We start from the raw sequence: 57,671 nt of genomic DNA on the forward strand, positions 1-57,671 counted from the left end.
CACCGTTTAAACCGGCAAACGGGAAGATCAGGTCCTGCCATACTCCACCGGCAATACCGACCGTAGCATTAAGCTCGGCATAATTATCAGCGTCGGCATCTATGGAAAATTCAGGGTTGGCTATCTCACATAATAAGCACAATCCGTCTTTATCCCATTCCTGGCTGGTGGCATGGAACGGACTTACAGGATCGGGGAATTCTCCTCCGGGTACATCCTGTGCACGGTCCAGTTCATAAACATACAGGCCCTCAAAAGCACTGGCCAATCCCGCATCCAATGATACTTCGATCCGGTTGAACGGTACGTTCACCGGATAGATCAACTCGTAAATATCTTCACTACCCGGGAACAATGACAACTGGATCAGTTCCGGGTCTAAAACCAACTCACTGTTGGCATCATTATCATTATAGGTACGTATCCGTATATTTTGTGATAACAATGAAGCGTCTATTATACCGCCTTCCTGTTTCTGCAATAATACTCTTACACCGTCACCTTCTTTGGAAACAGTAGGATACAGCGCAGTGATACTGGCATAACCATCTACGATCGCAAGATTTGCACGCAGATGTGCAAACGTAGCGTCGTTGCCGTCAAAAGCGAGTGCTGCATCGTTTACAAAATTCGCGGTACTACCAATAGTTCCTGTACCTGTTAATACATCTACGGGATGGTTCACATCCACAGAACCGGTAGCGGGCTGGTAAAAATACGCTTCATATATATTAAGGTCAGTTGCAAAGCTGTCGAGCGATAATTTCGTAATCTGAACCCCGTCATAAGGCACTCCAGGATCGAATACGATCTCATATTCATTAGCTCCGTTCAGTGCGGATATAAGATTTATTAACGGAACAGTTTCTCCGACGAGCTTTCCATTACTCACGGCCTGAATACCCACAAATCCAAGAGCCTCCAACAGTCCGGGAGGCGTTCCTATCTTTACGTGAAGTTTATCCCCAAGTTGTGGTTTTACCGCACAATTCTCAAAACTCAAGCGTTGATAAAACGCTCCTACTTTCAGGATAGAGAATGTAGAGTATGTAGATGGATCACCATCTGCGGCAAGCTCCGGATTCTGAACCCCACCTATTACAAAATTATCCTGACTACAAGCATATACCCGTTCCCTCGGATCGGTATCTGCGATGGGAGGCCTCGGCACCCCCACCATGATCGGGTAACGTTCCGGCTGGGTAAGCCCGCTTCTTGTAATTTCTATAAAATAGGAAGCATTGGCCGTAAGGGCCGGAGTAGTATAACTGTTTCCGCTGGCAATAGCCGTTCCGCCACTGGCATCGGCAAACCATTCAATACTATCTCCGGGGCTTACCGGAGATAATCCAATGGTTGTAGAATTGCCGTATTCCGCAGTGGCTCCGGTAACTCCCGGCATGCCATACTTTATTTTCGCTCCGTAGACCCTTACATCTGCACCAATGGCAGCAAGGGCCTGGAATTTCACCCGAACCCTGTCAAAGGCGGCTTCCGCCGGAAAACTCACCATATAGCGGTCCGTGGTCCCCGGCAGCAGATATACACTTGCCAGGTTAGACAGGTTAACCCCGTCACCGTTGGCCGTTGCCCCGTTAAAACTTTCCAGGGTAACTCCCCCTAGCAAGTCCAGTTCAAACAAACCACTTCCTGAGCCGATCACCACCTGAACGCTGTCTCCGGCGACCCCTTGAAACGGGAACGCCAGATCCTGCCATACGGAACCGCCAACGGTATTGGCCTGTAGTTGCGTATAAGTATTAGGATCGGAATCTACCGCATTCTCAGGGTTGGTCACCGAACAAAGCAGACAAGCAATGTCTTTGTCCGAATCCTGACTATCAGCATGGAAAGGACTTTGTTGCGCAAATCCCAGGGTAGATTTTAACACTAACAAAGAGAAGGCCAGAAAAAAGAACGGTAAGTTAGCCTTACTCTTCAGAGTAATTTTCTTGTTCATAAGACAGGGTTTCAAGTTATACTTATATATCTTTCTCTATTCGAGAATATCAGATCATTCAAACAATAATTTTTCTTCTGTTGTCTTCGTATCTCCGGTTTTTTTCCGGAATGTGGCACTGCATACACATTCTTCCTTCGGGACAAAGCACAACACATATACCAAGTGTTCCCGATCTCCTCGCGACCGGCACCGTGGTTTATCATTATATTCGTAATAAACTGGAATATTTTTCGCAAATAAGAAATTGAAAAAGACAGGGTGAGACTCCTGGCTATCAATTTGCGAAAATTTGATTCGTTAACTATCCAAAAGCAATAGTCACAGAAGTAGTTTTTTCCCATAGTTTCTTTTTAGTTTCAATTATCTCTCGTAAAAGCAGGGGGGCAATGTTTCTGAAAAATATACTTTTGGTTGTCGGGTACTTCTTGTAATTCTCTTCTTACTAAACATTTACATAGCAGGAAATCGATTTTTTAATCGCTTTTACCGATTATTTTCTTTGATTTTCGCAATATGGAGTACTTTAGTATTCCATAACACAATATTTTCAGGCAAAAGCAGTTAATATAGAGTACATAAGGATTTTTAACCAACCCGACAGTATTGCCCTATATAGTAACTGACAACACCTCACCGCCGTAACCAACTACATCAACCAACCTGATATTTATTTTTTATAAACCCGCTCATTGAGAAGCACAGCATGCATCATTCTCAACATGAGCACAAAACTTTATAAATAAATGTTAAACATATCCAAATATAGAGAACATTACGCGAATACACAAGAAAAAAAATCTCTTAACGCGACTTTTGTTCTCGAAAAGCTAAAAAAATATTTACAGGTAAAGACCAATATCGAACTTGCAAGTATCCTGCAGGTTAAACCTAACACTATATCGACATGGAAAAAAAGAAACAGCCTTGACTATGAACTTATCGTCACGGTATGTGAAAAGTTCGATATAGACCTGAACGATCTTTTCTTTGATAGCTATAATGGCAATGATATGGAAGAGATAGACAGGGATAGAAATATACATTTAGTTACCAGAGAGTTACAGTATCAATATGTAAACCACTTGGGGGAAGAATCATTTCTGAACGACGTACCGAAGTACCATTTTCCTTTTATAAACAACGACAACATGAGAGCGTTCCAGGTCACAGGAAACATGATGTACCCTACCCTGGAGGACAACGCCATCGTTATCGGAAAGCACCTCCGCTCACCCCAGGAGATCACAAACAACAAAAATTATGTGATCGTAAGCAAATTGCGAGGCATCTTTATTAACAGGGTGCGAACATCATATAATTCCCCGGATGAACTCCTGCTTGTCAATGACAATAAAATGATCCCTCAGGAAATTAAAATACATACAGATGAAATTGCCGAGATCTGGGAAGTCAGGGCCAAACTCAGCTATTCTTTTATAGAAGAACCTGTGGCTTAGACAACTATACCTGTATATTCTTCCCAAGTGAGGCTTGTGGAAATTTTCCAGAGAAAAAAACAAAATAAAGTATAGTTATGAATAACATGAAACGTCATAAATTTATTTTATGTTTTAAAAATTCAAGCGTCATTTAAAGCAGATTTAAGCGCATTTTGCGAAATGCACAACCGGAAGTGTCACACGCAAAAAAACGTTCATCCTGCTTCGAATTAATCCCGAATTTGTCGAACCCGTTCTTACCGGCCCTCATTTAGTTCAGAAAGATATTCCCGAGAGAATTTCAAACATAACTAAACATTATAAAGCACATGGAAATTATAATTTTTTATTATTAACCCATAAAAACCGGCTTCAAGATACAGCGCCATACACGATTTCTTTTTAATACATACCCAACCCCCTCCCCTAATCTTTTCCTGTTCTTAGACCTACTTATTTTCCTTTTTCGGTCAAACAAAAATTTTTATACGGCCAGTCGTATTTCTTTTGTCTTTCCATTTTGCCCTTTCGCATATTTTTTTGCTAATTTTACACAAAAGCGAAAATGCCTTGAAGATATTTGATTTTCTCAATTTCACAATTATAGATATTATAGATATTGTACTGCTTGCCTTTTTGTTATATTACGTATACAAACTGGTAAAAGGGACTGTCGCCGTAAATATCTTTATCGGTTTTGGCATTATCTATCTTATCTGGCGAGTCACAGAAGTGCTCCAGATGCATATGATAAGCAGTATCTTCGGCAGTTTTATGAGTGTCGGTTTCTTTGCGCTGATCGTACTCTTTCAGCAGGAGATCCGAAAATTCCTGCTTACCATAGGCTCTACCAATCTGGCCAACCGGAAAAACCTGAAAAAATATTTCCGGTTCTTCAAGAACGATGGCTTTGATATCCAGACCAATGTAGATGCCCTGGTTGCTGCCTGCGAAAAACTGGGAAGCACCAAAACAGGAGCCCTGCTGGTCATTCAACGCAATACCCCGCTCGATTTTGTTAAGAATACAGGAGACAGTATGTCCATAAAAATCACTATCCCCATTATAGAAAGTATCTTTTACAAAAACAGTCCTCTGCACGACGGGGCGGTGGTCATAGAAGGCAACTACATCGTTGCCACCAGGGTGGTCCTCCCCGTATCTAACGAGAGGAGCATTCCGCTGAGATTTGGCCTTCGCCATCGTGCCGCCATAGGCATTACCGACAAAACGGATGCCCTGGTCCTCGTGGTCAGTGAAGAAACCGGGCAGATATCCTACATCAAAGACGGCCGCTTCTCTCTCTTCAGCGATACTGCTGAACTCATCGCCCACATCAAAGAAGATCTGAGCTAACCAACAATACTTCTCACCCTCTCACCCTCTCACCTTCTCACCCTCTCACCCTCTCACCCTCTCACCTTCTCACCTTCTCACCTTCTCACCTTCTCACCTTCTCACCTTCTCACCTTCTCACCTTCTCACCTTCTCACCTTCTCACCTTCTCACCTTCTCACCTTCTCACCTTCTCACCATAAATCCAGGAACTTCTTATCTTTGTACTTTTCAAAAGCATATTCCCTTTGCGATATTTTATAGAATTGTCATACCACGGAAAGAACTATCACGGCTGGCAAAAACAACCCAATGCCCCGTCGGTCCAGGAAACCATAGAAAAAGGGATGTCTCTGTTACTGAGAGAACCAGTTACCATTACCGGGGCCGGAAGAACCGATACAGGAGTACATGCCAGGCAGATGTTTGCCCATTTCAACACCGAGGTGAAGCTGAATGCGGAAGACCTGACCTACAAACTGAATTCACTCCTGGCCAGGGATATTGCCATAAGCCGTATCTTCCCGGTGCAGGATGACGCACATGCGCGTTTCGATGCCGTATCACGGACTTATGAATATTGGATCGTTCAAAAGAAAGACCCGTTCATGAACGATTTTGCATATAACCTCCACTACCCTATCGATATCGACAAAATGAACAGGGCAGCAGAAGCATTATTTGAACATTCTGATTTCCAGTGTTTTTCAAAATCAAAAACAGATGTTAAGACTTATCTCTGTAAAATAGAGCACGCCCGGTGGGAATTTGTTAAAGGCAAACTGGTCTTTACCATTACAGCAGACAGGTTTCTCCGCAACATGGTCCGTGCTATCGTGGGGACGCTCCTCGATGTGGGCCTGGGGAAAATGCCGGAAGAAAACGTTAAAAAAATCATAGAAAGCAAAAATAGGAGTAAAGCGGGTGTGTCAGTTCCGGCACATGGATTATATTTAACAAAAATTACATACCCCTATATCCGGGATCACGAACCGACTCCACCCCTAACCATAAAAAATAATGAGCACAAATAAAGGAACTGCTTTTGACTTTGGCCTGTTTAAAAGGCTCATGAAACACGCGCGTCCGTACAGGCTTACATTTTACAGTGTGGCCCTGACTGCTGTACTGGTATCCCTGTTTTCTGTAGCCAGGCCTTACCTGCTCAAGATCACCGTTGACGATTATATCCAGCATAAAGACTATGAGGGCATGCTATTCTATATCGCCCTTATGCTCATAATGCTCATTTGTGGCGTTATAAGCCAGCTCTCTTTTATCTATTATGCCAACTGGCTGGGCCAATCTGTTATCAAGGACATCCGCATAAAGCTTTTCAGGCATATGCTGGGGTTTAAGATGAAGTATTACGACAATTCTTCTATTGGCATCCTGGTAACCAGGGCCGTAAATGATATGCAGCGTATCGGGGAAATATTCAGTCAGGGACTCTTTATGATCGTAAGCGACCTGCTGCAAATGTTCGTCGTGGCAGGGGTGATGTTGTTTACCAGCTGGAAACTCTCCCTGATCGTATTTGCCATACTCCCCCTGATCCTTTACGCCACCCGCCTGTTCCAGAAAGCCATGAAAGTGGCCTTTACCGAAGTAAGGGCACAGGTCGCCAACCTCAATTCCTTCGTACAGGAACGGATCTCCGGAATGAAGATCGTACAACTCTATACCAGGGAGAAGATCGAATATGAAAAATTCGGGGAGATCAACGAAAAACACAAAACAGCCTGGCTCAAGACCGTCTGGTATAACTCCATATTCTTTCCGGTAGCAGAACTCGCTTCTTCCATCACCATCGGACTTGTGGTCTGGTATGGCGGATTGCGGACCATTGCAGGAGACGATATAGAACTGGGAAGCGTTTTTATGTTTATCGAAATGTCCCAGATGTTATTCCGCCCGCTACGACAGATCGCCGATAAATTCAACACCCTGCAAATGGGAATGGTAGCTGCCAACCGGGTGTTCGGCATACTGGACACCGAAAGCTCCATAGAAGACAAAGGAACTGTCATGGCCAACAACCTCCGGGGTGATATCCATTTCAAAGATGTACATTTCGGTTATCTTAAAGACGAAGAAGTACTGCACGGTATCTCTTTTGATGTAAAATCTGGACAGACCATTGCTATTGTTGGCGCCACAGGAGCGGGAAAATCTACCATTATTAACCTTCTCAACCGTTTCTACGAGATCAATTCCGGGGAAATAAAAATAGATCAGGTGAACATCAATGATTATACCCTTGCTTCATTACGAGGCCGTATTGCAGTGGTATTACAGGACGTATTCCTCTTTGCCGATACTATATTTCACAACATCAACCTTAAAAATCCCGAAATTACAGAAGAACAGGTACACGAAGCCGCAAAGGGGATCGGTATTCACGATTTTATCATGAGCCTGCCCGGCGGGTATAACTACAATGTCAAGGAAAGAGGCACCATGCTGTCCAGCGGCCAGCGCCAACTCATAGCCTTCCTTCGCGCTTACGTGAGCAACCCGGATATTCTGGTCCTGGATGAAGCCACGTCTTCCGTAGACTCGCACTCAGAACAACTCATACAGACCGCCACCGAAAAGATCACTGAAGGCCGGACTTCTATTGTCATTGCACACCGCCTGGCCACCATTAAAAAAGCCGATAAAATACTGGTAATGGACGCCGGGGAAGTGGTCGAATCCGGTACGCACCGTGAACTCCTTCAAAAAGAGGGAGGATATTACAAAAACCTCTACGAGGTGCAATTCATGGCGGAAGAAGAAACGATTTAAAGTACGAAGTTAGAAGTAGGGAGTGGGAAGTATGAAGTTAGAAGTTTAAACACCCGAAATGACAAAAATCTTACTGTTATCCGACACACACAGTCATATAGATAATGCCATTCTCAAATACGCCAAACAGGCAGATGAGATCTGGCATGCCGGGGATATCGGTGACCTTTCCGTGACGGACAACCTGAAAAACATAGCCCCGCTCAGGGCGGTTTACGGCAATATAGACAATGCAGAGGCCCGGAAGGAATTCCCGGAACACAACCGTTTTCTATGTGAGGATGTCGACGTATGGATAACCCACATAGGCGGATACCCGGGGAGATACGACAAAAGGGTACGGGAAGATATCCGGAAAAATCCACCCAAACTCTTTATCTGTGGGCACTCGCACATACTGAAGGCCATGTACGACAAAAAACTGAATTTATTACACATGAATCCCGGCGCCGCGGGAAAATACGGATTTCACCAGGTACGCACCATGCTCCGCTTCGCCATAGACAAAGACCAGATCAAAGACCTGGAAATTGTGGAATTGGGGAAGAGGTAGCTGACAGGGGGGAGACAAGGATGACGGGGAGACAAGGATGACGGGGAGACAAGGATGACGGGGAGACAAGGTGACGGGGTGAAGAGGTGACATAGTTAAAGACAAAAAAAGACAAAAAGGGGATTCTTCGCTTCGCTCAGAATCACACTCTTCATTTTGATGATCGTATATCCAATCCGGTTGCCGAGTTCTTCAACAGAGTCCGTCCTAAACTTGACGAGGGGTACTTCATAAAATCTGCGTATCCGTGCCCCCAAAAACCCCGACACACCCCCCAAAAAAACCAAGGGTTCCCGAACGAAGCGAGGAACAAAAAAACCCGCCTGCAAAGCAAACGGGTCTTAACGCACTAATACTACTAAGATTTCAGGTTTATCGCAACCGGTCTACAGATTTTACGAGATCTTCATCCTTTTTGATGGCCTTATTGGCCAAAACTAAAAAAACGATAGAAACTACAGGAAGGAACATCCCAACACCCTTCTCAGAAATGTTACTTTCTCCGGATAAATTTAGCGACCGATACGCAAATACTCCTAGTAAAATTAAGTTTAATATCATATTCAATCTGTTTAGCACAAATTGATTTTTTCTATTCTTAAATGCAAAAACAGATACCAGAGCCACTATTGCCGATGCAATGAGCAGCAATATCACCCATAATTCCGATACGGCATATACAGCATTCCCTTCTGCATCTTTCCACAAAGATAATACAAAAGGTAGTGCCCCACCAACCAAAACCACAATAATAAGATATATACTCTGTATTCTTTGTAACATCTTCGCGCCAGAAATATGGGCAAAAATAAGAGTTCTTTTTAGAAAATACGACCGGTTTATAAAAATAAATTTGTAATATTGCGGTATCTATTCGTAACCAACTCAAAACAAGGTTCGTTTGACTTCGATTTTTTTCACTTTGATGCTCATCCCAAAACCCACAAACCGGACTTAACAGAGCACTTCAAAAGAATTAATTAACTTATTTAACATTTCAATGTTCGACATTTCAGATTTAAAAGGAAAGAAATTAACTGAATTACAGGAAATTGCGAAGAATTTAAGTATCCCAAAATTCAGGACACTTAAAAAGATGGATCTCATATACCAGATCCTGGATGTACAGGCCGCAAACCCAAAAACTGTAACTGATCAGAAAACTTCCTCATCTTCTGCAGGCAGCGAAGAGACCGCGCCCAAAGAAAGAAAAACACGCAGAATCCGAATAAAAAAGGATCCCTCAGATACCTCTCCGGCCAAAAAGGCCACACAAGACAAAGCGGAAAACATGGAAAAACCCGTTCCGCAAATGTCCCAGAAAAATACACCCCAGAAAAACACAGTCCAGCCTGCTCCAAGAAAACAGAAGGACGAAAAGCAAAAACCAGAGGAAACAGACAACATCCCCTCAAAAGAAAAGAAAAAAGAATACACTCCTAAAGGACAACAACACCAGAAAAAAGGGAATAACGGCAGTCACCAACCCCATAACAAGGAGAGTTTCGACAAGGAAAAAAAGAGCCGTTACAAAGACCCCGCCGATAAGGACAATTTTGATAAGGAAAAGAAGAACCGTTACAAGGACCCCGATTTCGAGTTTGACGGTATCGTGGAAAGTGAAGGTGTCCTGGACATCATGCAGGACGGATACGGATTTCTCCGTTCTTCCGACTACAATTACCTCTCTTCTCCTGACGATATTTACGTTTCGCAGTCCCAGATAAGGCTGTTCGGTTTAAAGACCGGCGACACTGTGCTTGGCTCCGTACGCCCCCCGAAAGAAGGTGAGAAATATTTTCCGCTTATCCGGGTCACTAAGATCAACGGGCTCGCTCCCCAGGTAGTAAGGGACCGCGTGTCTTTTGAACACCTGACCCCGCTTTTCCCAGAAGAAAAATTTAAACTTGCAGAAAGACAGAGTACGGTTTCTACCCGTATCGTAGATCTTTTCTCTCCCATAGGGAAAGGACAAAGGGGAATGATCGTTTCCCAGCCCAAAACGGGTAAGACCATGCTGTTAAAAGACATTGCCAACGCCATTGCCGCCAACCATCCGGAAGTATACCTGCTGGTACTGCTCATCGACGAGCGCCCGGAAGAGGTGACCGACATGCAGCGAAGCGTACACGGCGAAGTTGTCGCATCTACTTTCGACGAGCCTGCAGACCGGCACGTAAAGGTAGCCAACATTGTCCTGGAAAAAGCAAAACGGCTTGTAGAATGCGGTCACGATGTAGTGATACTGCTCGACTCCATTACCCGTCTGGCCAGGGCATACAACACCGTACAACCTGCCAGCGGAAAAGTGCTGAGTGGTGGTGTGGATGCCAATGCACTGCACAAACCCAAGCGTTTCTTCGGAGCTGCGCGTAATATTGAAGGCGGAGGCTCCCTTTCTATCATAGCCACTGCACTTACTGAAACAGGGTCCAAAATGGACGAAGTGATCTTCGAAGAGTTCAAAGGAACCGGTAACATGGAACTCCAACTCGACAGGCGTATCGCCAACCGAAGGATCTTCCCGGCCATAGACCTTATTTCTTCCAGCACAAGGAGAGACGATCTCCTGCTCGACGAAAACACCATACAGCGTATGTGGATCATGCGAAAATACCTCGCTGACATGAACCCGGTAGAAGCCATGGAATTCATGGACAGCCGTATCAAAAAGACAGTGAACAACGAAGAATTCCTGATGACCATGAATCAGTAACAGACCTGATAGTGCTGTGCCGTTGCTTTTTAGCGGCACATGGTCTTATATTCAGATAAAATCTCAAAATCCCAAAGGGCAAAAACGATGTTTTTGCCCTTTGGGATTTTTAAATTCCGGTATCTTTATACCCGTAAAAAAAATTCACTTCCCATGATAGAATACGACCTGGCCCGGTCTGAAACAGACCTTAGAGGTATCCTTGAACTTCAAAAAAAAAATTCCCCCGGTGCCATTTCCCCTGAAGAAGCGGCAAGCCAGGGGTTCGTAACCGTACGTCACGATCTCGACATACTGGGCCGGATGAACCGGGAAGCCCCGAGTATCATAGCCAAGGATAAGGACAAGGTGATCGGATACTGCCTTGCCATGACCCGAAATTTTAAAAAAGACATCCCTGTGCTCATCCCCATGTTCAATACCATAGACAAACTATCCTTTAAGAACGAGCCTCTCCTGGACGCAAATTACATCGTTTCCGGCCAGGTATGCATAGACAAGGCTTACCGGGGAAAAGGTATTTTAGACGGGCTCTACAACCACTACCGGGAAGCCTATAAGGACATCTATAAATATATAATAACCGAAATAGTCACCACAAACCAAAGATCTGTAAAAGCACATCTAAGAGTCGGTTTTGAACACCTGCACAGTTATATCGCCCCCGACAACACCGACTGGGATATTGTGATCTGGGACTGGAACTCCTGACACTTACATATTGTAGATTATAGATTATAGGTTGCAGGTTTCGGGTTATATTCTATAAAAGCAGACTCATTTGGCCATCTTTTGGCCGGGACAAGCCATGGCCGTCAAAACACGATCATTTCACATCATGCCCCTCCTAATTTTCACAACGTCTAAACCCACACATTTTGCAACTCCAAAACTTTTTAAGAAGATTGAACCAAGGAAACGTTACCCAGGTAACTGAGATTCGCTCTATAAACAAAAAAAAGGCTGTCTTTTCCGGACAGCCTTTTTACTAACTATATTATGATTTCTTTAAGCCAAAGAAGCGATATGCTTTGCCAGTTTAGACTTCAGGTTAGCCGCTTTGTTATTGTGAATAACATTTTTCTTGGCCAACTTGTCGATCATAGACACTACCGAAGGATACAGTGCTTCAGCCTCTTTCTTGTTCTCAGTACCGCGCAGTTTTTTGATAGCGTTACGCGTAGTCTTGTGCTGGTACCTGTTTCTGAGCCGTACTGCTTCGTTCCTTCTGATTCTTTTTAATGCCGACTTATGATTTGCCATGTTTTGTTTCCTTAACTATTAAATCCAAAAAATAAATAATTAAAATACCTTTTACGGTATGGATGTTTACATCCTTGTTCTCTGATCAAAGACTTACAGGCCTGACCTGCTTGTCTTTTACGTTGTAGTCCGTAGGGGAATCGAACCCCTGTTACCAGGATGAAAACCTGGCGTCCTAACCCCTAGACGAACGGACCGGATCTATATGCAATGAATGACGATAAAATTACGCTTTTTCGTTATTCATTCCAAATTTTCAGTGAGCTTCAAAACCTGCAAATCTAAATTGCAGATCCTGTATTTCGTAGCCCGTAGGGGATTCGAACCCCTGTTACCAGGATGAAAACCTGGCGTCCTAACCCCTAGACGAACGGGCCATTATTTATCTCAAAATGCGGATGCAAAAATACAACTATTTTTATACGGTGCAATACCTAAGCAATTTTTTTTGGCCTAATTTTAAAAAAATTCCTTTTTGGGCTTTTTCCGGCCCCCTGAAAAAGTTTAAACACCTCCATTACAAAAATAATATCCCTGCAATACCGGAAAACACGATCAGGAAAACCGGGTTGATCTTTTTAACCTTGTATTGAATGAAACCGGCAACGATCCCTACCACAATGACTTTCCACCGGATAGAAGTAAAGTTATCCCCAAAAAACGTTTTTTCTGCAATCTGCAGGCCTGCAAACAAAATAAGGGCTATGGTTACGGGTTTAAGCCCTTTAAAGACCGCTTTCTTTACAGGATGGTCCCTGGCTTTCATAAGAAAGTTCGAGAGTACAAGCATAATAATGACGGAAGGGGCCGCCAAAGCCCCGGTTGCCAGAATACCTCCCGGCACTCCTGCCACACTGTTTCCCACATAAGTTGCAGAATTCATGGCAATGGCTCCCGGGGTCATCTGGGCCAGCGATAGTACATCCATAAACCGTTCGCCGGTCATCCAGCCGTGCTTTTCAAATTCCACAATAAACAAGGGCACCATGGCCAGCCCCCCCGCCAAAACTAAACAAGCCAATTTTAAAAAACACCCACACCAACAACAACAGATCTTTGATCATGAGCAATTGAATTTTATAATTTAAAAAGGGACATTTTCCATATTAAAAAGCCCAGGGCAGCACCTGCCACGATGATCAAAACAGGATGAACACCGCAGAACAGGCTGAGCAAAGCCAACAAGAAAAATATAATAGATACACTCCCCTTCATCCCGGACCTGATCAGTTTATACACAGACCTGCATATCATGGCCACCAGGCACGCCCGTATTCCCGTAAAAGCTTTTTGAACGATCTCACTTTCAAAATGGTCGCCTACCAGGTAATACAAAAGGGTAATAATCAGCAAAGAGGGAGTGACAACCCCCAACGAGGCAACAATACCGCCCCAGGCCTTTCCTTGGGTATTTCCGATATGTGTCGCCGCATTAATGGCAATAGTTCCCGGGGTCATCTGTGAAAAAGAGATGATATCCAGTAAATCGTCATTGGTGATCCATTTCTTTTTATCGATAAGCTCCCGTTCGAGCAGAGGGATCATCGCATATCCTCCCCCGAACATAAAAAAGCCTATTTTTAAAAAGGAAGTGAACAGCTCAACATAGAGCTCCCGGGAAACCTTTTGACGCTTTGCCGTATTAATTCGACGATACATTGACCCTGTATTATATCACTCTTTTTATAACTCTGTAATTTCCTCTCCCTGCTCCCTGCTCCCCGGTTTTTCCCTGTACGCAAAATAGAACACCTGCGGCAACACCGTAATGGAAAGGATCATACAAACAATCAGTCCGCCTACGATCATGATGGCCAGCGGTTTCTGTATTTCGGAGCCCATCCCCGTGGAAAGAGCCGCAGGCAACAGCCCCAGCGACCCCATCAGGGCGATCATCAATACCGGCCTGATACGGCTGTATACGGCCTGGGATATCGCCTCTTTCAACGGAATATGCCTTCTTATCCGCTGCCTGATGTTTCCTATGAGGACTATGCCGTCAATCGTTGCTACTCCGAAGAGGATGATAAACCCTATTCCCGCCGAGATCCCGAAGGTTGTACCCGTAACCAGCAGGGACAGGTACCCGCCTATAAATGCAAAGGGTACAACCGTAAACGAGACCAGCGTATCTTTCAGGTTCCCCTCGAAATTCATCCAGAGCAGGAACATGATAAGCAAAAGACAGACCGGAACGATCATATACAACTGCCTGGTGGCCCTTTCTTTGGACTCGAACTCCCCGGCCCATTCGGTTTTTATATGCCCGGGAAATTTTACGTTTTCTCCCACCACTTTTTCGGCCTCTGCAACGGTGCTTCCGAGGTCCCTGTCCTCAATACTGAACCCTACACCGATATAACGACTGCTCCCTTCCCTGTAAATAAAGGCAGGCCCGGTGTGGAAGTCTATGGTAGCGATCTCCTTCAGGGGGACCCGCTTTCCGTCTTTGGTCGGGATCAGGATCTCACCGATCTTTTCGTCCGTATCCCGGTAATCCCTGGCAAAACGCAAACGGACATCAAACATTCGTTCATCCTCGTAAAAGGTGGTTGCGGCCTGTCCGCCTATGGCCATAGCGATCACAGCCTGGGCATCGGAAATATCCACGGCATACCGGGACAATTTATGGTCGTGCAGCTGTATTCGCAGTTCGGGCAGCCCAATGTTCCTGTAAACATTGAGATCTTTTATACCTCTTACATTTTTTAAGGACGAGGCCACCTGGTCTGCGTAGTCTTCCAGCTCAAAAAGATCGTCCCCGAATATTTTTACCACCAGCGAGCTTTTGACCCCGGCCACATATTCCTCTACATTGTCCTGTATGGGCTGACTGAACCCGAACACGATCCCCGAATACGATTGAAGGGTTTGCCGCAACTCGTCTATGAGCTCTTCTTTATCAATGTTCCGCTTCCACTCTTTTTCCGGGAACAGTTCAATGTGAAATTCAATATTGAAAAATCCTGTTGGGTCTGTACCATCATTGGGCCTTCCGGTCTGGGTCAGCACAAACTTCACCTCGTCGAATTTCCTGATCTTGTCTTTCATCTCCTTCGTCAGCCGGACAGACTCTTCCAGGTTGATGCTGTTGGGCAGGGTGGCCCGTACATATACAGCTCCTTCATTGAGTTTGGGCAAAAATTCCGAACCGTGGTTATAGAAACCTGCAATACATGCCAACAATAACACGCAAAAAGAGGCAATGGTCGCTTTTTTATACTTTGCCGTCCATAAATACAGGTTGAACAGGCCGTTTCTGAAAGATCTTGTTACCACATTGTTCTTTTCCCTGATATTTTTGGTCAGGAGCACTTTACACATGGCCGGCACGTAGGTAAGGCTTAAGATCAGCGAACCGAGCAAAGCAAATCCCAGGGTATAGGCCAGGGGTGAGAACATTTTTCCCTCCACTTTCTGGAATGAAAAGATGGGCAGCAGTGCCACGATCAGGATAAACAGGGCAAAGAATATATAGGAAGCCACATTTTTGGCGCTGTTTTTAATAATACCCAGCTTCGACATCTTGTTAAAGCGCTCCATCCCCACCTGGCCGGCTTTTTGCTCAAGGCCGACAAAGACCCTTTCGGCAATGACCAGGGCCCCTTCCAGCAGCAGGCCGAAATCGAGCGCCCCCATGGAAATGAGATTGGCAGGCATTCCGATAATGCGCAACATGGTTATGGCAAACAGGAATGCGAGCGGGATCACCGAGGCCACAATAAGGGTCATCCGCCAGTTATACAGAAAGATAAAGACGATCAGGGAGACCAGAATAATCCCTTCCACCAGGTTTTTGGTCACGGTATGGACCGTAACATCCACCAGCTCTGTTCTGTCTATGAACGGCTCTATTTTTACATCGCCGGGCAATATCCTCTCGTTGAGCTCTTTTATTTTTTCCTTGAGGCTGGTGATCACCCCGCCCGGGTTTTCTCCGCGGAGCATGATCACGATTCCCTGTACAAGGTCGTCATCGTCCTGCAATCCTACCTGTCCCAGGCGTGGCTTGGCCGATATTTTCACTTCTGCTACATGCTTTACCATGACCGGGGTAGAGCCCTTTACCTCGATCAGTATATTTTCTATGTCCCGGACGCTTTCCAGCAGGCCTACTCCCCTCACCACGTAGGCCTGGTCTCCCTGCTCAATAATATCTCCGCCTACATTGATATTGCTTTTGGAAACGGCTTCATACACATCCAGGGGAGAAAGGCCGTAATTGCTGAGTTCCGTAGGGTGTATCTGTATTTCGTATATCTTTTCCTCACCGCCAAAACTCACGATATCCGCCACACCGGGAACAGCGACCAGTTCGCGTTCTATCACCCAATCGTGAATGGCGGTAATATCCTTGATCGGCCTGTCGCTTTTTACCACATAGCGGAAGATCTCCCCCGTTGCCCCGGAAGGCGGTTCTATTTCCGCCTCGGCCCCATCCGGAAGCTCTACGGACCGAAGGCGGTTAGAGGCGTATTGCTGTGCAAAAAAATCATCGGCACTGTCGTCGAAAATAACCGTTACCACAGAGAGCCCGAAAAGGGAAATGGAACGCACCTTTGTTTTCTTGGGTATGGTGTTCATCTCTTTCATCACCGGCAGGGTGACGAATTTCTCTACTTCTTCTGCACTACGGCCGGGCCACTGTGTTATAATACGGGCCCTTGTATTTGTAACATCGGGAAAAGCCTCAATAGGCGTGTGTATATAGCTTACAATACCCGCCACCAGGAGCAGGGCCGTGAGAAAAAAGACGATCACGGAATTCTTTAATGAAAATGCTACTATGCTTTGAACGAATTTGGTCATCTTTCGTAGTATTGTTGATTAGGCGATAAGACTGTTAGCGGAACCGGATCGTGCTGAACAGGGCAAAGACAGGCTTATCCCGCCTTCTGCAAACCACGGCACTGTATTTCTTTTAACTTCCCGATCCCTTGAGTTGTTCGTAGATAAGCAAGAGGTTTTTGACGACCACCTGTTCATTCTCTTCCAGCCCTCCGGAGGTATAGGCATTATGATTGTGCTTACCGAGCACTTCGATCTCCCGGACTTCCAGGTCACAATCGCCCCTGTACACTACGGCAAAATACCTGTTGTCATCAAAGATCAGCGCCCGGGTGGAAATGGTCACTGCCTGTGTTCCCCGGTCTTTCTTTGCTTTGATATCGGCGGACATTCCGGGCTTCAGTTTGTGGTCTTTGTTGGGAATGACCACCCTGGCTTTAAGCACCCGTTCCTCACTGTCGAACACCTGTGATATGTAGGTTATGGTCCCGCTGAATACCTCATCGGGATAGGAAAGGGTCTTTATATCCACTTCCTGTCCGGTATGCAGTTTGGTAACATTCCCTGCATAAATATTCAGCAACACCCATACTTCGCTCAGGTCGGCTACCGTAAATAGCGGTCCGCCATCTGCTGATATTCTCATCCCCGTAGCCACATTCTTCTCTGTAATGACCCCTGAAACCGGGGATTTCACCAAAAAACTGCCATTTTCCGAACTGCTGCCATACAAACCCAGGGTGGCCATTACATTTTCCAGGGCCGCCTGTTTTGTTTTCAATTCGCTTTCGGCGACCAGGAGGTCTTTTTGCGAGGCAATACCGTCTTCGTACATGGATCTTACAGATCGCAACTCCCGCTCGGCCACGGCAATCCCGGATTCCAGGCTTTTGCGTTCCGATTTCAGGTTGTTCAATTCCGAGCTTTGCACTTCGGCCAGTACCTGCCCCCTGTTCACCTCATCTCCCAAAGAAAAGTGAGTCCCGGATATCACTCCGTCCACCAGGCTTGAAAAAGGCACCACTTTATCGGGATTGCTTTCCACGATCCCCGTAAGTGTAATACCTTCTTCCACCGGCCGGATACGGGCCGTTTCCAATTGTATTTTCTCCCGGAAAGCTGTGTCCAGGCAATATCCGGAACTGTTTCCCGTACCAGTTGTTTCCCGGCTCTCATGACAGGCAGAGAACACTAATAGCATGGATGACATGGCAACCGTGGAAAAAAAGGCCAGAAAATTCCTTTTCCCATCAGCAGGTGTGTTATTGCGGTATATCCGTTTCATATATCTGTTTTTTGGCTGAAGGACCATCGGCCGTTACCGGTCATCGGTCACCAGTCACCGGCCCTCCCCTTAGTTTTATGTGTTATTCCCTTATTTGTGTTATATCCTTTCCTATCTCGTATTGGAGCTCTTCCAGTTTACCGTTTACCGTTTTTACCGACTCAAGCATAATATTGCGATTGTGGAGGTAGGTTTCGAGAAAATCCAGGTATTCCAGCATACTGATGTTCCGCTCCCGGAAATTCCGGGTATAACTGTCGAGTAGTTTTCCCAGTTCATTGCCGTAATCCGTGTCAATACTTTCCATAAAGGACAGGGCGGTCATCAGGTCGCGGTAGGCGAGCATCACATCGGCCTCCACCTCCAGCTCCTTTTGTTCGTACTGTAACCTGGCGCGCTCCTGCCCGATCCGGGCGGCCTTGATATTACCCTGGTTGCGATCAAAGACAGGCAGATCTACGGCAAGGCCAAACCCTATAAAATCGAGCATAAAATTCCCTCCCCGGTCATATCCCGCCTTAAAGGTGACATCGGGGACCTTCATTGCTTTTTCATAATTGTATGATCTGTCGGAGTAGGTTTTTTCCAGTTGTGCCAGTTTTAGCCCGGGATGGTTGTCCATGGCCGCTTCCAGAAGGTGATCCGGGAACAATCCCCTGATCTTTTCCTGCCCGGGGATAAAATCGTCTTCTTTCAGTACCAAAACCGTATCGGCCGGCAGCCTCATCAGCACTTTCAGTTCTTTCTGCACGGCATTGGCCTCTCTGGCAATACGGTTCAGCTCCCCGGATATTTCCAACTCCAAGGCTTTGAGCCGTATGTATTCGCCTTTACCCGTATTGCCCTGTTCCACCTGCTTTTGATAAGCCTGCACCAGTTGCCGTACGGAAGAGGCTTCCTGTTCATAGATTCTTTTATATTGCTGTAAATACTGAAGTTCAGTGAGGTCGTTCCTGAATTCCCGCTTCAGGTTTCGCAGCAGCTCCTCCAGGTATTGCCCCGCCATATCCACGGACACCTGTTCCAGGGCCATTAGTTTTTTCCGCTTCCCTGCGGTTTGCACCAGTTGTTCGAGTTCTACACTGATCTGCTGGTTCTTCCAGCTGTTTCCGGAAAGCGGAGGCAATCCATCTCCGAAATAGTTCAGGTTATTGGTCCCTTTCCCGGTGGTCCACAGGTTTACTTCGTCTATGGAAAGTTCGGGATTGGGCCACAATCCGGCCTGCAGGAGCCTGGCTTCGGCCTCGTCTATCTTTAGCCGCTGTGCCAGTAATTGCAGGTTGTTCTCCAACAGTATGGCCTCGCACTGCTTCCGGTTCAGTACCAGGGTATCCTGCGCCCCGGCTCTGAAAAGCCCTATGCACAGTACGGTTAAAACGTGTATTAAGCACCTCATTAAGCCTTTTGTTTTTTGAGGTGTAAAGAACCTTAGAACGAGCTTAAAAAAGGCTTAAAACGGATAAAATTTAGCTTAAAGAGAGATGCTCATAGTGTTATGCATCACGCTAAAGGAAATGTCGCGGTAAAGATATTGGTATCCCCGTTTCCGGAAGTATAAGTTATAGTTCCTTTGTGAAGTATCATTATTTTATAGATAAACACCAGCCCCAGGCCGAAACCGGGTTTTCCCCTGCTGTTATCACCCCGGAAGAAAGGCTGAAAGAGATATTGTTGTTCTTCCTCGGTTATGGTCTCCCCTTTATTGACTATCTCTACTTTCAGTTCACGGGCATAAGCAGCTATACCTATGTCCGTGCGGTTATCACTGCTGTAATGGATACTGTTAAGCATCAGGTTGGCAAAAGCAGACCTCAGGAGTTTTTCGTTCGCGGATACGGTGATCCTGCTTTCATCCTCTGGGATCCCGGTATATGCTATGGAAAATTTGTGAAGTGGGTACAGGGCCTTTAATTCGTCCGCCAGGTCAAAGATCAATTCATCGATACGGATATCTGACCGGCTTATCCTGTCGCCGGATTCGGTTTTTGCAATTTCCAGCAGTACGTTGATGATCTCTCCGAGGCTTCTGGTATCTTCTTTTTGTCGCTCAATCAGCATCCGGATCGCTTCGGGGTCTGTTTCCTTTTCCAGCTTTTCAAAATTGGATACCAACACAGCGATCGGGGTTTTCAATTCGTGTGAAATGTGGTGGATGGCGTTTTTCTGAAAGGCAAAGGCTTCCTGAATGCGCCGGATGAGCTGGTTAAAATGCCTGGTGAGCAATACGATCTCTTGTTCATTCCCGGACACTGTAATGGGCGAGCCTTCCTCTTCAGGATCGTAACGGGTGATCTTTCCGGTGATCTCGGTAATGGGTCGGGAAATACGCCCGGAAAGGTAATAGGACAAAAGCACCAGCACCAGGGAAATAAGCACAAAGATCAGTATAAGGGTATTCCGTAGAAAACGGAGTTTGGAATAGCCCACAGCGTCATAGGCCTTACTGATACCGTAGTAGGATTTCATGCCCGATTCAAAATATATCCCTACCACATCATAATCCCCGTCTTTGGTTTCTATCCACCGGGTATTGGGAGAAAGTTCATTCAATATTTCCTCTGCATAGGGCACAGGAGTATCGTCCAGGCTGGTGTAGATCCTTTGTTTGTAGTTGTTGTAAATAAGCAGCTTTTCATCGTACATGGAATCTATGGTCTTCCGGTCGTAGGACAAGAGTATTTCGTTGTCCACTTTCTGTACTTCTGCCAGGTACTGAAGGGTAACGGTGATCTTCTCTTTCTGGCTTTGCTGGAATTCCTCTTCCCGGTACTGGTAAAAAAGGGTGTAGATAAGGAACAGGGACAGTCCCAGGAGTGGAATTACTGCCGTAGTGAAATAGACCAGTATTTTTTTCCGGATGGTCAAGGGCTGTCAATCTTCAAAATAATAACCATATCCCACCTTTGTCTTGATGGAGTCCTTTCCGAAGGGCTTATCTACCTTGTTCCTGAGGAAGTTTATATACACTTCTATGGTATTGGTATTACCGTCGAACGAATTTCCCCATATTTCCTTTACAAGTTCTTTTTTAGACACCACTTCTCCACCGGACCCGACGAGTTTTGCCAGTACCTGGTATTCCCTCGGGGTGAGGCTGATCTCCCTGCCCTGCCGGGTTACTCTTTTTCGTCCCGGGTGGATTGTGATATCCCCGGCAGACACTACTTCTTTACGGCCCCGGGCCTTCTTGTCGTTTTCTCCCCTTTTTATCAGTGCATTGATCCTCAGGAGCAATTCGCGCATGTAAAAAGGCTTGGTGAGATAGTCGTCTGCTCCCCTGTCGAAGCCTTTGACCTTGTCTTCGAGCTCTCCGAAGGCCGTAAGCATCAACACCGGGGTCACGGTATTGTATTCCCTGAAGTTTTTACAGACTTCATAACCATTCTGCCCGGGAAGGTTGATATCCAGCACTACGCAGTCGAACTGTTTTTTCCGGAGTATCCTTTCGGCCAGCGTTCCGTCAAAGACAGTGTCTACTTCCATGCCTTCCGAGCTTATGGCTTCTTTTATATTGTTGTTCAGGGCCGGGTCGTCTTCTATGAGCAATATCTTTTTCAAAAGTACTTTTTTGATTTGCGGGGCAAACCCCTCTGCTAAAATATGAAATGTAACGGGAGTAGCCTGTATTATTCAAAGCAAACACATCATCATTGAGAAACTGTTTAAGGTTTGTTACCGGTTTGCCAGTTTTCCGGTTGTTGATCAGTTCGGAGTTGGTTAGTCCGGGAGTTAAAACGGAAAACCTTCCCTACAAGGCTCTAAGACTCCAGACCCCCAAAACTTAGCACCGAATATCTTCAATCTTTATCAATCACAACAAGCCACTCACCTGTTCTCTTTGCCTCCCCGTCTTCTCCCCGTCTCCTCGTCACTCTATCACCAATCTTCGGTCACCCGTCATCTGTCTCCCTGCAATATGATACGTTTGCCAAGCTGTATGAATAAGCTGAAAAAAACTATTCCAGAAAATGTTTGCTATACTGCATAACCCTGAAATCTATTGTGGTAAAACCCGGGTTTTTCCGCTTCATTTCCTTGTAAAGGGGAATACTGCCCACGGCCCTGTTGGCGGAGCCGGACGGTGCCGTCAGTGAAACGGTTTTAATGCTTCTGGGGGGCTTGCCGTTTGCAGCGTGTGGCAATGTAAACCGGTGTATACGCGGCACCTCATCGGAGAGCACTTCCAGTTTCATGTCGTGCATTTTGAGATGCCTCCTGAAAAAATATTCGGGCCCATTCTTACTGTTGCCCCCGGTAAACAGCAGTGTTTTTACCGTAGGATGCTTTTGCAGATACCCGAGGACATCCCTGTACTTTACGTTTTGCATTCCCAGGTCGGAAGCATCGATCTTCTGGCGTTCACAGCTTTCCACGATATCGCAGATACCGATCTTGTGCATCCTTAAAAACGCTTTGCGCTGCTCTACGGCCTCGGGGGTGGTCTCGAACTTCAGGTCAAGCCCGAAGATCTTATCGAGAACGGGCCAGAGTTGCCCGTCAATACTGCCGTAACAGAAATTTACATCGCCTTTCTTTAATTCGCCCATAGAGAACCTCGGCGGAGGCAATGTACCCACAATGAGCCTGGTGGCTCCTTCGAGAATAAATGGCGGGAACGGATGGTTGTGGATGAACATCTGATGTTTTTTTGACTTACGACGTTTGATTATTCCTGATGCGTTAAAATTTTCAGTTGTTGGAATAATTCTGTATTATTTTAACAAAAATAAAAAGCTCCCTTACTTCGACTTCGCTCAGCACAGGCCTTCAGATGAAGAAGGGTGTCCCGTTTTGCGGGACGGGGAGTTTACCCCGGTCCAGGCCTTGGGAGTTATCCCCGAACATTTATGTTTATCCTATGCTTTGGGCTTTCTAACCCTCCGCTCCCGATCAGAGATCGGGACCACCTCCCTTCGTCACAAGGGAGGAGCCAGGTCAGGCTATCAGGGTCAAATGGAAAAAGTCATTGTCATAAGTCCTATATCTTACAGTCTTACGTCTTTTTTTATCTTACAAAAACCAGTTCGTTCTTCTTCACCGAATGTTTTTCGCTAAAACTGTATCCCTCGTAGTCAAAACCTTTGAGGTCTTCCACGGTTTTCGCTCCGGTATCTAGGATATAACGCACCATAAGCCCCCTGGCCTTTTTGGCGAAGAAACTGATCATCTTTAGCTGGTCGTTCTTCCAGTCTTTGAACTGCGGGGTGATCACCGGGGTTTTCAACGCTTTGGCGTCTACCGCTTTGAAATATTCGTTACTGGCCAGGTTAATAAAAAGTTCGCCTTCTTCGAGTTCCTCATTCAGGGTTTGGGTCAAGGTCTTTTTCCAGAATTCATACAGGTTTTTCTTCACCCCTACCTTGAGGGAAGTCCCCATTTCCAGGCGATAGGGCTGTACGAGGTCCAACGGCCTCAACACCCCGTATAGTCCGGACAGGATACGCAGGGAGTCCTGCAACTTATCCAGTTTTTCTTCCGGTATTGTGTAAGCATCCAGGCCTTCGTAAACATCCCCGTTAAAGGCATACATGGCCGGACGGGCATTACCGGGAGAAAAAGGCAGGTTCCAGTCCTGGTTGCGTTGCCAGTTGAGCTGGGCCAGGTTATCGGAAATCCCCATCAACCTGGAAAGGCTTCGCGGAGATTTCTTTTTCAGTATTTTATTCAGTCGTTCGGCCTGTTTTAAAAACAGGGGATCGGAGTATTTTTTGGTCGGCAAGGCAGATTCATAATCCAGGGATTTTGCCGGTGATATAACGATCTTCATAGTGTTGTTTTTTGTTTCAGGTTACAGGTTTCAAGTTGCAAGTTTGGATAAAATTAACCTGTAACTTACAACCTGCAATCACTTTTTTACTTACTGGCAAAGAGTTCGACATCGCTTTTGCTGATCTCCTGGCCTCCGAGGATCATCAGTCGTTCTACTACGTTTCGGAGTTCACGGATGTTTCCGGTCCAGTCGTACTCCTGTAGTTGCTTTATGGCATCGTCGGAAAACTGCTTTTGTGTCATCCCCTGTTCCGTGGCCACTTTATTTGCAAAATGGTTTACGAGCAGCGGAATATCTTCTCTCCGGTCGTTCAGGGTCGGGACTTCTACAATAATTACGGCGAGCCTGTGATAGAGGTCTTCCCGGAATTTCCCTTTTTCTATTTCTTCCTTCAGATCCTTGTTGGTAGCGGCTATGACACGGACATCGACCTTAATGTCTTTATCGCTCCCCACCCGGGATATTTTGTTTTCCTGCAGGGCACGCAACACCTTGGCCTGGGCGGAAAGGCTCATATCTCCTATTTCATCCAGGAAAATGGTCCCTTTGTCGGCGGCTTCGAATTTCCCGGCCCGGTCCTTTACAGCAGAGGTAAAAGCCCCTTTTACATGGCCAAAAAGTTCGCTTTCTATGAGTTCGGAAGGAATGGCCGCACAGTTCACCTCTACCATAGGCGCTTTGGAACGCTCACTTTTCTCGTGAAGCCAGTGGGCCACCAGTTCCTTCCCTGTACCATTGGACCCCGTAATAAGGACCCGGGCATCGGTAGGCGCCACTTTTTCGATCATGTCCTTTATATTGGAGATCGCCTTGCTTTCTCCGATCATTTCATAATTTTTACTGACTTTCTTTTTGAGCTGTTTATTTTCCCTGACCAGCTCTTTTTTATCCAGTGCATTCCGCACCGTGTTGAGCAGGCGGTTCAGGTCCGGCGGTTTGGATATATAATCATAAGCGCCGAGTTTCATGGTATGCACAGCCGTATCCAGGTCGCCATGTCCGGAAATCATTACAAAAGGGATATCAGGCTTTATCTTCCCGGCCGCTTCCAGTACTTCCACACCGTCCATTTTCGGCATCTTTATATCGCAGAGCACGAGGTCGTAGTCTTCTTTCTTCAGCTTTTCCATTCCCGAGAGGCCGTCTTCCGCTTCCTCTGTCTTATATTCCTTATTCTCCTCCGTCAGTATCTTAACCAGCACTCTCCGGATGGCTACTTCATCTTCTATAACTAAAATCTTTGGCATTGTGTGTTTTTGGTTTTTAGTTTTGGAGTTGGGGAGTTGATGAGTAGTACATTCCTCAAAAACTAAAAAACTCCCCAACTCCAAAACTCATTTAACATTATCCGATTGGCACATTTGTCAATCCTGTGGAATAATATGTACATCCCTTTGCGGGAACGGTATGGATATATTGTTTTCCCTGAACTTCTTGTCTATTTCAAAACGCAGTTCGCTTTTTATCCGCGGTGAGGTAAACCCGTCGGGCAGGAAAAAATAGACCCCGAAATCGAGAGAAGAATCCCCGAAATTCTCAAAAAGCACAAAAGGCTCGGGAAATTCCAGCACTCCCGGGTGATGGGAAGCACATTTAAACAATAAATCCTTAACCAGTTCGATATCCGACCCGTAGGCTACTCCCACTTTTACATCCTCCCTGACCGTGTTTCCATTCTGTGTCCAGTTAAACAGCGGGTCGGACATGAATTTATGATTGGGCACAATGAGTACTTTTCCGCCGCGGGTCTCCATACGTGTTGTACGGAGGTGGATGCTGGTTACCCTTCCAACCTTATCGTCTACCTCTACAATATCACCTACGTGTAATGATTTGTCGGTAATGATAAGTATTCCCGACATAATATCCTGGAACAGTTGCTGCAGGGCAAAACCGAGACCTACGGCCAGTGCGGCGAATGGTGCAAGGAACACCGTGATATTAATTCCTGATGCATCCAGTGTAAATATCACCACCAGTACGTATGCAATATATTTTACGAAAAGGAATATGCTCGTGAATTTGTTCTTATCTGTATCTGCCAGTTTCCGGGTGACCAGCCTTCGCACGAGTTTCAGGATAAAATTAGTGACAACAATGGCAATAATAACGGCAATGAGCACACCCACCGTTATATCCACCGGACTGCCTTCCGGAGAATATATCTTATATCCGAGAAAATCCTTGATAATTTGTAATATTTCTTTCATGGTTTAAAAGTTTGGTCAGTTCATTCATTAACTATATTTCAACCATCTGTACATTTCCTTATAACTCGGTTTTTTACCATACATAAGTATGCCCACACGGTATATTTTGGCAGCCAGCCATACGATAAACAAGAAGGTGGCTATAAGCAGTACTATGGAGGTTACGAATTGCCATACAGGCACTCCCCCGGCGCCTATACCTCCCGGCAGGCGCATCAGCATTACAATGGGCGAAGTCAGTGGAAAAAGCGAAAAACCCACTGCGATCGGCCCGTGAGGATTATTGAACACCGAGAAAAAACCGACGTAGATAGCCAGCATCAGGGGCAATATCACGGGGAACATAAACTGCTGGGTATCTGTTTCGTTGTCTACCGCAGCGCCAATAGCGGCGTAAATGGAACTGTATATCAGGTATCCGAGCACAAAATAGATGACAAAGGAGACCAGCAATATTCCCCAGGATATTTTTAGCAGTTCGGCCAGATAAAGCTGTGCTTTCTCCTGCATTCCTCCGGATATACCACTCATGGCATCAGCAGCTTCGGGCGGAATACGGGAGCCTCCCAGCTCTCCGACACTGACCCCGAGAAATCCGGCCAGCAGGAACAGTAATATCGTACCGCAGATGATCCAGATGACAAACTGGGTGATCCCGGCCAGGGAATTGCCAATGATCTTGCCCAGCATTAGTTGAAAAGGTTTTACCGAAGATATGATCACCTCGATGATCCTGCTCGTCTTTTCTTCGATGACACTTCGCATCACAAAGGCACCGTAAATGATGATAAACATCATGATAAGATAGCCAAAGCCCCCACCTATAAAGGCTTTTATTTCGTTAATGCCCCGCAACTTTTTCTCCCCGGTAAAATTCTCCACACTGATCTCATAATTCTTTCCGAGCTCCCCCAGCACCTCATCGGGGACCCCGAAATTCCGGAGTTTTACCTCCCTTACATTGTTGCGTATTACATTTTCTACCGAAGACAGGGTTCCTAGCCCCGGGGATTCCTTACAGAAAAGCTCTATGCTGTTTGCTACTTTTTCAATATCACCGCCTTTGGGAATATAGAGCAAACCGTAGTATGCAGCATGCTGGGCCGAATCTTTTGCGGCTTCTACCGGCATTCCCCGGAAATCCACAAAAGACAGGGAAGTATCGTCCCTGAACTGGTCCTGAAAAAAATCACTCTCATTGAGTATGGCCATCACCTTTTTTTCTTCGTTGTTCGCCTTGGTGAGAAAGAATACCAGTGCTGCCATGCCCACAAAGAGCAGGGGGCTCAGTATGGTCATTACAATAAAAGAGCGGTTGCGCACTTTGGCCAGGTATTCCCTTTTTATGATCAATGGCAGTTTATGCATGGCTGTCACTATCTTTTACGGTTTGTATAAAAATATCATTAACGCTGGGGATCACTTCCACAAAATGATTCACGGTAGACCTGGACACCAGGTATTCCAGCAGGTCGTTGGGCGAATACCCGTTCTGGAGCTGTATCCGCAGCTTCAGTTCATCGGCCAGGGACTTAAAATGGGCCGGCGACACCGTAAACCGTTCCTGCAATTGTTGTTGTAATTCTTCCTTGCGTTCCGTATCGAGCCCTACTTCAAAGGTATTACTGCGATATTGTCTTTTAATATCCACCAGTTTCCCGTCGAGTATTTTTTTCGATTTGTTGATCAGCGCTATATCGTCGCAAAGTTCTTCTACCGATTCCATGCGGTGTGTGGAGAAAATAACGGTAGCGCCCTGATCTCTCAGGTGCAGGATCTCGTCTTTTATGATATTGGCGTTTATGGGGTCGAACCCGCTAAAGGGTTCGTCAAAAATAAGCAGTTTGGGCTGGTGCAGTACGGTGACGACAAATTGTATCTTCTGGGCCATCCCTTTGGAGAGTTCCTGGATCTTCTTGTTCCACCAGCCTCCTATCTCCAGCCTGTCGAACCAGTATTTGAGCTTTTCCCTGGCTTCTTTCTTCGATAACCCCTTCAACTGCGCCAGGTAGAGGGCCTGTTCTCCTACCTTCATACTTTTGTACAAGCCCCTTTCTTCGGGCAGATAGCCGATCTGAGTAATATGTCCGGGCTGGAGGGGGGTTCCGTTAAAAGTAACAGTACCCGTATCCGGGTAGGTGATCTGGTTGATAATACGTATAAGCGTGGTCTTTCCCGCACCATTTGGCCCCAACAGGCCGAAAATATTGCCTTCAGGGACTTTTAAGGAGACATTGTCCAATGCTGTGAACTGTCCGTATTTTTTGGAAACACTGTTTACCTCCAGCAAATTATTCATATCGCAAATATCAATTTTCGCATAGTAGCATCCAAAGATATTGAAATCACTAAAAAAGAGGAGAAAATAGGGGAAATTATTTAGATGCAAACCAATATGCAGAAAAAAAAGCCCTGGTTTTTATAATGCAAAACCCTCCGCATATCTCCCGGACTCCTTAAAAAACAATAATTTAATGTTCATATACCGGGAATATCATTTATATTTGCGCCCTTAAAATCAGACTCGGAGTCTCGGAGACTGAAAAACTAAACATAGCAACAAAAGTCAACATCATGTCGGACATCAGAAATATAGCGATCATAGCCCACGTAGACCACGGTAAGACCACTTTGGTAGACAAGATCATGTACCATTGCCAGTTATTCCGTGAGAACGAGAATACGGGCGATCTTATCCTGGACAACAACGACCTGGAGCGGGAAAGGGGAATTACCATCACTTCCAAAAACGTTTCGGTGATCTACAAGGGAACCAAGATCAACATTATCGACACTCCTGGTCACGCCGACTTCGGCGGTGAAGTAGAACGGGTGCTGAACATGGCCGACGGGGTACTGCTGCTCGTAGACGCTTTTGAAGGCCCCATGCCGCAAACGCGTTTTGTATTGCAAAAGGCCATAGACCTGAAGCTGAAACCCTGTGTGGTGATCAACAAGGTCGACAAGGAAAACTGTACCCCGGACGAAGTCCACGAAAAGGTATTCGACCTGATGTTCGAACTCGGAGCAGAAGAATGGCAGCTCGACTTCCCAACGGTTTACGGTTCGGCCAAGAACAACTGGATGTCTGAAGACTGGAAAAACGAAACTGACAATATCGAGCCGCTGCTGGACATGGTCATTGAACATATCCCCGCACCGAAAATTTCTGAGGGAACACCTCAAATGCTCATCACTTCTCTCGACTTTTCGAGCTTTACCGGGCGTATTGCCATCGGCAGGCTGCAACGGGGAACACTTACCGAAAATTTGCAGGTATCCCTGGTGAAGCGTGACGGAAGTATCGTAAAATCCAGAATAAAAGAATTGCATACCTTTGAAGGACTGGGCCGGAAAAAAGTATCTGAGGTCCATGCGGGAGACATTTGTGCGATCGTAGGCCTCGAAGGTTTTGAGATCGGTGACACTATTGCCGATCTGGAAAATCCGGAAGCCCTCGCCTCCATTGCCATAGACGAGCCTACCATGAGTATGCTCTTTACCATAAACGACTCTCCTTTCTTTGGCAAAGAAGGAAAATATGTGACTTCGCGCCATATCAAGGAAAGACTGGACAAGGAACTGGAAAAGAACCTGGCCCTGAGAGTGAAGGAGACGGACAGTGCCGATAAATTCATGGTATTCGGCCGTGGGGTATTGCACCTCTCCGTACTGATAGAGACCATGCGCCGGGAAGGTTATGAACTCCAGATCGGGCAGCCGCAGGTGATCATCAAAGAAATTGACGGGGTAAAATGTGAGCCTGTTGAAGAACTCACTATTGACCTCCCGGAAAACCTGTCGGGAAAAGCTGTGGAATTCGTAAGCCTTCGCAAGGGAGAAATGTTGAGTATGGAACCGAAGGGCGAACGTATGATCTGTGTATTCCACATTCCTTCGAGAGGGATCATCGGGCTGAGAAACCAATTGCTGACGGCTACGGCAGGAGAGGCCATTATGTCGCACCGGTTTGTCGAATATCAGCCGTATAAGGGTGATATCCCCGGAAGGAACAACGGCTCGCTCATATCGATGGAAAACGGTAAGGCCATTCCCTACTCTATCGACAAATTACAGGAAAGGGGCAAGTTCTTTATCGATCCCAACGAGGATATTTACGAAGGACAGGTCATCGGGGAAAATTCCCGAAGCGACGATATGACGGTAAACGTGACCAAGACCAAAAAACTCTCCAATGTCCGCTCTTCAGGAGCCGATGAAAAGGCGAAGATCGTCCCGGCCATAAAATTCTCGCTGGAGGAAGCGCTGGAATACATTCAGAAGGACGAATATGTGGAAGTGACTCCAAAGAGTCTGAGGCTTCGGAAAATCTTCCTCACGGAAAACGACAGGAAGCGAAATAAGATAGCTTAAAATACAAAACAAAAAAAAGGAAATGTCTGAAAAATAAATTTACGTCAACCTGAACTTGTTTCAGGTTCTCATTCCCGGCTGCTCCGAATCGGGATGGGATGCTGAAACAAGTTCAGCATGACGGATAGGGTTTTCAGACATTTCCTTTCCCCACTTAAAGAATGGAATTTCTGGGTATCTCCATAACAGAATGGATAGGCTACGCCGCTTCACTTGGGGTGTTGCTCTCCTTTCTTATGCGGGATATTATAAGACTGAGAACGGTCAATTCCATCGGTTGTTTCCTTTTTGTCATTTACGGTTTTATGCTTCCTTCTATTCCGGTAATTATTACCAATCTTGCCATTTTCGGAGTAAACGTATATTTTATCTTTTTCAGGAACAGGGACAAAAAACAATAAGGGGAACAGTCATGTTTCTCATATCATTCCCTGCCGAGCAGGTTATCCAGTGCCGGGCCCAGGTTGGGATATTTAAACGAAAACCCCATATCTGTCATTTTCCGGGAGCTCACCCTCTGCCCGCAGAAAAGCAGGTAGGACATTTTTCCCAGCAGGCATTTCATCACAAAACGGGGTATACGTGGCAGTATGAGCGGTTTTTGAAGTTTCCCGGCAATTTCGCAGGTCAGCTTTTCATTGGTTACCGGGTTGGGGGCTACACCGTTAAAGATCCCTGAAGTCTGTTTTTCCAGTACAAACAGGAATATCCGTGCGAGATCGGTAATATGGATCCAGGATTGCCATTGCTTCCCGCTGCCAAAGGCGGCACCGGCAAAATATTTAACGGGTTTGACGATCTGGGGCAACATCCCTCCTTCTTTCGACAGGACCAGGCCTATACGTACCTTGGCGACCTTAATCCCCAGTTCCTGCATCCGGTCGGCAGCAGCTTCCCATTCCTGGATCACCCTTCCGGGAAAGGAATCGTCCACCTCTTTTTCTTCTTCACCGTAATAATGGGTCAGGGAATCGGGGTAGATACCAATGGCCGAAGCGGAGATCAGCATTTTTACCCTGTGCCCTTCTTCAGATCCCAGGGTATTTTGCAATAATTCGAGCGATCGTACCCTGCTGCCCAGGATACGCTTCCTATGCTTTGCCGTCCACCGTTTGGCTATCGGTTCTCCCGCAAGGTTGATAATGGCCTCCACATCGTCCAGGCATTCCCGGTCTATTTCCCCCTTTCCGGGATTCCAGTAAAAGCCCCTGCACATATCCATGTTCTCTATTTTGGAACGGTCGGTCGTAAGATAGTTTACCGCTATCCCTTCCCGTGTATATAAACGGACGATCTCACGGCCTATCAATCCTGTCGCTCCTATAATTAAAACACGCATCACATCTTTTTTTCTCTGTTCTATTAAAGATACGGCATATTAAATGGCCCGCATAACAATTTAGAAAAGGTTTAACGTCCCTCGACTCCGGTTTACCCTGAGTCCGGTCGAAGGGCTCAGGGTAAACCGGAGCCAGGGGAAAGGTCGCAATACCAGAAGGAATTGTCCCAGTTTTGTTGTTTAGCATCATCCTGCGAAGCATAGTTTTTCAGGACCTTTTCTCCGGTTTCGAACGCTACCGGTTGCCGGAATATCGGGCCGTCATAAACGAAGGTGTGAAATTCCCCGTTCTCCCCGCAGACATCTACCTGTTCCGGCAGGTCACGGATAAAACACTCATCAACTTCCCGACCGCAAAATTCCTTGCCCAGGAGCCTTGCATTTACACATACCGTGATGGCCCTGAAACCGAGTCGCAGAAACTCTTCCATGAGCGTCCGGGTATCCTGTTTCCACAGGGGAAAGACGGTTTTTATCCCTACCTCAGCAAGTTTGCCCTCCCGGTATTTTTTGAGGTCTTCCAGGAAAATATCGCCAAAAGTAGCATAGCGATACCCTTCTCCGTAGAGTTTTGCGGTTTCTTCCTTCATCGTCCGGTTGTACGTTTCCATGTCCACCACCGAAGGGAAGTAGACTTTGCGCAATGGCAAACCGATGCTTTCTGCCTGCCGGTCCAACAGGTTTTCCGGAAGGCCGTGCATGGATACCCGGCCAAAATCCCTGTTGACTGTTGTTACCAGGCTTTCCACATGATAATCGCCCTGCTTCAGCATTTTGTACAGGGCCAGGGCAGAATCCTTGCCGCTGCTCCAGTTAAAATATGTTCGTTTTCCCGGATTTGTCATAAAAAATAAAATTTTACTGCTGTTATTTCATATATTTGTGTTCGAACACAATATCAACCTTCATGAAAGCATCCGTATTTACATTCCTATTTTTATGGGTTTCCATCACTGCCATATCCCAGACCTTAGACCCCGTTTGGGAAAACCCGGACGTTATCGAAATTAACAAGCTCCCTCCGAGGGCTTCGTTCTTTGCCTACGAAAATAGCACTCTTGCCGCACAGGGCAAAAAAGAGGACTCACAAAGATTCCTTTTATTGAACGGCACCTGGAAATTCCGCTGGTCCGATGACGTATCCGGCAGGCCGGAGGATTTTTATAAAAAAGATTACGACACTTCCGGATGGAACGATATTACGGTTCCCGGAAACTGGGAGTTACAGGGTTATGGTGTACCCATTTACGTCAACCATCCCTACGAATTTAAGGTAAAGAACCCCTCCCCGCCCGACATCCCGGACGGCCATAATCCTGTGGGATCCTATAAAAGGGCGTTTACCCTTCCGGCGGACTGGAAAGATCAAAAAGTATACATTCACCTCGGCGCGGTAAAATCGGCCTTCTACATTTGGGTGAACGGACAGAAGGTCGGTTACAGCCAGGGATCGAAACTCCCGGCTGAGTTTGACCTTACTTCCTATGTAAAGCCCGGCGACAACCAGGTGGCCCTGGAAGTTTATCGCTGGAGCGACGGAAGCTACCTGGAATGCCAGGATTTCTGGAGAATATCGGGTATAGAACGCGATGTTTACCTCTATGCCACCCCGCAAACCCATATCGGGGACATCGATATTCTCGCTTCTTTTAACGATACGTATACCGATGGTATATTTCAGCTCAAAGTAAATATCAACGGCCTTCCTGCCAAAAAACATAAATACACTGTTGATGTACGGCTTCTGGAAGGTGAGAACACCGTATATACCGCATCCCGGAAAGTCACCGACAGCACAACCACATTTTCACACCAGGTCCCCGGAGTAAAACAATGGTCTGCCGAATTTCCCAACCTGTACCGCCTGGAAATCGCCCTGAGTGAAAAAGGGAAGAAAACCGAAGTGGTGTCGCAACGCGTAGGGTTCCGGACCACCGAGATCAAAGGCAACCAGTATTTCCTCAACGGAAAGCCCATTCTCATCAAAGGGGTCAACCGCCACGAACACGATCCTGTAACCGGGCACGTAGTATCCCGGGAAATGATGGAAAAAGATATTGAGGTCCTGAAACAATACAACATCAACGCCGTAAGGATGGCGCACTACCCCAATGACCCCTATTTCTACGAACTTTGTGACATTTACGGTATCTATGTGGTGGATGAAGCCAATATCGAATCGCACGGCATGTATTACAACCTGGAACATACGCTGGGCAACAATCCCGAATGGCTCAAGGCCCATATGGAGCGTATAAAACGCATGGTGGAAAGGGACAAGAACCATCCCAGTATCATCACCTGGTCACTGGGGAACGAAGCCGGGAACGGCTGGAATTTCTACAATGCCTATAACTGGATCAAAGACCGTGATCCCTCCAGGCCGGTACAATATGAACGTGCCCAGCGGGAATGGAACACAGACCTTATCGTCCCGCAATACCCTTCGCCCGGATCGATGGAAAAATTTGCCCAAAAAGGATATAACCGTCCCATGATCATGAGTGAATATGCTCATGCCATGGGTAACAGTCTCGGTAATTTCAAGGAGTTCTGGGAGGTCATCGAAAAATACGACATTCTCCAGGGCGGGTTTATCTGGGATTATGTAGACCAGGGGATCAAAACCGTAAAGAACGGAAAAGATATCTATGCCTACGGTGGCGACTTTGGTCCGGAAGGCACGCCCAGTGATGGCAATTTCCTGCTCAACGGACTGGTGATGCCCGACCGTACGCCCAACCCGCATATGTTCGAAGTAAAAAGAGTACACCAGAACGTTAAATTTGCTGTAAAGGATACTGCAAACAAGACCTTTGCTGTAAAGAACTGGTATTTTTTCCGCGATCTCTCCAACTACCGGATAAGCTGGGAGCTACTCGAAAACGGTACCCCTGTGGAAAACGGAACACTGAAAGGCTTTAACCTGAAACCCCAGGAAGAAAAAGAGGTATCTGTTCCCCTCACCTACAATCTTGAAACCGGTAAGGAATACCTCCTGAATTTTTCGGTAACTCTTAAAGCGGAAGAACCTTTTATCCCCAAAGGCTACGAGATTGCCTATGACCAGTTTATCCTTCAAAAAGGAAATCCGGTGATGCCCGGAAAATCCGAAAAAAGCATTTCCATGGATCAAAAGAATGGTCATATCATTCTGACGGGTGACGCTTTTTCCGTGGATTTTGATGTTACCAAAGGTATTATCTCCAATTACACCCACAACGGCCAGGCCCTCCTGGAAGAAGGGGGCCAGGTAAACTTCTGGCGGGCCCCGGTGGACAACGACTACGGTGCCGGGACACAACGCAAGTATGCAGCATGGAAAAAGGCCGGGAGATCAGGAGAGAAAGTAACCTACAAGACAGCTATTCTTAAAAAGGACAATGCCGTTCAACTCACCTTTTCCAGGCCCTTACTGGAGGGTGATGCACAATTTGTACAACGCTATACGGTTTATGGCGACGGAAGAATACATATAGACAATAATTTCGAGGCGCAAAAAGGCGAACACCTGCCAATGTTTAAATTTGGCAATACTATGGTGCTTCCCGAAGGTTTTGAACAGGTAGCATGGTACGGACGCGGGCCGTTCGAATCGTATGCCGACCGTAAGACAGCCGCTCGTATAGGGTTGTATAAAGGTACGGTCTCCGGGCAATATCACCCTTATATCCGTCCGCAGGACAGCGGTAACAAGACCGACGTTCGCCATGCCACCCTGAGCAACGATAAAGGCGCGGCTTTTCAGATCGTAGCCGATACCCCTTTAAACTTTTCGGCATTGCATTACAGCACGGAGGACCTCGACGGAGGCCCGGAAAAAGCACAGATGCACTCGGGCGAACTCGTTCCGCAGAAAAAGACCTTTGTAAATGTAGATGGTATGCAATCCGGTGTGGCGGGGATTGACAGTTGGTACAGCCTGCCACTGGAAAAATATCAATTGCCGTATGCTTCGTATGCTTACGGGTACTGGATTGTTCCTTTGAAGTAAAGGTTTTGTTTTATATTTTGGGGCTCCCCTCTTCAGATGAAGAGGGGTGGGCCACCTGTGGTGGGTCGGGGAGTTTGACCTCGCCCAGGTCATGGACCTATTCCCAAAACGTTTGTTTCTTGCCTATGGCCCGGGATATCTAACCCTCCGCTCCCGATCAGAGATCGGGACCACCTCCCTTTATCAAAAGGGAGGAGCTATGTACTGGCTTCTCAACTTATAAAACTCTGTATAGCCAGCACATAACTCTGAAGCCCGAAGCCCAGTATAACTCCTTTGGCATTCGGGGAAATATAGGATTGATGACGGAACTCTTCCCGGCCGAAAGTATTGGATATATGTACTTCCACTACGGGTGTGGTAATACCTTTTACAGCATCGCCTATGCCGATGGAAGTATGGGTGTATGCCCCTGCATTGAGGATAATACCGTCATGGTCAAATCCGGTTTCGTGCAGTTTATCGATGATCTCCCCTTCTATGTTAGATTGGTAATATTCCAATTCCATATCCGGAAATCTGGAGCGCAGTTTAAACAAAAAATCTTCAAAGGTTTCGGCTCCGTAGATCTCAGGTTCCCGCTTTCCGAGGAGGTTCAGGTTGGGGCCGTTGATAATGATCAGCTTCATAGTTAAAAACTTTCCTGTAAATGTATCTATTTTCGGGGGGATAAAAAAGTTGTCGGTTGCCAGTTGCCGGTTAAAAAACTGGCAAACCCACAACCGGCAACCGGTAACTGGCAACTGGTAACCCGTTTACTCCCTAACCTGGCCGTTACCGTATACATAGTATTTATTGGTCACAAGCTGTTCTAGCCCCAGGGGGCCCCTGTGGTGGAGCTTGTCTGTACTGATGGCCAGTTCGGCACCTACGCCCATCTGTCCGCCGTCGGTAAAGCGGGTTGATGCGTTCTGGTATACGGCTGCGCTGTCTACCTGCTCCATAAAGGCCTGTGCAGTAGCTTCGTCTTCCGTAAGGATGCAGGCGGAATGCCCGCCGGAGTATTTATTGATCCGGTCGATGGCTTCTTCTACATTGCCTGCCGATCCGATCACAGCCTTCAGGGCCAGAAATTCTTCATACCAAACGGATTCATCTTCCACGGGCGATGTATCCGGGAGGATCTTCCTCACATCATCATCGGCCAGCAGTTCCACAGAATTTTGACGCAATTCTTTTTCCAGTTCCCTGACCTTGTCTTCATAACCCGGGATATTCCTGTCTACCAATATCTTGTCCAGGGCATTACAGGCCGATATTTTATGGGTCTTGGCATTGACGATCACCTGAAGTGCCTTATCCCAGTCGGCATCCTTGTTTACATACAGGAAATTATTGCCCCGCCCGCTGACCAGTACGGCACATTGGGCGTGGTCTTTAACAAAGCGGATCAGTCTTTCTCCGCCACGGGGTACGATAAGGTCCAGTTTTTCCGGCGGGTTCTTCAGAAATTCCTGGGTTTCCTGGCGGTTCATGTTCAGTAATTGTATCCAGGCTTCGGGTTCCAGGCCGTTTTCCGTCAGGGCTTTGTGCCAGCACTCTTCGAGTTTTTTATTGCTGTGCCCGGCTTCTTTCCCGCCTTTGAGCAAGATCTTGTTATTGGCTTTAAAGGCCAGGACAGCTGCTTCTATGGTGACATCCGGACGGGATTCATAAATGATCATTATAGTGCCGAAAGGCGCTGTTTTATTGAATATTTTCAGCCCGTTTTCCAGTTCCCGGGACGATTTTATCTTGCCTACGGGATCGTCCTGTGAGCGGACTTCCTTTACCGACTGGATCATACCGTCTATCTTGGCCTCATTCACCACCAACCTGTCATACATGGCACGGTCAGCACTGTCAAAGGCATCCAGGTCCTTTTTGTTGGCCGCTATAATAGCTTCGCGCTCTTCGTCCAGGATGCGTTCCATGGATTCGAGCACTTTGTTTTTTATATCTTTTGTCAATAATTTCATGTGTTTGCTTTTAGATGGGAGACCGATGACGGGTGACGGATGAATACACCTGTCTTCCGCCATCAGTCACCTGTCTCATTATTAATAAAAATCCATTTATTCAACGATCCGTGTTCCTACGTCCTTTCCCTCTACGATATCGAGAATAATCCGGTCTTTCTTACCATTGGCAATATAGGTGGGGATGTTCTTGGCCGCCGTATTCTTGGCGATCTTCAGTTTCGACGCCATTCCTCCCCGGCCGGATGTTTCTCCCTTGTCGGTTTCCTCGATATACTGCTCCACGTTTTGATCTACCTTAACTTCGGGCAGTAATTCGGAATCGTCATTGTCCGGGTGACCGGTGTAAAAACCGTCTATATCCGTAAGGATAATGAGCATATCGGCATGGATCAGCTCGGCGATAAGGCTGGCCAGCTCATCGTTGTCGGAAAACATGGAGTGGGTGACCGAAACGGCGTCGTCCTCATTGGCAATGGGGATCACTCCTTCCGACATCAACCCTTCATAACAGTTGATCATGTTCTTGCGGTGCTCTCCGGGGTTAAAGTCGCGCTTGGTGGCCAGCACCTGGGCACAGCGCATGCCGTAATCGTGGAAAATGCTGTAATAATAGCGCATCATCCGCGGTTGTCCGATGGCCGAATAGACCTGTCTTCGTATGGACTTGTTCTCTATTTCACTTTCGCCCAGGATCTCCAGCCCTGCATTGGCCGAACCGGAAGAGACCAGCACGGTCATAATATTCTGTTCATACAGTTCTGCGATCTGGTCTACCAGTCTTTTTAAGATAGGCTGTACAATGCGATTGTCTTTATTGATCATGACATTGGTCCCTACCTTAACCACTATTCTCTTCTCGTACATACTACTTGTTGTTTTCTTTACCCAACTGCACTGCCCTCTCGAAGGCAGCATGGGCTGCGTCCTTAATGAGCTCCTTTACGTTATTCTCTTCCATAGAATCGAGTGCGGCACGGGTGGTGCCTCCTTTAGAGGCCACTCTGTCCATCCATGCGTTGGGGTCCAGGTCAGAACTGTTAAACAGCTCTACGGCACCCTGGAAGGTCTGGGCCACCATAAGGCGGGCGTCTTTCTGGGAAAATCCCATTTTTACGGCAGCCTCCATCATGGACTGCATAAAATAGAATATATAAGCGGGACCGGAACCGGAGATCCCGGTAGATTTGTCGATTTCCATTTCACTGGCCAGTTTAATAGACCTCCCGGTGGTGTCTATCAGCTTTTCCACCGTGAGGAGTTCCAGCCTGGAAACATACTTGGAAGCCGTAAAGGAAGTAAACCCGTGCCCTACTTTTGCCGCGAGGTTGGGCATGGCACGCACTACTTTTTTGATGTCCATGGCTTCCTGCATGGTTTTGATGGTAACACCGGCCATGATAGAGATAAAGATCTGTCCGGGCCTTTTGTGCTCCTTGATCGCTTCGAAAAGTTCATCGCTGTGATAGGGTTTTACTGCGATAAACACAATATCTGCGTTGGGTAAACAATCCTCAATTTTTTCGTAGACGTCGAACTCATCGTTCTTTTTCAGTGCATCGGTCCTTTCCCGTGCACTGTCTAAAATCATTAAGTCTTTTTTCTTTAATAAGTCTGATTGGGCCATTCCCTGGGCATACGTTAGCCCCATGTTCCCGGCGCCAATTACTAGAACTTTCATTTGATAAAGTTTTATAGTTATATAATATGTTCGGCTTTATCCCCGCAAGGAACGTGCTGGAAATCCGGGAAATCCGGGGGATATGGCAAAAATAGCAATTTTAAAAACACGTAAACAATTGATTACAAATGTATTAATTGTGCTAGATTAAATATTTAACAATTTTAAAGAAATTTCTGTATTCCGGGAAACGGGTAAAAAAAGCCCGACATATGTGCATAAACCTGAAAAAACGGCAGGCTGTCAGTCATGTTTTTAACATAACGTTAACATAAAGAAAGGATGTCAGGTTGAGAAGAGGGCACTCGTTGCAAACGAGCGCCAGGTGTTATATTTATATGTAGGCCATATTAAATAAAAAACGGGAGTTTTTACGAACTCCCGTTTTTGTAAAAATATGATATTCGGTGTTTAAAACCTATATCCGAAACCTACCTGGAAATTTCTGGTTTTTACATCTATACCAGATATAACCATATTGCCAATATATATTTCATCAATCTCAGATATATCGGTCAACCCCAAACTATACCTGGCATCAAAAAAGAAGCCTCCGGGCAATTCGTATCCTGCGCCAAAACTCAAACTAAAATTAGTAGTTTTTAATCCGTCTGTCCCTCCATCCGCATCTACTAAAATTCCAAGTTGTGGCCCGGCCTGTATATTAAAACCTTCTGCTACATAAAACTTAGCCAATACCGGAATATTTATAAAAGAAATATTTCCGTCTTCTTTAGATCCATCATACTCTACTTTTGTGCCTTCGCTTGAATATAATACTTCCGGCTGAATATGAAATACTTCCGACACTCCGAAATCTGCAAGTCCACCAATATAAAATCCTGTCTTGGTATCGTTTGAGCCACTGGAAATATTAGTGTCGAATTTCAAGTTAGAAAAGTTCAACCCCGCCTTTACCCCAAAGGTAACATCCTGAGCGGTGGCGTTAAACCCAAAACCAAATGCCATAACGGCTACGAGTAAAAATTTTTTCATATAACCATATTTTTAAATTAATAGGACTAAGATAACAGATATTTTTATTCAGGGGTCAAAAATGAAAAAATCACTCGGCAATTAATATTATCGGGGGCTCGTTAACACTGTACGTAAAGAAGGGAGGCACTCGTTGCAAACGAGCGCCAGGTGAGGATTTATCGAAGTAGAGGAATTTTATATTATTGCGACAAAGTTTAAATCATTTCGATATTCAATGCAATGCAACACAAAAAAAGCGAAAGTCCGTATCACTTTCGCTTTTTATATTCTACTGTATTTATTTCTCTTCTTAGAAGAACAGATATCCTACGGATAGCTGGAATACGGAGTTTTTGGCCGATGTATTGTCTATGGCATCGGAAAACCCAAAATTATACCTGGCCTGGGCAAAGAGGTTGCCAAATTTATAGCCTACGCCTACGGCTCCGCCCATATCAAAACTCTTTACATCGTCCCAGTCATCATCCTGTACATTAACACCAAACTGAGGTCCGGCTTCAAGACTAAGGTTAGGTATCACATAATATTTGGCAAGAATCGGAACGTTTACATAATCCAGTTTCAGATCATCCAGTCCCTGGGCAGAATATAAAATTTCGGGCTGTATGGCAAACTGGGCAAAGCCTATCTCTGCCAGTAAACCGATATGATAGCCCGTTCTGGCATCGCCACTGACATCGCTTAAGTCTGCGAAATTCACCCCACCTTTGGCCCCGAAATGAATGGATTGGGCATTACCGTATAACGATACTCCAACAATAGCCATAATTACTAAAACAATCTTTTTCATCACTAAAAGTTTTTGTGTTCTGTAGTGTAAATATACTCATATTTTGCTCGAAACCGATAAATGATGTCTTATTTTTATTACATCTGGCTCCGAAAACACTATAAAAATTTGAATCTCACCGGAATATAGACACTGTGTTATAACATAAGCTATGAGTGTTTTTTGAAGGGCGCTACGTTCTATTGGCGTTCCCCTTCTATTTTGTATCTTTATATAAAACAGACCCAGCATTATGGCCGTGAACAACAGGATAAACATCGTTGAATTTCCCACTAATTTAGGATTAAAGGAACCTCAACCGGGTGTGGAACCGGGGGTAAAGAACCTCCCGGCATGGCTGCGCGGAAACGGGTTTTACCATATGCTGAAACCCAAAAACATCTATACCCTGGAGCCGCCCCCCTATTCCATGCAGATGGACCCGGAAGCGGGAGTGCGGAACAGTGAGGCCGTTATCCGCTATGCCAAACAGCAGGCCGAACTGATGGACAAGGTATTGCAGGAAGCTCCTTTTCCTGTAATTATCGGCGGAGATTGCAGTATTCTTATAGGTAATGCCATAGCCCTGAAGAAACGGGGAAATTATGGCCTGTTTTTCCTGGACGGGCATACGGACTTTATGCTTCCGGAACTTTCACAGACCGGAGGTATAGCCGGTATGGACCTGGCGGTGGTTACCGGGTATGGCCATCCCAAACTGACCGATATTTACGGGCTGAAACCCTATTTCGAAGAGGAAAATATATGGTGTGTGGGCAACCGGGAATACGACAGGGACTACGTGGCCCCCATCCTGAACTCGAAAATACATTATTACGACCTGGACAGCCTCCACGATACGGGTACGGAACAGTGTACCAATGATTTTCTGAATATGGTAACGGATAAAAAGCTGGATGGCTTTTTTATACACCTGGACGTGGATGTCCTGGACGATCACATAATGCCGGCAGTGGACAGTAGAACACCAGACGGGCTTACCTATGCGGAACTCAACCACATCCTGGAAAAGTTATTGCCCCACGAAAAAGCCTGCGGTATGGAGATCACCATCCTGGACCCGGACCGCGACCCTACGGCGGAGTATACCCGGGAGTTTATGGCTAATATGCAGAGGAATATCCTGAATTCGAGGAAGAAATGATATGAGTTGGTTAGTTTTGGAGTCTTGGAGTAAAATAAGTGTTATATTATAACAAAATAATAACTCCGAATTAACCAACTCCCAACTAATCAACTCCAAAACTAGGACTTATTGGCCAACTGCCCGCAGGCGGCATCTATATCTTTTCCGCGGGAACGGCGTATTGTTACGGTAATACCGTTTTTTTCCAGGATATCCCGGTACAGTTCCAGAGCTCCGGGGTTGGCCTGGGCAAAATGGTCGTCGCCAATGGGGTTGTATTCTATGATGTTTACTTTAGAAGGTGCAAAACGGCAGAAACGGGCCAGGGCTTCGGCATCTTTCCGTTTGTCGTTGATGCCCTGCCACACCACGTATTCGTAAGTGATCCTGCTTTTGGTTTGTTGATACCAGTATTCCAGGGCTTCCCTTAAATCTTTTAGCGGAAAATGCTCGTTAAACGGCATAATGGAAGTCCGTACCTCATCTATGGCCGAATGCAGGGAAACGGCCAGCTTAAACTTCACCTGGTCATCGGCCAGCTTTTTTATCATCTTCGGTACGCCGGATGTGGATACGGTGATCCTCCTGGGCGACATGCCGAGGCCTTCGGGCGAAGTGATCTTGTCGATCGCTTTTAGTACGTTATTGTAGTTCATCAGGGGTTCGCCCATCCCCATAAAAACAATATTGCTCAGCGGATGCCCGTAATAAAGGCGGCTTTCGTTGTCTATGGCTACCACCTGGTCGTAAATCTCATCCGGATTGAGATTGCGCATTCTCTTAAGCCGCGCAGTGGCACAGAACTTACAATCCAGGCTGCACCCTACCTGGCTGGACACGCAGGCGGTGGTACGGGTATCGGTCGGTATCAGTACCGATTCTACGATCAGCCCGTCGTGGAGGCGGACGGCATTTTTTATGGTACCGTCATTGCTGCGCTGCATACGGTCTACCTGAATGTGGTTGATAACAAAATGCTCTTCCAGCATTTGTCGGGTCTCTTTGGAAAGATTGGTCATCCCCTCAAAGGAATGCGCGCCCTTGCTCCAGAGCCATTCGTAAACCTGGTTGCCGCGGAAGGCCTTGTCTCCACGATCGGCAAAGAAATCACGGAGTTGTTCTTTGGTCAGTGCCCGTATGTCTTTTTTAGTTACTTGCATTGCGGTGCAAAGGTAAGTATGTTTTTTTGGTTTTAAATACTTTAGACTTCTATCATCTGTAAAATACAAATCCCAAATTCCGGGCATTTGCATCGTCCGGAATTCGGGATCTGTGGTTTGTTATACCGGGAAACGCTTACAATATAAGCATGGCGTCTCCGTAGGAATAAAACTTGTATTTTTCCTTAACAGCCTCTTCGTAGGCCTTTTTGATCAGGTCGTGGCCTGCAAAGGCGGAAACCATCATCAGTAAGGTAGATTTCGGAGTGTGGAAATTGGTTACCATACAATCTGCTATACTGAAATCATACGGAGGAAAGATAAATTTGTTGGTCCATCCTTCATATGCGTTCAGCAGTCTTTCGGAAGACACGGAACTTTCCAGGGCACGCATTACGGTGGTTCCTACTGCACAGACCTTCTTTTTATTCTTTTTGGCCTCGTTGACCACCTGGGTAGCGGTTTCCGGGATAAGCAGTTCTTCACTGTCCATCTTGTGTTTGGAAAGGTCTTCCACTTCTACCGGGTTAAAAGTACCGAGCCCCACGTGCAGGGTTACTTCGGCAAATCTGGCCCCTTTTATTTCCAGCCTTTTCAGTAGGTGTTTTGAAAAGTGAAGTCCAGCGGTAGGCGCTGCTACTGCCCCTTCGTACTTGGCATAGATGGTTTGGTAACGCTCTTCATCCTCGGGCTCTACGCCTCTTTTAATGTATTTGGGCAGCGGTGTTTCCCCGAGTTCCTTGAGCTTTTTCCTGAAATCTTCATACGATCCGTCATAGAGGAAACGAAGTGTACGGCCTCTTGAGGTGGTGTTATCAATAACCTCGGCTACCAGGCTTTCGTCATCGCCAAAATAGAGTTTGTTCCCTATCCTGATTTTCCTTGCAGGGTCTACCAATACATCCCACAGGCGCTGTTCTTCATTGAGCTCACGGAGCAGAAAGACTTCTATCCTGGCACCTGTCTTTTCCTTGTTACCGTACAAACGGGCCGGGAACACCTTGGTGTTGTTCAATACCATGACATCGCCTTCGCTGAAATAGTCGATAAGGTCTTTGAACATCTTGTGCTCGATGGTTCCGTCTTTGCGGTTCACTACCATTAACCTGGCTTCGTCCCTGTTTTCAGACGGGTATTCGGCGAGTAATTCTTTAGGTAGATCGAAATTAAAATGAGATAACTTCATGTGTTTTGTTTTTAGGTCCGAAGTCCGATGCCTGAAGTTTTATCGGGTTAAGATTACCCCCGACCCTTCGGCTTTAGTTTATCCTGAGTGCCATTGAAAGGCTCAGGGCAACGCTTCTGACTTTTTACCTGTCTTTTTTACGAAGCTGCAAATATACAACCCTGAAACAGGGGTTGTCAAGGAAATGGACAAAATATTTGGAATGTGTATGTTTCGGGGGGAGATTCCGGGTAGGTTCTCTTTTAAAGGACCTGTATCTTCATACACCGGACAAGGGAATATCATTGCCTTTTGCACGCCTGCTTGCAATGTCCGTAAGGTGATAGTGGTTCATTTCTTCTACGGCATCAAGAAAAAAACCGATCTGTTCGAAAACCTTCCTGAATTGTACAGATTTCCGGAAACCGTTCATATGATCTTCCACGGAACTCCATTCAATTCTAAGGATAAACCTTTCGGGATCTTCTTCGCACTGGGTCAGTTCGTGCCCCAGGCAAACTTCAGAATTATCCAGCTCTTCAGAAGCCTTTCTGTGCGCTGCAATAAATTTTTCAGCGTCTTCTTTCTCTATTTTATACCTGACGTATTGTATGACCATAACCTAAATGAAACTCTATATTTCAATATATAAAGATAAATTTTTCGGACATGCAGCTATAACAAAACATTAACATTAACATCCGGAATATTTACGCACAATACGCTCTACACTTTGCAGGTACCCGCTACCGAACAGGTTGAGGTGTACGAGCAGGTAGTACAGTTGCCAGACATCCAGACGTTCTTCCCACCCTTCGTTCAGGGCAAAGGTTTCGTTATATGCCCGCATCATGGCCGGGGGAAAGCCCCCGAAAAGGTGCATCATGGCTATATCTGTCTCACGATGAGCATAAGCCACAGCCGGATCGATAAGGCAGGGATTGCCGTCTTTACTTACGAGATAATTTCCGCTCCATAGATCGCCATGTACCAGGGCAGGCTGTTCTTCGGGGATCACGGTTTCCAGGTTTTTGTAAAGGGCTTCCGTATTGAAGCGATACCCCTTATCCTGCGCCATGCTGAACTGGGGTTGTAACCGCTGGGTTATATAAAACGCTGCGGCATTTGTGCAATGTGCATTATATTGTGGCAGGCTTCCTATGTAGTTGGAGTTTTTAAACCCGAAATAATCTGCCGTATTGTGGTGCAGGGCTGCGAGTTGTTTCCCGAAGGTCTCCCAAAAACCGGGACCGGGGATTCCCTGCTCCATATATTCGAGGATAAGATAGGCGGTTTTCCCTGCTTCTCCCTGTGCGATCACCGCCGGAACGTGAATGGCCCCGGTGTTCCCAAGTACTGCCAGGCCCTCGGCCTCTGCCGGGAACATCCCGGGATAACGGGAGGCACTATTGACTTTAACGACAAACTGCCCGGCAATGGTTTCCAGCAGATATACATCATTGATATCTCCGCCGGAAAGGGGGCTTACTTTCCGGATCTCCGCCCGGAGGACCTGCTCAAGGCTATGTTTGACGGTTTCTGTCATGAGGTGGATATACGTCCTTGTTGGGATACGGTCTGTGCTGAAACGGATGTCTCCAGGTGGGGTAGCAATGCATTGCGACCCTACGGGGATTATTGTTGTTATAATGATTCTATCCGGAAATCCAGTTTTTCCATATCCTTCCAGAAATCAGGATAGGATTTACTCACTACCTCGGCTTCTTCGATGATGATAGGTACTTTCAGCCCCAGCGGAGCAAAGGCCATGGCCATACGGTGGTCGTTATAGGTGGGAATGGCTATGTTTTTCCGTATGGTTGCCGAAGGTTCCAGAAATAATTCGGCGTCGGTGACCTTTATGGAAGCTCCCAGTTTTGACAATTCCGTTTTCAGGGCTTCGAGCCTGTCGGTCTCCTTGATCTTCAGGGTGTGGAGGCCCGTTAAATGGCATCCTCTTCCCAACCCGAAACAGGTAACGGCAATGGTCTGGGCAATATCGGGAGCATTGGACAGGTCGAAACTGATCTTTTCTGAGGGATCGGGGGTGTTTTCTTTTTTGAGGGTGATCGTTTTGGTATCAAAAACAGTTTCCACCCCGAAACTCCTGTACAATTCCGAGAGGGTACTATCGCCCTGAAGGCTGGATTTCCTGTAAGACGAAAGGGATATTTCTGTCCCCTCTTCGCACAATGCCGCTATACTGTAAAAATAAGAGGCCGAGCTCCAGTCCGATTCCACGGTCAGGGTCACGGGATCTATTTCCTCCAGGGGAGCTACTTTTATGACATGGCCTTCAAAAGCTGTTTCTACCCCTATTTCGTTCAGCAGGGCCAGGGTCATTTTTATATAGGGCACGGAAGTTATTTTCCCTTCGAGGGTAAGCTCCAGTCCGTTTTTCAGTCTGGGCGCTACCAGCAGCAGGGCAGAAATATACTGGCTGCTCACATTGGCCTGTAATGACACCTTGTTTTTTTCGAGTCGTTTTCCGCTTATCTTTAGGGGCGGGTATCCTTCTTCCTGCGTGTATTCGATCTCCGCACCCAGTTGTTCCAGGGCATCGACGAGTATTTTTATGGGTCTTTCCGTCATTCTTTTAGAGCCGGTAAGGACCACCTCCCGGCCTTCACGGGTAGCAAAAAATGCCGTTAAAAAGCGCATGGCCGTACCGGCATGGTGGATATCAACTACTTCACTGCCGGAGGTCAATGCATTCTGCATCAACACAGAATCATCAGAGTTAGATAGGTTCTCTATTTTGATCTGCGGATACAGGGCCTGTAACAACAATAAACGGTTAGACTCGCTTTTGGAGCCGGTGATGCGGATGTCATTGTTGATCCTGGTTCGGGAATTGGATATTTTGATGTTCATTGAACTTTGACTGTCTCGTTTGGGGCTGTCAAAAAAGTCTACACCCGTCACCCTGAATCCCGATGTATCGGGATTCAGGGTGACGCAATAATTACTTCTTAGATAGCCCCTACATTCATTAATTATTTATTTTAACTTTTCGTTGTTGTGATGGCGGTCGTGGTCGCGTTTCGCCTTTTTGTCCATCTTTTTGTCAAAGGCCGATTGCAGGTCTATACCGGTCTGGTTGGCCAGGCAAAGGACTACGAACACCACGTCTGCCAGCTCTTCTCCCAGGTCTTTTTCTTTATCGCTTTCCTTTTCGCTTTGTTCTCCATATCTCCTGGCAATGATACGGGCCACTTCGCCTACTTCTTCGGTGAGCTGGGCCATATTGGTCAGTTCGTTAAAGTAACGGACTCCGTGTTCTTTGATCCATGCATCTACTTCCTGCTGGGCGTTTTTTAGGTTCATAGTTTTCAGATGTTAGATATCAGATATTAGATTAGGTTTTTACTGCTTATCCCTGGTATCGATAATAATGGTGACCGGGCCGTCGTTGACCAGGGCCACTTTCATGTCGGCACCAAATTCCCCGGTTCCCACTTTTTTGCCGAGGTCCTCTTCTATTTGCTTTACAAAGGCTTCGTAAAGTGGTACGGATACTTCGGGTTTGGCCGCCCTGATATACGAGGGGCGGTTTCCTTTTTTGGTCGAGGCATGAAGGGTAAACTGGCTTACGACAATAATATCGCCGCCGGTGTCGGTGACCGACCTGTTCATCACACCATGCTCATCGTTAAAGATACGGATCTGGGTTATTTTTCGCGATAGCCAGCCTATGTCTTCTGCAGTATCGGCATCCTCTATACCGAGGAGGACCAGCAATCCCGATCTTATGGATGATCTTATGTTTCCTTCTATGGTTACACTTGCTTCGCTGACACGTTGTATTACTGCACGCATATGTTTTATCTACACGATTACACAATAGAGTCACACGGCCGTGTGACTCTACGGGGGTTCTTTTTCTGAATAATTTATTCTTCGCCGTAGATATCTGTACGGTAACTTTCTTCTTCGCCTTCCAGGATCTGTAAATAGCTCTTGTACCTGCTCCAGAGGATCTCGCCGTCTTCCAGGGCCTGCTTTACAGCACAATGGGGTTCGTCTACATGAAGGCAATTGTTAAACCTGCATTCGCTTTTAAGGGCAAAAAACTCGGGAAAATAATCGCCTATTTCCTCTTTTTCCATATCGATGATCCCAAATCCCTTGATACCGGGAGTATCGATGATCTTTGCGCCAAAATCGAGGTCGAACATCTCTGCAAAGGTGGTGGTATGCTGCCCCTGCTTGTGCTGCTCAGAAATTTTGGCTGTCCTGAGGTTCAGCTTCGGTGCTATGGCATTGACCAGGGTCGATTTCCCTACCCCGGAATGACCTGAGAACATGCTTACCTTTCCCTTCATCAACTCCTTTACCTGATCTACATTTTTACCGGTTACCGTAGAAACACCTATACATTCATAACCGATCTGGCGATACATGGCTGCAAGGTATTTTACTTCCAGCAGCTCTTCTTCATCGTATTGGTCTGCCTTGCTGAAAACCAGGACGGCCCTGATATCATAAGCCTCGGCCGTAATCAGGAAACGGTCTATAAAAGTAGTGAGGGTCAACGGGTTTTTCAGGGTGACCAGCAGAAAGGCCTGGTCGATGTTGGCCGCAATAATATGCTTCTGCTTGGACAGGTTTACCGACCGCCGGACAATGTAATTCATGCGGTCGTGAATATGGGTGATGACGCCCGTGCCAACACTGTTTTCAGACTCAGACTCAAAATCCACCACATCACCCACGGTTACAGGGCTGGTACTTTTTATGCCTTTGATGCGGAATTTTCCTTTTATCCTGCATTCGTAGACCTGCCCTTCGGCAGTTTTTACCGTGTACCAACTTCCGGTAGATTTGTAGACTGTTCCTGTCATAGGCTTTTTTCCTGGGAAATTGTCATCTTTTAACACACCTGTCACATCGAGCGCAGTCGAGATGTCTTCGGTAGAAGAAGCCCCTCGACTACGCTCGGGGTGACAGTATAGTATTTAATTCTTTACGACAACTTCAAAATATTAATTACGAAAATTTGTATAGTCTACAAATTTACGCTTTTAATATTTTCTCCTGGTGGTTGATTGATTCCTGGTGAATGGCCTTGAACATTTTCAGGACAAACTCCTCGCTCAACCCTTTTTCCTGGCCTTCGAGTATCATTCTTCCGAGGATCTCGTTCCAGCGTTTGCTCTGCAATACGGCTACGTTCTTCTGTTTTTTAAGCGCCCCTATCTCATCGGATATCTTCATACGCCTGCCAAGGGTTTCAACAAGGCCGTTATCTATGACGTCGATCTGGGCACGGAGGGTTCCCAGCTTGTTGTTGTATTCGGCTTCGGCATCGGTTTCCTTTCTTATTTTCAGGTCTTGCATGATCTGGATAAGCCTTGAAGGGGTAACCTGCTGTGCGGCATCGCTCCAGGCGTTGTCCGGGTCGTTGTGGGTTTCGATCATCAATCCGTCGAAATTCAGGTCTAGTGCGGTCTGCGCTACGTCAAAGATCATGTCGCGTTTACCGGTGATGTGAGACGGGTCGCAGATCAGCGGCAGGTCGGGGAACCTGTTTTGCAGTTCAATGGCCAGTTGCCATTCGGGGATATTCCTGTATTTGCTCTTTTCGTAGGTAGAAAAGCCTCTGTGGATCACTCCCAGCTTTTTAATATTGGCCGAATGCAGGCGTTCTATTCCTCCGAGCCACAGGGCCAGGTCGGGGTTTACCGGGTTTTTTACCAGTACCACCTTGTCTGTTCCGTTGAGGGCATCGGCTATTTCCTGTACGATAAACGGGCTCACGGTAGATCGTGCTCCGATCCAAAGCAGGTCTACGTCGTGCTCCAGGGCCAGTTTTACGTGGGCAGCGTTGGCCACTTCGGTAGCTGTAAGCATTCCGGTCTCTTCCTTGGCTTTTTGCAGCCATTTCAATCCCAGTGCTCCTACACCTTCAAAATTACCGGGGCGTGTACGGGGTTTCCAGATCCCTGCACGCAGATAACTTACATCGCTATCTTTAAGCTCATGCGCTATTTTTAATACCTGTTCTTCTGTTTCGGCACTGCATGGCCCGGCAATGACCAGAGGGTGGTCCAGTCCCAGATCGTCCAGCCATGTTCTCATCTCTTTCGAATTTTCCATGATCGTTTTTTAATTTGTAAATCGTCGTTTTTGGTTTTTATTTTTTTGTTATTCCCCGGAGGGGAGACGTACGGCCGTACGTCTCTACGGGGTATGCATATTCCGTGAGGTCACGGGGTTGGGACGTTAATTCCCTTTAATATTTCTTTTATCCTGTTGGTGTTTTCCATTTCGTTATAGATGGCTTCGAAATCACCTTTTTCCATCAATTCCCTGAATTGTTGCAAATTGCCGATATACTCATCCAGGGTCTCTATGACATTGGCCTTGTTCTGTTCAAAAATAGGGGCCCACATGGCAGGGGAACTCTTGGCCAGGCGTACGGTGCTTTCGAAACCACTTCCCGCCATGTCAAAAATATCGCGTTCATTCTTTTCTTTTTCAATAACCGTCTTTCCCAACATAAAAGAACTGATGTGTGACAAATGAGACACATAAGCAATATGCCGGTCGTGCGATGCCGGGTCCATGTACCGGATACGCATCCCGATGTCGGCAAACAGCTTCAGCACTTTTTCCTGTAACTTAAAGGCAGTCTTTTCTACCTCGCATATAATGTTCACCTTGTGTTTGTACAATCCTTTCAGGGCAGCCGACGGGCCGGAAAACTCCGTCCCGGCAATAGGGTGGGCCGCCAGGAAATTCCTCCGTTTGGGGTGATCGGCCACCGCTTCACAGATCAGGGACTTGGTAGACCCCACATCAAATACCACCGCATCGTCACGGACCAGGTCCAGTATTTCGGGAAGCAGTCCCAGGCTTGTGCTCACGGGAATGGCAACAATAACGATATCAGCCTTTTCAAGGTCTTCCATACCGGCCTTTTTATCGATAAGCCCCAGGTCCAGGGCCTCGTTCAGGTGGTCTTCGTTCGTGTCAATCCCGTGGATCTCCGCATGCCCGCGTACCGATTTGATATCGAGGGCAAAAGATCCGCCTATCAGTCCGAGGCCTATTACGAATACGTTTGTCATTTTACTGTTTGTTTATCTGTTGGAGAAAGGTCAGGCCTTTTTCCTTTGTTGTAACTTTTTATTGCCGTTATTTCTCCAGGGGAGACGTACAACCGTACGTCTCTACATTTAATTATATTCTGTTTATGGCTTCCTGTATTTTTTCCTTTGGAATGCAAAGGGAAAAACGGATATAGCCTTCGCCGTTTTTCCCGAAAATGGTTCCGGGGGTGATAAAAATGCTTTTATCATACAGTATTTTATCGATAAAGGTTTCTGCGGAGGCTACGCTTTCCGGGAGTTTGGCCCAAATAAACATGCCCACTGCGTTTTTATCGTATGTACATCCCAGTTTTTCTGCCAGACGGTACATCAGTTCCCTTCGTTCTCCATATACATTATTGATGCTCTCGTACCAGTCCTCCGAACATTTCAGGGCGGCTATGGCCCCTTTCTGAATGCCGTAGAACATACCGCTGTCCATATTGCTCTTTACCTTCAGTATGGCGTTGATGTTCTTTTCATTTCCCAATACCATGCCCACACGCCATCCGGCCATGTTGAACGTCTTGCTCAGGGAGTTGAGCTCCAGGGCTACGTCCTTTGCCCCTTCGGCCTGAAGAATACTCGACGGGGTATCGTTCAGCACAAAGCTATAAGGATTGTCATTGACCAGGAGTATTTTGTTTTTCCGGGCAAAGGCCACCAGTTTTGAATACAGTGCTTTGGTGGCATTGGTCCCGGTAGGCATATGCGGATAGTTGAGCCACATGAGCTTTACGCTGCTCAGGTCTTCTTTTTCCAATGCATCGAGGTCGGGCAGCCAGCCGTTGCTTTCTGTCAGGTTGTAATACCTGGGGGTTGCCCCTACAAGTTTGGTCACCGAAGTATAGGTCGGATACCCGGGGTCCGGGATCAGTACTTCATCGCCTTCGTTCAGAAAGGCCATGGAAATATGCATGATCCCTTCTTTAGACCCCATAAGCGGCAGGATCTCCGTATCTCTTTCCAGCGTCACTCCAAACCGCTCCCGGTAAAAACCCTTTATACTTTCGCGCAGTTCCGGTAAGCCCTGGTAGCTCTGGTACTGGTGGGCCAGGGTATCTGCCACGGAGTCCTGCAATGCCTTTATGACCTCAGGAGCAGGGTGCAGGTCGGGGCTTCCGATGCCCATGTTTATGATCGGTTTTCCATCGGAAATAAGCTGCCTTACCTCCCGGAGCTTCCGGGAAAAGTAGTATTCTTCTACCGTATATAATCGTTTGGCTACCTCTATCATAGTTTTGCGTTTTTGTATTCACCGAGTATCTTAAACTCTTCTGTCATGATCTGCAACAGGGATTTTGCCTTTTTAAAATCGTCATACCTTTCGAAAGTGACATCCACGAAAAAGGAATATTTCCAGGGGGTTTCAATCACGGGAAGGGATTGTATCTTGGTCATGTTCAACCGGCAATCGCTCATTACGTTGAGCACGGTGGCCAGGCTTCCGCGTTTGTGGTCGGTCATGAATTTTACCGACGCCTTGTTGATCTCTCCTTCAGGCAATACGGAATTTTGGGTCTGTATGATCACAAAGCGGGTAGAATTGTCTTTTATGGTCTGTATATCATCGGCCAGTATTTCCATACCGAACAGTTCTGCCGCTGTTTTACTGGCTATGGCCCCTATGCCCTCGAGCTTGTTTTCCCGGATCCTTCGGGCCGTTTCGGCCGTATCGGCATCCTCTACGAGTTTTATATGCGGAAACTGCTTAAAAAACCGTTTACACTGCAACAGGGCCATAGGATGTGAGTATACTTCCTTTATATCTTTAATCTCCTGGCCCGGCAAAGCCATCAGGTTATGGTGAATGTTTACATAGTGTTCTCCTATGATATGCAATTGATTACTGTCTATCAATGCATAATTGGGAATAATGGACCCGGCAATGGAATTTTCTATGGCCATAACGGCACTGCCCACTGCTTTGTCCAGGAGACTGTCGACCAGAATATCGAAAGAAAGGCATTCCAGGATATCAACATTATCCCTGAAGTATTCTCTTGCCACCTGGTGGTGAAAAGAACCTTTTATTCCCTGTATGGCTACTTTTTCGTTCATATTACTGAATTACCTGCATATTTTTAGGGTTACGGCCAGTTCAGGCCAAAAAAAAGTCCCGGAAAAACCGGGACTCGTCATAATATCTTTGTGTTCAAAACAACCTATAACCGTCCCGTTCTCCCTCTAAAAAAGTAAAAGAAGAAAAAATAGAAGTTCCAGTTATAAGAAGTCTTGATCATTGTTTACTCCATTTGACGCTGCTAAAGTAATTATAAATTTGAAATAGCCAACACCCGAAAAGGATTTTTTTTGAATTTTCTGAAAAAACCACAAAAAATGTCAAATCGGGAATATAATGTGGTTTTAATTAGCATATTAAGATTACCAAATAAAGAAGGAATCTCCCTCCCCTTCGGGACCTCCCCCCAAAGGGAGGAATTGTTCTATATTATGTGTTTGTTAAGCTGATAATTTTCTCCCCCTTGGGGGGAGATGCCGCAGGCAGAGGGGACACCTTCTTTTTAAGACACATTTTGCACTGGCCTTAATTTCCGTTTATGTATTTTTGAAGACGGAACCAATATTATCGTTGTCATGTCTATAGAAGTTACCCATATCTCTAAAGCCTACGGAAGTCAGAAGGCCCTTAACGATGTATCCTTTTCCCTGAAAAAGGGCGAGGTTGTCGGGTTTCTCGGTCCCAACGGCGCCGGAAAGTCTACCATGATGAAGATACTCACCACTTACATTGCTGCCAATGGCGGACAGGCCCGGGTGAACGGTTTTGACGTGGCCACTCAAAAAAAGGATGTACAGAAAAGCATAGGTTACCTGCCCGAACACAATCCTTTATATCTCGATATGTACGTAAAGGAATACCTGGGCTTCAGCGCTTCCATTTACGGATCAGCGGGAAAAAAGACCGGCAAGGAAAGGATCAAAGAGGTCATTGATCTTACGGGGCTCTCCCCTGAAGCACATAAAAAGATAGGGCAGCTTTCCAAGGGATACCGCCAGCGCACCGGACTGGCTGCGGCCATGCTTCATGACCCGGAAGTGCTTATCCTGGACGAGCCCACCACAGGCCTCGACCCCAACCAACTGATAGAAATAAGGAGTTTGATACGCGATATGGGACAGGAAAAGACCGTACTGCTCTCCACACATATCATGCAGGAAGTCGAAGCCATTTGCGACCGTGTTATAATCATTAACAAAGGGGAGATAGTGGCCGATAAAAAACTGGCTTCCCTCCGTGAAGGGACAGAACAGATCATCGAAGTGGAATTTGATTATCGCGTGGAACCGTTATTGCTGGAAAACCTTCCCCAGGTACAGTCGGTGAACAATATTTATGATTTTGTTTACGAGCTGCGGTTCAATACAACCAAAGACATGCGTCCGGCCGTGTTCGATTTTGCCCATGACAATGGGTTAAAAACCCTGAAGCTGAACAAGAAGAACAAAAACCTGGAAAGTTTGTTCCGGGAATTGACGGGGAACAAACCGTAGGGGCGCAATGCATTGCGCCTCAACCATTCATAACAAATCGCCTTTTTCCCAATTTCCTGGATTATCCGAAATATATTTTACAATCCGGTCATATTCCTGTTTGTCCCTGATAATACGATCGTAAAACCCCGATTGCCACGCAAAACTCGGGATAATCGGGCGGGCATTTCGGGTCACCCCAATTTTAAACCCACGAATAACAGATGCCAGGTTTTTGTATTGCGGCCCGAATTGGTTTTTCGCGGTATTACCATGTGTAGGGATACAATGCATTGTAGTAGGGGCGCAATGCATTGCGCCCCTACGGGCCGATTCGTCCCGCATATTATATTGATTTTCCCCGATAACGATAATCCCGTGAAAATGATTGGGCATCACCACAAATTCACCCAATTTTAAATTCATATCCAGCCGTAAAACAGGCCCTTTAATCCATTCTTCCTCTACAATTTTGCCAATATCCGACGGTACCATTTTTCTATGATCTATTTTCCCAAAACAGCACTCCCTGTTTTTGGTACAAATGGTAATAAAATATGCACCTTCTCTGGCATAATCATATCCGGGCAGTCGAATTGAACGCTTGTTGTGTTTTTCAGGATCGTATTTCATCATTTTATTTCCTACGGTTTATCAACAATATATAAACCCGGAATATTTGAAAATAAAATATCTCTCAGGTATTTTGCCTAATCACAGAATTTACATTCTAATATAGATACACTATCGCTGACAAAAAGTCCCAAAATTTGTCAACAACAAGCAGAAATACTGAGCAAGTGAAGCTACGATAACCTCCTCTCTACAACGATAATTTTTGCACTGATTACCCTGTAATCCTTTCGAGAAATCAAGCTATTCTTCAAACCGCAATTCTCCCTTGTAATGCTCCATCACTTCCACCATCGGAGGACGGTTTACGGAAATGACGTTTCCGGTACTGTATATATCTCCCCTAATAGCTTGTATAGGGTTGACGATAATATCGTTAGAACTGCGGTGATAAATTTCGACTTCATCGGCCTGAAAACCGGCGGCTTCGATACGGGAATTTCCGGCGGCGAGAAAGAGGTTCATTTTTTTGGTACTTCCTTCCAAGTAACAGTTGGACAGGTTGTTAAATACCAGCCGGAAACTATTGTTTTCAATGTTCAGGTAAAAATTCCCTACATTTTGATAATCACTCCCGTAATTTTCGGAAACGATCCTGATATCCGGATAGGTAAGCACTCCTTCCGAGCGGATATCCAGTTGGGTGGAGCTCCTTATTTCGGTAATGTTTGGCGCAGTTACATAGATCGTCGTACCATCGTAGTCCCGGAAAAAATTGCAGGTGGCATCATTGGAAAGGGTCAACTGCCCCTCCAGTACTTCTGCACGAATATCATTGAGTAGATTTTTTCCGCTTTCTATAACAACGCTGTACTCTTCGGCTTCTTTCAGCACCATTGCTACTCCTTCGTTCACTAAAATACGGGAAAAAACCTCTGTTTCGACTTTTTTCTGTACGGTACTTCCTGCTGTTTTAAGACAGTCTCCGGCATTTTCGCTGTCGCAGGCAAAAAGAAAAATAACCAGGATGATGTATATGTTTGTCTTCATTTGTTCGTAATATTCTGGTGAGGCCGCATGCTCCGACTCCGTTCAGCAACCGTAGATCTGTCTTTACATTTTTCTATTATCCGATATCTAAAATCTAAAATCTGATCCCCACCCCAAATTCTACTGCTTCTGCTTTGGCAGCATGTGTTTTCAGGGTCAATGCCCCGAATAATTTGGGGCTAATATAATATTTCAGGCCTATGCGCTGGTAAAAACGCCCTTCGAAATCTACCGGGTAATACAGGTAATACCCCAATTGTGTAACGAGAGACAGTTTGTTTACAAACAGTTCATGCCCTGCGAAAATCCCGGTCCTTTTGTAATCTTCCCTGCCGGAAATTCCGTCTTCGGGATAGGCTATGCTCTTAAATTTTATATATTCTTTCAGAAAATTGGAATAGAACACTTCGGTCCCTAACTGTACGGCGCTTTTCCGGCTCAACCGCTTATCGGCATAAAAGGAAAAGATATAAAAGGGATACTGCCCGCTATCTACAATATCGCTTTCATTTACTCCGGAACGGAAAACCATATTGTACCTCACAGGTTCCGTAAATTTTTCGCGGGCAGCGGCTCGTATAAATTCCGGTTGTTCTTCGTCCAGTTGATAATTGACCCCGACATTGAAGGTGATACTGTTGATACTGGTGTTGGGTGCCTTTACGTTGGCATTGGAATAGTGGATCAGGGAAAATCCGGCCTGCAGGCCCAACCGGTCGAGGATCCGCTCTTTTTTATAGTTGAGCATCAGGTAGGTACTG

General features: G+C 46.2%; 51 protein-coding genes and 2 tRNA genes (1 of these 53 only partly in view). 12 read left to right on the forward strand and 41 right to left on the reverse strand.

Annotated elements, in window-relative coordinates; all coding sequences use genetic code 11:
• The coding region (locus KN811_RS08375; protein ID WP_425596705.1) for an immunoglobulin domain-containing protein at positions 1-1,960 on the reverse strand (1,960 nt) is incomplete at its 3' end.
• A 746-nt stretch (positions 1,961-2,706) separates the two neighbouring features.
• Between KN811_RS08375 and KN811_RS08380 the strand changes: the two genes are divergently transcribed.
• The 5 genes from KN811_RS08380 (at position 2,707) to KN811_RS08400 (ending at position 8,080) form a co-directional block, all read left to right on the forward strand.
• Positions 2,707-3,420 (forward strand): LexA family transcriptional regulator, encoded by a 714-nt coding sequence (locus KN811_RS08380; RefSeq protein ID WP_187966733.1) that lies wholly within the window; start codon positions 2,707-2,709, stop codon positions 3,418-3,420.
• A gap of 552 nt (positions 3,421-3,972) precedes the next feature.
• Positions 3,973-4,758, forward strand: a complete 786-nt coding sequence (locus KN811_RS08385; RefSeq protein WP_187966734.1) for a diadenylate cyclase — start codon at positions 3,973-3,975, stop codon at positions 4,756-4,758.
• A 227-nt stretch (positions 4,759-4,985) separates the two neighbouring features.
• Positions 4,986-5,771 (forward strand): tRNA pseudouridine(38-40) synthase TruA, encoded by a 786-nt coding sequence (truA, locus tag KN811_RS08390; RefSeq protein ID WP_187966735.1) that lies wholly within the window; start codon positions 4,986-4,988, stop codon positions 5,769-5,771.
• Entirely contained in the window at positions 5,758-7,527 is a 1,770-nt protein-coding gene (locus KN811_RS08395; protein ID WP_187966736.1) for an ABC transporter ATP-binding protein, read from the forward strand. Before truA ends, KN811_RS08395 begins: the two co-directional genes overlap by 14 nt.
• Positions 7,528-7,585: 58 nt before the next feature.
• Positions 7,586-8,080, forward strand: a complete 495-nt coding sequence (locus KN811_RS08400; protein ID WP_187966737.1) for a metallophosphoesterase family protein — start codon at positions 7,586-7,588, stop codon at positions 8,078-8,080.
• Positions 8,081-8,452: 372 nt separating this feature from the next.
• Here the strand turns inward: KN811_RS08400 and KN811_RS08405 are convergent, their stop codons facing one another.
• Positions 8,453-8,863 carry a DUF4293 domain-containing protein gene (locus tag KN811_RS08405; protein WP_187966738.1) on the reverse strand — a complete coding sequence of 137 codons (411 nt, stop codon included), beginning with the start codon at positions 8,861-8,863 and terminating at the stop codon, positions 8,453-8,455.
• A 217-nt stretch (positions 8,864-9,080) separates the two neighbouring features.
• On the opposite strand from KN811_RS08405, the gene rho reads away from it, so the two are divergent.
• Both rho and KN811_RS08415 read left to right on the forward strand, forming a co-directional pair.
• Positions 9,081-10,796, forward strand: coding sequence for a transcription termination factor Rho (gene rho / locus KN811_RS08410; protein WP_187966739.1), 1,716 nt, complete (start codon positions 9,081-9,083; stop codon positions 10,794-10,796).
• A 153-nt stretch (positions 10,797-10,949) separates the two neighbouring features.
• On the forward strand, positions 10,950-11,507 hold the full coding sequence (locus KN811_RS08415) for a GNAT family N-acetyltransferase (protein WP_187966740.1): 558 nt from the start codon (positions 10,950-10,952) through the stop codon (positions 11,505-11,507).
• A 297-nt stretch (positions 11,508-11,804) separates the two neighbouring features.
• On the opposite strand, the gene rpsT is transcribed toward KN811_RS08415, so the two are convergent.
• The 16 genes from rpsT to KN811_RS08495 form a co-directional block, all read right to left on the reverse strand.
• A complete protein-coding gene (gene rpsT, locus KN811_RS08420; protein WP_187966741.1) occupies positions 11,805-12,059 on the reverse strand; it encodes a 30S ribosomal protein S20 in 255 nt (84 codons plus the stop codon).
• A gap of 125 nt (positions 12,060-12,184) precedes the next feature.
• Positions 12,185-12,256 (reverse strand) — tRNA-Glu (locus KN811_RS08425).
• Between the two features lie 108 nt (positions 12,257-12,364).
• Positions 12,365-12,436: transfer RNA gene (locus tag KN811_RS08430), tRNA-Glu, on the reverse strand.
• Between the two features lie 140 nt (positions 12,437-12,576).
• Entirely contained in the window at positions 12,577-13,080 is a 504-nt protein-coding gene (locus KN811_RS08435) for a chromate transporter (RefSeq protein WP_187966742.1), read from the reverse strand.
• A 56-nt stretch (positions 13,081-13,136) separates the two neighbouring features.
• A complete protein-coding gene (locus KN811_RS08440) occupies positions 13,137-13,718 on the reverse strand; it encodes a chromate transporter (RefSeq protein WP_187966743.1) in 582 nt (193 codons plus the stop codon).
• Positions 13,719-13,742: 24 nt separating this feature from the next.
• Positions 13,743-16,868 (reverse strand): efflux RND transporter permease subunit, encoded by a 3,126-nt coding sequence (locus tag KN811_RS08445; RefSeq protein WP_187966744.1) that lies wholly within the window; start codon positions 16,866-16,868, stop codon positions 13,743-13,745.
• Positions 16,869-16,980: 112 nt separating this feature from the next.
• Positions 16,981-18,132 (reverse strand): efflux RND transporter periplasmic adaptor subunit, encoded by a 1,152-nt coding sequence (locus tag KN811_RS08450; RefSeq protein ID WP_187966745.1) that lies wholly within the window; start codon positions 18,130-18,132, stop codon positions 16,981-16,983.
• 82 nt (positions 18,133-18,214) lie between these two features.
• Positions 18,215-19,528: a TolC family protein gene (locus tag KN811_RS08455; protein ID WP_187966746.1), complete on the reverse strand. Its 1,314-nt coding sequence runs from the start codon at positions 19,526-19,528 to the stop codon at positions 18,215-18,217.
• A 104-nt stretch (positions 19,529-19,632) separates the two neighbouring features.
• Positions 19,633-20,997, reverse strand: coding sequence for a sensor histidine kinase (locus KN811_RS08460; RefSeq protein ID WP_187966747.1), 1,365 nt, complete (start codon positions 20,995-20,997; stop codon positions 19,633-19,635).
• Between the two features lie 6 nt (positions 20,998-21,003).
• Positions 21,004-21,690, reverse strand: a complete 687-nt coding sequence (locus tag KN811_RS08465) for a response regulator transcription factor (RefSeq protein WP_187966748.1) — start codon at positions 21,688-21,690, stop codon at positions 21,004-21,006.
• A 398-nt stretch (positions 21,691-22,088) separates the two neighbouring features.
• Positions 22,089-22,769 (reverse strand): uracil-DNA glycosylase family protein, encoded by a 681-nt coding sequence (locus tag KN811_RS08470; RefSeq protein WP_187966749.1) that lies wholly within the window; start codon positions 22,767-22,769, stop codon positions 22,089-22,091.
• A 368-nt stretch (positions 22,770-23,137) separates the two neighbouring features.
• Positions 23,138-23,899 carry a peroxide stress protein YaaA gene (gene yaaA / locus KN811_RS08475; protein WP_187966750.1) on the reverse strand — a complete coding sequence of 254 codons (762 nt, stop codon included), beginning with the start codon at positions 23,897-23,899 and terminating at the stop codon, positions 23,138-23,140.
• An 86-nt stretch (positions 23,900-23,985) separates the two neighbouring features.
• Positions 23,986-25,149 (reverse strand): sigma-54-dependent transcriptional regulator, encoded by a 1,164-nt coding sequence (locus KN811_RS08480; RefSeq protein WP_187966751.1) that lies wholly within the window; start codon positions 25,147-25,149, stop codon positions 23,986-23,988.
• Between the two features lie 117 nt (positions 25,150-25,266).
• Positions 25,267-26,112 carry a mechanosensitive ion channel family protein gene (locus tag KN811_RS08485; RefSeq protein ID WP_187966752.1) on the reverse strand — a complete coding sequence of 282 codons (846 nt, stop codon included), beginning with the start codon at positions 26,110-26,112 and terminating at the stop codon, positions 25,267-25,269.
• A 27-nt stretch (positions 26,113-26,139) separates the two neighbouring features.
• Entirely contained in the window at positions 26,140-27,480 is a 1,341-nt protein-coding gene (locus KN811_RS08490; RefSeq protein ID WP_187966753.1) for an ABC transporter permease, read from the reverse strand.
• Complete coding sequence (locus KN811_RS08495) at positions 27,473-28,411, reverse strand: ABC transporter ATP-binding protein (protein WP_187966754.1); 939 nt, start codon at positions 28,409-28,411, stop codon at positions 27,473-27,475. The genes KN811_RS08490 and KN811_RS08495 overlap by 8 nt, the downstream gene beginning before the upstream one ends.
• Before the next feature lie 275 nt (positions 28,412-28,686).
• Between KN811_RS08495 and typA the strand changes: the two genes are divergently transcribed.
• Positions 28,687-30,486 carry a translational GTPase TypA gene (gene typA / locus KN811_RS08500; RefSeq protein WP_216334776.1) on the forward strand — a complete coding sequence of 600 codons (1,800 nt, stop codon included), beginning with the start codon at positions 28,687-28,689 and terminating at the stop codon, positions 30,484-30,486.
• A 161-nt stretch (positions 30,487-30,647) separates the two neighbouring features.
• The gene (locus tag KN811_RS08505; RefSeq protein WP_187965315.1) at positions 30,648-30,887 is read left to right on the forward strand and encodes a uroporphyrinogen decarboxylase; all 240 of its coding nucleotides are present in this window, start codon (positions 30,648-30,650) and stop codon (positions 30,885-30,887) included.
• A 23-nt stretch (positions 30,888-30,910) separates the two neighbouring features.
• Here KN811_RS08505 and KN811_RS08510 read toward each other — a convergent pair whose 3' ends face one another.
• Together KN811_RS08510 and KN811_RS08515 are read right to left on the reverse strand one after the other, a co-directional pair.
• Entirely contained in the window at positions 30,911-31,825 is a 915-nt protein-coding gene (locus tag KN811_RS08510; protein ID WP_187965316.1) for a TIGR01777 family oxidoreductase, read from the reverse strand.
• Positions 31,826-31,941: 116 nt separating this feature from the next.
• Positions 31,942-32,670: a Dph6-related ATP pyrophosphatase gene (locus KN811_RS08515; protein ID WP_187965317.1), complete on the reverse strand. Its 729-nt coding sequence runs from the start codon at positions 32,668-32,670 to the stop codon at positions 31,942-31,944.
• A gap of 62 nt (positions 32,671-32,732) precedes the next feature.
• On the opposite strand from KN811_RS08515, the gene lacZ reads away from it, so the two are divergent.
• Positions 32,733-35,819 carry a beta-galactosidase, LacZ type gene (gene lacZ, locus KN811_RS08520; protein WP_187965318.1) on the forward strand — a complete coding sequence of 1,029 codons (3,087 nt, stop codon included), beginning with the start codon at positions 32,733-32,735 and terminating at the stop codon, positions 35,817-35,819.
• 212 nt (positions 35,820-36,031) lie between these two features.
• Here lacZ and aroQ read toward each other — a convergent pair whose 3' ends face one another.
• From aroQ to KN811_RS08550, 6 genes are all read right to left on the reverse strand, one after another.
• Positions 36,032-36,448, reverse strand: coding sequence for a type II 3-dehydroquinate dehydratase (gene aroQ / locus KN811_RS08525; protein ID WP_187965319.1), 417 nt, complete (start codon positions 36,446-36,448; stop codon positions 36,032-36,034).
• Positions 36,449-36,574: 126 nt separating this feature from the next.
• Positions 36,575-37,777, reverse strand: a complete 1,203-nt coding sequence (locus KN811_RS08530; RefSeq protein ID WP_187965320.1) for a glutamate-5-semialdehyde dehydrogenase — start codon at positions 37,775-37,777, stop codon at positions 36,575-36,577.
• 96 nt (positions 37,778-37,873) lie between these two features.
• Entirely contained in the window at positions 37,874-38,644 is a 771-nt protein-coding gene (gene proB, locus KN811_RS08535) for a glutamate 5-kinase (RefSeq protein ID WP_187965321.1), read from the reverse strand.
• A gap of 1 nt (position 38,645) precedes the next feature.
• Entirely contained in the window at positions 38,646-39,458 is an 813-nt protein-coding gene (gene proC / locus KN811_RS08540; protein ID WP_187965322.1) for a pyrroline-5-carboxylate reductase, read from the reverse strand.
• Positions 39,459-39,869: 411 nt separating this feature from the next.
• Positions 39,870-40,454 carry a porin family protein gene (locus KN811_RS08545; protein WP_187965323.1) on the reverse strand — a complete coding sequence of 195 codons (585 nt, stop codon included), beginning with the start codon at positions 40,452-40,454 and terminating at the stop codon, positions 39,870-39,872.
• 292 nt (positions 40,455-40,746) lie between these two features.
• Positions 40,747-41,247 carry a porin family protein gene (locus KN811_RS08550; protein WP_187965324.1) on the reverse strand — a complete coding sequence of 167 codons (501 nt, stop codon included), beginning with the start codon at positions 41,245-41,247 and terminating at the stop codon, positions 40,747-40,749.
• Between the two features lie 232 nt (positions 41,248-41,479).
• Here KN811_RS08550 and KN811_RS08555 point away from each other — a divergent pair, with 232 nt between their 5' ends.
• The gene (locus KN811_RS08555) at positions 41,480-42,391 is read left to right on the forward strand and encodes an arginase family protein (protein ID WP_187965325.1); all 912 of its coding nucleotides are present in this window, start codon (positions 41,480-41,482) and stop codon (positions 42,389-42,391) included.
• A gap of 101 nt (positions 42,392-42,492) precedes the next feature.
• Here the strand turns inward: KN811_RS08555 and rlmN are convergent, their stop codons facing one another.
• The 12 genes from rlmN to KN811_RS08615 form a co-directional block, all read right to left on the reverse strand.
• On the reverse strand, positions 42,493-43,533 hold the full coding sequence (gene rlmN / locus KN811_RS08560; RefSeq protein WP_187965326.1) for a dual-specificity RNA methyltransferase RlmN: 1,041 nt from the start codon (positions 43,531-43,533) through the stop codon (positions 42,493-42,495).
• A 136-nt stretch (positions 43,534-43,669) separates the two neighbouring features.
• Positions 43,670-44,719: a tRNA preQ1(34) S-adenosylmethionine ribosyltransferase-isomerase QueA gene (gene queA, locus KN811_RS08565; RefSeq protein WP_187965327.1), complete on the reverse strand. Its 1,050-nt coding sequence runs from the start codon at positions 44,717-44,719 to the stop codon at positions 43,670-43,672.
• Between the two features lie 259 nt (positions 44,720-44,978).
• On the reverse strand, positions 44,979-45,317 hold the full coding sequence (locus KN811_RS08570) for an antibiotic biosynthesis monooxygenase family protein (protein ID WP_187965328.1): 339 nt from the start codon (positions 45,315-45,317) through the stop codon (positions 44,979-44,981).
• 75 nt (positions 45,318-45,392) lie between these two features.
• The gene (locus KN811_RS08575) at positions 45,393-46,244 is read right to left on the reverse strand and encodes a fructosamine kinase family protein (protein WP_187965329.1); all 852 of its coding nucleotides are present in this window, start codon (positions 46,242-46,244) and stop codon (positions 45,393-45,395) included.
• A 98-nt stretch (positions 46,245-46,342) separates the two neighbouring features.
• Positions 46,343-47,572 carry a 3-phosphoshikimate 1-carboxyvinyltransferase gene (gene aroA / locus KN811_RS08580; RefSeq protein ID WP_187965330.1) on the reverse strand — a complete coding sequence of 410 codons (1,230 nt, stop codon included), beginning with the start codon at positions 47,570-47,572 and terminating at the stop codon, positions 46,343-46,345.
• Positions 47,573-47,698: 126 nt separating this feature from the next.
• On the reverse strand, positions 47,699-48,025 hold the full coding sequence (locus tag KN811_RS08585; protein WP_187965331.1) for a nucleotide pyrophosphohydrolase: 327 nt from the start codon (positions 48,023-48,025) through the stop codon (positions 47,699-47,701).
• A gap of 39 nt (positions 48,026-48,064) precedes the next feature.
• Positions 48,065-48,517, reverse strand: coding sequence for a D-aminoacyl-tRNA deacylase (dtd, locus tag KN811_RS08590; protein ID WP_187965332.1), 453 nt, complete (start codon positions 48,515-48,517; stop codon positions 48,065-48,067).
• Between the two features lie 74 nt (positions 48,518-48,591).
• Entirely contained in the window at positions 48,592-49,542 is a 951-nt protein-coding gene (gene rsgA, locus KN811_RS08595; protein WP_187965333.1) for a ribosome small subunit-dependent GTPase A, read from the reverse strand.
• Between the two features lie 172 nt (positions 49,543-49,714).
• On the reverse strand, positions 49,715-50,797 hold the full coding sequence (locus tag KN811_RS08600) for a bifunctional 3-deoxy-7-phosphoheptulonate synthase/chorismate mutase type II (protein WP_187965334.1): 1,083 nt from the start codon (positions 50,795-50,797) through the stop codon (positions 49,715-49,717).
• 110 nt (positions 50,798-50,907) lie between these two features.
• Complete coding sequence (locus tag KN811_RS08605) at positions 50,908-51,771, reverse strand: prephenate dehydrogenase (RefSeq protein ID WP_187965335.1); 864 nt, start codon at positions 51,769-51,771, stop codon at positions 50,908-50,910.
• A gap of 112 nt (positions 51,772-51,883) precedes the next feature.
• On the reverse strand, positions 51,884-53,029 hold the full coding sequence (locus KN811_RS08610; RefSeq protein WP_187965336.1) for a pyridoxal phosphate-dependent aminotransferase: 1,146 nt from the start codon (positions 53,027-53,029) through the stop codon (positions 51,884-51,886).
• Positions 53,026-53,853, reverse strand: a complete 828-nt coding sequence (locus KN811_RS08615; RefSeq protein WP_187965337.1) for a prephenate dehydratase — start codon at positions 53,851-53,853, stop codon at positions 53,026-53,028. Before KN811_RS08615 ends, KN811_RS08610 begins: the two co-directional genes overlap by 4 nt.
• A gap of 537 nt (positions 53,854-54,390) precedes the next feature.
• Here KN811_RS08615 and gldA point away from each other — a divergent pair.
• On the forward strand, positions 54,391-55,308 hold the full coding sequence (gldA, locus tag KN811_RS08620) for a gliding motility-associated ABC transporter ATP-binding subunit GldA (RefSeq protein ID WP_187965338.1): 918 nt from the start codon (positions 54,391-54,393) through the stop codon (positions 55,306-55,308).
• Between the two features lie 27 nt (positions 55,309-55,335).
• Here gldA and KN811_RS08625 read toward each other — a convergent pair whose 3' ends face one another.
• The 3 genes from KN811_RS08625 to KN811_RS08635 form a co-directional block, all read right to left on the reverse strand.
• The gene (locus tag KN811_RS08625; protein WP_216334778.1) at positions 55,336-55,923 is read right to left on the reverse strand and encodes a transposase; all 588 of its coding nucleotides are present in this window, start codon (positions 55,921-55,923) and stop codon (positions 55,336-55,338) included.
• Between the two features lie 240 nt (positions 55,924-56,163).
• Entirely contained in the window at positions 56,164-56,910 is a 747-nt protein-coding gene (locus KN811_RS08630) for a head GIN domain-containing protein (RefSeq protein WP_187965339.1), read from the reverse strand.
• A gap of 94 nt (positions 56,911-57,004) precedes the next feature.
• Positions 57,005-57,671, reverse strand: the 3' portion of a protein-coding gene (locus tag KN811_RS08635) for an acyloxyacyl hydrolase (RefSeq protein ID WP_187965340.1). It continues 437 nt past the right edge of the window; 667 of the gene's 1,104 nt are visible here — the last part of the coding sequence; its start codon lies beyond the right edge, outside the window — the gene reads right to left on this strand; it ends in the stop codon at positions 57,005-57,007.

It is taken from the genome of Sinomicrobium weinanense, from assembly GCF_018863395.1.
Classification (GTDB): Bacteria; Bacteroidota; Bacteroidia; order Flavobacteriales; family Flavobacteriaceae; genus Sinomicrobium; species Sinomicrobium weinanense.

What these genes read in the sequence shown, in the direction of transcription:
- KN811_RS08380 (WP_187966733.1), top strand. Translation starts at nt 2,707, where the DNA reads ATGTTAAACATATCCAAATATAGAGAACATTACGCGAATACACAAGAA.
- KN811_RS08395 (WP_187966736.1), top strand. Translation starts at nt 5,758, where the DNA reads ATGAGCACAAATAAAGGAACTGCTTTTGACTTTGGCCTGTTTAAAAGG.
- KN811_RS08400 (WP_187966737.1), top strand. Translation starts at nt 7,586, where the DNA reads ATGACAAAAATCTTACTGTTATCCGACACACACAGTCATATAGATAAT.
- KN811_RS08405 (WP_187966738.1), bottom strand. Translation starts at nt 8,863, where the DNA reads ATGTTACAAAGAATACAGAGTATATATCTTATTATTGTGGTTTTGGTT.
- rho (WP_187966739.1), top strand. Translation starts at nt 9,081, where the DNA reads ATGTTCGACATTTCAGATTTAAAAGGAAAGAAATTAACTGAATTACAG.
- KN811_RS08415 (WP_187966740.1), top strand. Translation starts at nt 10,950, where the DNA reads ATGATAGAATACGACCTGGCCCGGTCTGAAACAGACCTTAGAGGTATC.
- rpsT (WP_187966741.1), bottom strand. Translation starts at nt 12,059, where the DNA reads ATGGCAAATCATAAGTCGGCATTAAAAAGAATCAGAAGGAACGAAGCA.
- KN811_RS08440 (WP_187966743.1), bottom strand. Translation starts at nt 13,718, where the DNA reads ATGTATCGTCGAATTAATACGGCAAAGCGTCAAAAGGTTTCCCGGGAG.
- KN811_RS08445 (WP_187966744.1), bottom strand. Translation starts at nt 16,868, where the DNA reads ATGACCAAATTCGTTCAAAGCATAGTAGCATTTTCATTAAAGAATTCC.
- KN811_RS08450 (WP_187966745.1), bottom strand. Translation starts at nt 18,132, where the DNA reads ATGAAACGGATATACCGCAATAACACACCTGCTGATGGGAAAAGGAAT.
- KN811_RS08455 (WP_187966746.1), bottom strand. Translation starts at nt 19,528, where the DNA reads ATGAGGTGCTTAATACACGTTTTAACCGTACTGTGCATAGGGCTTTTC.
- KN811_RS08470 (WP_187966749.1), bottom strand. Translation starts at nt 22,769, where the DNA reads ATGTTCATCCACAACCATCCGTTCCCGCCATTTATTCTCGAAGGAGCC.
- yaaA (WP_187966750.1), bottom strand. Translation starts at nt 23,899, where the DNA reads ATGAAGATCGTTATATCACCGGCAAAATCCCTGGATTATGAATCTGCC.
- KN811_RS08480 (WP_187966751.1), bottom strand. Translation starts at nt 25,149, where the DNA reads ATGCCAAAGATTTTAGTTATAGAAGATGAAGTAGCCATCCGGAGAGTG.
- KN811_RS08485 (WP_187966752.1), bottom strand. Translation starts at nt 26,112, where the DNA reads ATGAAAGAAATATTACAAATTATCAAGGATTTTCTCGGATATAAGATA.
- KN811_RS08490 (WP_187966753.1), bottom strand. Translation starts at nt 27,480, where the DNA reads ATGCATAAACTGCCATTGATCATAAAAAGGGAATACCTGGCCAAAGTG.
- KN811_RS08495 (WP_187966754.1), bottom strand. Translation starts at nt 28,411, where the DNA reads ATGAATAATTTGCTGGAGGTAAACAGTGTTTCCAAAAAATACGGACAG.
- typA (WP_216334776.1), top strand. Translation starts at nt 28,687, where the DNA reads ATGTCGGACATCAGAAATATAGCGATCATAGCCCACGTAGACCACGGT.
- KN811_RS08505 (WP_187965315.1), top strand. Translation starts at nt 30,648, where the DNA reads ATGGAATTTCTGGGTATCTCCATAACAGAATGGATAGGCTACGCCGCT.
- KN811_RS08510 (WP_187965316.1), bottom strand. Translation starts at nt 31,825, where the DNA reads ATGCGTGTTTTAATTATAGGAGCGACAGGATTGATAGGCCGTGAGATC.
- KN811_RS08515 (WP_187965317.1), bottom strand. Translation starts at nt 32,670, where the DNA reads ATGACAAATCCGGGAAAACGAACATATTTTAACTGGAGCAGCGGCAAG.
- lacZ (WP_187965318.1), top strand. Translation starts at nt 32,733, where the DNA reads ATGAAAGCATCCGTATTTACATTCCTATTTTTATGGGTTTCCATCACT.
- aroQ (WP_187965319.1), bottom strand. Translation starts at nt 36,448, where the DNA reads ATGAAGCTGATCATTATCAACGGCCCCAACCTGAACCTCCTCGGAAAG.
- KN811_RS08530 (WP_187965320.1), bottom strand. Translation starts at nt 37,777, where the DNA reads ATGAAATTATTGACAAAAGATATAAAAAACAAAGTGCTCGAATCCATG.
- proB (WP_187965321.1), bottom strand. Translation starts at nt 38,644, where the DNA reads ATGTACGAGAAGAGAATAGTGGTTAAGGTAGGGACCAATGTCATGATC.
- proC (WP_187965322.1), bottom strand. Translation starts at nt 39,458, where the DNA reads ATGAAAGTTCTAGTAATTGGCGCCGGGAACATGGGGCTAACGTATGCC.
- KN811_RS08545 (WP_187965323.1), bottom strand. Translation starts at nt 40,454, where the DNA reads ATGAAAAAATTTTTACTCGTAGCCGTTATGGCATTTGGTTTTGGGTTT.
- KN811_RS08550 (WP_187965324.1), bottom strand. Translation starts at nt 41,247, where the DNA reads ATGAAAAAGATTGTTTTAGTAATTATGGCTATTGTTGGAGTATCGTTA.
- KN811_RS08555 (WP_187965325.1), top strand. Translation starts at nt 41,480, where the DNA reads ATGGCCGTGAACAACAGGATAAACATCGTTGAATTTCCCACTAATTTA.
- rlmN (WP_187965326.1), bottom strand. Translation starts at nt 43,533, where the DNA reads ATGCAAGTAACTAAAAAAGACATACGGGCACTGACCAAAGAACAACTC.
- queA (WP_187965327.1), bottom strand. Translation starts at nt 44,719, where the DNA reads ATGAAGTTATCTCATTTTAATTTCGATCTACCTAAAGAATTACTCGCC.
- KN811_RS08570 (WP_187965328.1), bottom strand. Translation starts at nt 45,317, where the DNA reads ATGGTCATACAATACGTCAGGTATAAAATAGAGAAAGAAGACGCTGAA.
- KN811_RS08575 (WP_187965329.1), bottom strand. Translation starts at nt 46,244, where the DNA reads ATGACAGAAACCGTCAAACATAGCCTTGAGCAGGTCCTCCGGGCGGAG.
- aroA (WP_187965330.1), bottom strand. Translation starts at nt 47,572, where the DNA reads ATGAACATCAAAATATCCAATTCCCGAACCAGGATCAACAATGACATC.
- KN811_RS08585 (WP_187965331.1), bottom strand. Translation starts at nt 48,025, where the DNA reads ATGAACCTAAAAAACGCCCAGCAGGAAGTAGATGCATGGATCAAAGAA.
- dtd (WP_187965332.1), bottom strand. Translation starts at nt 48,517, where the DNA reads ATGCGTGCAGTAATACAACGTGTCAGCGAAGCAAGTGTAACCATAGAA.
- rsgA (WP_187965333.1), bottom strand. Translation starts at nt 49,542, where the DNA reads ATGACAGGAACAGTCTACAAATCTACCGGAAGTTGGTACACGGTAAAA.
- KN811_RS08600 (WP_187965334.1), bottom strand. Translation starts at nt 50,797, where the DNA reads ATGGAAAATTCGAAAGAGATGAGAACATGGCTGGACGATCTGGGACTG.
- KN811_RS08605 (WP_187965335.1), bottom strand. Translation starts at nt 51,771, where the DNA reads ATGACAAACGTATTCGTAATAGGCCTCGGACTGATAGGCGGATCTTTT.
- KN811_RS08610 (WP_187965336.1), bottom strand. Translation starts at nt 53,029, where the DNA reads ATGATAGAGGTAGCCAAACGATTATATACGGTAGAAGAATACTACTTT.
- KN811_RS08615 (WP_187965337.1), bottom strand. Translation starts at nt 53,853, where the DNA reads ATGAACGAAAAAGTAGCCATACAGGGAATAAAAGGTTCTTTTCACCAC.
- gldA (WP_187965338.1), top strand. Translation starts at nt 54,391, where the DNA reads ATGTCTATAGAAGTTACCCATATCTCTAAAGCCTACGGAAGTCAGAAG.
- KN811_RS08625 (WP_216334778.1), bottom strand. Translation starts at nt 55,923, where the DNA reads ATGATGAAATACGATCCTGAAAAACACAACAAGCGTTCAATTCGACTG.
- KN811_RS08630 (WP_187965339.1), bottom strand. Translation starts at nt 56,910, where the DNA reads ATGAAGACAAACATATACATCATCCTGGTTATTTTTCTTTTTGCCTGC.